Origin of the sequence: Clostridium sp. BL-8, from assembly GCF_002006495.1 — a bacterium.
Taxonomy (GTDB): domain Bacteria; phylum Bacillota; class Clostridia; order Clostridiales; family Clostridiaceae; genus Clostridium.
The window spans coordinates 1-56,703 of record NZ_LZZL01000036.1; the positions used below are offsets into that span (position 1 = coordinate 1).

General features: G+C 30.0%; 69 protein-coding genes. 17 read left to right on the forward strand and 52 right to left on the reverse strand.

The genetic code is table 11. The features are described 5' to 3' along the window. Window positions 1–186: 186 nt before the first annotated feature. Complete coding sequence (locus CLOBL_RS13445; RefSeq protein ID WP_009169284.1) at window positions 187–864, forward strand: response regulator transcription factor; 678 nt, start codon at window positions 187–189, stop codon at window positions 862–864. Then, a complete protein-coding gene (locus CLOBL_RS13450; RefSeq protein ID WP_077859513.1) occupies window positions 857–1,888 on the forward strand; it encodes a HAMP domain-containing sensor histidine kinase in 1,032 nt (343 codons plus the stop codon). Before CLOBL_RS13445 ends, CLOBL_RS13450 begins: the two co-directional genes overlap by 8 nt. 82 nt (window positions 1,889–1,970) lie before the next feature. Here CLOBL_RS13450 and trxA read toward each other — a convergent pair whose 3' ends face one another. The 10 genes from trxA to CLOBL_RS13500 form a co-directional block, all read right to left on the reverse strand. After that, entirely contained in the window at window positions 1,971–2,288 is a 318-nt protein-coding gene (gene trxA / locus CLOBL_RS13455) for a thioredoxin (RefSeq protein WP_077859514.1), read from the reverse strand. 310 nt (window positions 2,289–2,598) lie between these two features. Further along, window positions 2,599–2,958 carry a C-GCAxxG-C-C family (seleno)protein gene (locus CLOBL_RS13460; RefSeq protein WP_077859515.1) on the reverse strand — a complete coding sequence of 120 codons (360 nt, stop codon included), beginning with the start codon at window positions 2,956–2,958 and terminating at the stop codon, window positions 2,599–2,601. 76 nt (window positions 2,959–3,034) lie between these two features. Next, window positions 3,035–3,355 carry a rhodanese-like domain-containing protein gene (locus CLOBL_RS13465; protein ID WP_077859516.1) on the reverse strand — a complete coding sequence of 107 codons (321 nt, stop codon included), beginning with the start codon at window positions 3,353–3,355 and terminating at the stop codon, window positions 3,035–3,037. A 58-nt stretch (window positions 3,356–3,413) separates the two neighbouring features. After that, window positions 3,414–4,115 (reverse strand): Crp/Fnr family transcriptional regulator, encoded by a 702-nt coding sequence (locus CLOBL_RS13470; RefSeq protein WP_077859517.1) that lies wholly within the window; start codon window positions 4,113–4,115, stop codon window positions 3,414–3,416. A 208-nt stretch (window positions 4,116–4,323) separates the two neighbouring features. Beyond that, window positions 4,324–4,683, reverse strand: a complete 360-nt coding sequence (locus CLOBL_RS13475; RefSeq protein ID WP_009169278.1) for a sulfite exporter TauE/SafE family protein — start codon at window positions 4,681–4,683, stop codon at window positions 4,324–4,326. A 67-nt stretch (window positions 4,684–4,750) separates the two neighbouring features. Beyond that, window positions 4,751–5,917 (reverse strand): ROK family protein, encoded by a 1,167-nt coding sequence (locus CLOBL_RS13480; RefSeq protein WP_077859518.1) that lies wholly within the window; start codon window positions 5,915–5,917, stop codon window positions 4,751–4,753. 159 nt (window positions 5,918–6,076) lie between these two features. Beyond that, entirely contained in the window at window positions 6,077–7,471 is a 1,395-nt protein-coding gene (locus CLOBL_RS13485) for a HAMP domain-containing sensor histidine kinase (protein WP_077859519.1), read from the reverse strand. Further along, complete coding sequence (locus CLOBL_RS13490) at window positions 7,468–8,184, reverse strand: response regulator transcription factor (protein WP_077859563.1); 717 nt, start codon at window positions 8,182–8,184, stop codon at window positions 7,468–7,470. Before CLOBL_RS13490 ends, CLOBL_RS13485 begins: the two co-directional genes overlap by 4 nt. A 120-nt stretch (window positions 8,185–8,304) precedes the next feature. After that, complete coding sequence (locus CLOBL_RS13495; RefSeq protein ID WP_077859520.1) at window positions 8,305–8,556, reverse strand: SHOCT domain-containing protein; 252 nt, start codon at window positions 8,554–8,556, stop codon at window positions 8,305–8,307. A gap of 95 nt (window positions 8,557–8,651) precedes the next feature. Then, window positions 8,652–9,674 carry a DUF1646 family protein gene (locus tag CLOBL_RS13500; protein WP_077859521.1) on the reverse strand — a complete coding sequence of 341 codons (1,023 nt, stop codon included), beginning with the start codon at window positions 9,672–9,674 and terminating at the stop codon, window positions 8,652–8,654. Window positions 9,675–10,073: 399 nt separating this feature from the next. On the opposite strand from CLOBL_RS13500, the gene CLOBL_RS13505 reads away from it, so the two are divergent. Next, window positions 10,074–10,772: a DUF421 domain-containing protein gene (locus CLOBL_RS13505; RefSeq protein ID WP_077859522.1), complete on the forward strand. Its 699-nt coding sequence runs from the start codon at window positions 10,074–10,076 to the stop codon at window positions 10,770–10,772. 70 nt (window positions 10,773–10,842) lie between these two features. Here CLOBL_RS13505 and CLOBL_RS28020 read toward each other — a convergent pair whose 3' ends face one another. Then, window positions 10,843–11,010, reverse strand: a complete 168-nt coding sequence (locus CLOBL_RS28020) for a hypothetical protein (RefSeq protein WP_009169271.1) — start codon at window positions 11,008–11,010, stop codon at window positions 10,843–10,845. 414 nt (window positions 11,011–11,424) lie between these two features. Between CLOBL_RS28020 and CLOBL_RS13510 the strand changes: the two genes are divergently transcribed. Genes CLOBL_RS13510 through CLOBL_RS13520 form a run of 3 tightly spaced genes read left to right on the forward strand, consistent with a single transcriptional unit; the run spans window position 11,425 to window position 13,723 of the window. After that, entirely contained in the window at window positions 11,425–11,739 is a 315-nt protein-coding gene (locus CLOBL_RS13510) for a hypothetical protein (protein WP_077859523.1), read from the forward strand. Between the two features lie 35 nt (window positions 11,740–11,774). Continuing rightward, window positions 11,775–13,361, forward strand: coding sequence for an ammonium transporter (locus CLOBL_RS13515; RefSeq protein ID WP_009169269.1), 1,587 nt, complete (start codon window positions 11,775–11,777; stop codon window positions 13,359–13,361). Between the two features lie 23 nt (window positions 13,362–13,384). Next, on the forward strand, window positions 13,385–13,723 hold the full coding sequence (locus CLOBL_RS13520) for a P-II family nitrogen regulator (protein WP_009169268.1): 339 nt from the start codon (window positions 13,385–13,387) through the stop codon (window positions 13,721–13,723). A 103-nt stretch (window positions 13,724–13,826) separates the two neighbouring features. On the opposite strand, the gene CLOBL_RS13525 is transcribed toward CLOBL_RS13520, so the two are convergent. Further along, the gene (locus tag CLOBL_RS13525) at window positions 13,827–14,069 is read right to left on the reverse strand and encodes a hypothetical protein (RefSeq protein WP_077859524.1); all 243 of its coding nucleotides are present in this window, start codon (window positions 14,067–14,069) and stop codon (window positions 13,827–13,829) included. 235 nt (window positions 14,070–14,304) lie between these two features. On the opposite strand from CLOBL_RS13525, the gene CLOBL_RS13530 reads away from it, so the two are divergent. Further along, complete coding sequence (locus CLOBL_RS13530) at window positions 14,305–15,078, forward strand: RNA polymerase sigma factor (protein WP_077859525.1); 774 nt, start codon at window positions 14,305–14,307, stop codon at window positions 15,076–15,078. A 107-nt stretch (window positions 15,079–15,185) separates the two neighbouring features. Next, on the forward strand, window positions 15,186–15,635 hold the full coding sequence (locus CLOBL_RS13535) for a DUF3795 domain-containing protein (protein ID WP_077859526.1): 450 nt from the start codon (window positions 15,186–15,188) through the stop codon (window positions 15,633–15,635). A 533-nt stretch (window positions 15,636–16,168) separates the two neighbouring features. On the opposite strand, the gene CLOBL_RS13540 is transcribed toward CLOBL_RS13535, so the two are convergent. The 5 genes from CLOBL_RS13540 to nudC all read right to left on the reverse strand — a co-directional run bounded on the left by CLOBL_RS13540 (window position 16,169) and on the right by nudC (window position 21,158). Then, entirely contained in the window at window positions 16,169–16,807 is a 639-nt protein-coding gene (locus CLOBL_RS13540) for an MBL fold metallo-hydrolase (protein ID WP_077859527.1), read from the reverse strand. A 48-nt stretch (window positions 16,808–16,855) separates the two neighbouring features. Beyond that, complete coding sequence (locus CLOBL_RS13545; protein ID WP_077859528.1) at window positions 16,856–17,089, reverse strand: DUF2249 domain-containing protein; 234 nt, start codon at window positions 17,087–17,089, stop codon at window positions 16,856–16,858. A 328-nt stretch (window positions 17,090–17,417) separates the two neighbouring features. Further along, window positions 17,418–19,121 carry a hydroxylamine reductase gene (gene hcp, locus CLOBL_RS13550; protein WP_077859529.1) on the reverse strand — a complete coding sequence of 568 codons (1,704 nt, stop codon included), beginning with the start codon at window positions 19,119–19,121 and terminating at the stop codon, window positions 17,418–17,420. 194 nt (window positions 19,122–19,315) lie between these two features. Beyond that, window positions 19,316–20,266 carry an L-lactate dehydrogenase gene (locus CLOBL_RS13555; protein WP_077859530.1) on the reverse strand — a complete coding sequence of 317 codons (951 nt, stop codon included), beginning with the start codon at window positions 20,264–20,266 and terminating at the stop codon, window positions 19,316–19,318. A gap of 70 nt (window positions 20,267–20,336) precedes the next feature. Next, complete coding sequence (gene nudC / locus CLOBL_RS13560; protein WP_077859531.1) at window positions 20,337–21,158, reverse strand: NAD(+) diphosphatase; 822 nt, start codon at window positions 21,156–21,158, stop codon at window positions 20,337–20,339. A 313-nt stretch (window positions 21,159–21,471) separates the two neighbouring features. On the opposite strand from nudC, the gene CLOBL_RS13565 reads away from it, so the two are divergent. Continuing rightward, entirely contained in the window at window positions 21,472–22,083 is a 612-nt protein-coding gene (locus tag CLOBL_RS13565) for a hypothetical protein (protein WP_077859532.1), read from the forward strand. A gap of 66 nt (window positions 22,084–22,149) precedes the next feature. On the opposite strand, the gene CLOBL_RS28025 is transcribed toward CLOBL_RS13565, so the two are convergent. Next, window positions 22,150–22,320: a hypothetical protein gene (locus CLOBL_RS28025; RefSeq protein WP_179117753.1), complete on the reverse strand. Its 171-nt coding sequence runs from the start codon at window positions 22,318–22,320 to the stop codon at window positions 22,150–22,152. 97 nt (window positions 22,321–22,417) lie between these two features. After that, a complete protein-coding gene (locus CLOBL_RS13570; RefSeq protein WP_077859533.1) occupies window positions 22,418–22,888 on the reverse strand; it encodes an N-acetylmuramoyl-L-alanine amidase family protein in 471 nt (156 codons plus the stop codon). A 308-nt stretch (window positions 22,889–23,196) separates the two neighbouring features. Between CLOBL_RS13570 and CLOBL_RS13575 the strand changes: the two genes are divergently transcribed. Further along, window positions 23,197–23,604, forward strand: a complete 408-nt coding sequence (locus tag CLOBL_RS13575; RefSeq protein WP_077859534.1) for a secondary thiamine-phosphate synthase enzyme YjbQ — start codon at window positions 23,197–23,199, stop codon at window positions 23,602–23,604. Window positions 23,605–23,777: 173 nt separating this feature from the next. Here the strand turns inward: CLOBL_RS13575 and CLOBL_RS13580 are convergent, their stop codons facing one another. From CLOBL_RS13580 to rfbA, 12 genes are all read right to left on the reverse strand, one after another. Further along, window positions 23,778–23,981: a heavy metal-associated domain-containing protein gene (locus tag CLOBL_RS13580; RefSeq protein ID WP_009169254.1), complete on the reverse strand. Its 204-nt coding sequence runs from the start codon at window positions 23,979–23,981 to the stop codon at window positions 23,778–23,780. A 177-nt stretch (window positions 23,982–24,158) separates the two neighbouring features. Further along, window positions 24,159–24,728 carry a nitroreductase family protein gene (locus tag CLOBL_RS13585; protein ID WP_077859535.1) on the reverse strand — a complete coding sequence of 190 codons (570 nt, stop codon included), beginning with the start codon at window positions 24,726–24,728 and terminating at the stop codon, window positions 24,159–24,161. A 16-nt stretch (window positions 24,729–24,744) separates the two neighbouring features. Next, on the reverse strand, window positions 24,745–25,425 hold the full coding sequence (locus CLOBL_RS13590) for a GTP pyrophosphokinase family protein (RefSeq protein ID WP_077859536.1): 681 nt from the start codon (window positions 25,423–25,425) through the stop codon (window positions 24,745–24,747). 118 nt (window positions 25,426–25,543) lie between these two features. Continuing rightward, entirely contained in the window at window positions 25,544–26,164 is a 621-nt protein-coding gene (locus tag CLOBL_RS13595) for an SH3 domain-containing protein (protein ID WP_242953841.1), read from the reverse strand. A 430-nt stretch (window positions 26,165–26,594) separates the two neighbouring features. Then, window positions 26,595–27,374 (reverse strand): endonuclease/exonuclease/phosphatase family protein, encoded by a 780-nt coding sequence (locus CLOBL_RS13600; protein WP_077859538.1) that lies wholly within the window; start codon window positions 27,372–27,374, stop codon window positions 26,595–26,597. 108 nt (window positions 27,375–27,482) lie between these two features. Next, entirely contained in the window at window positions 27,483–27,905 is a 423-nt protein-coding gene (locus CLOBL_RS13605) for a phage tail protein (protein ID WP_077859539.1), read from the reverse strand. 181 nt (window positions 27,906–28,086) lie between these two features. Continuing rightward, window positions 28,087–28,485 (reverse strand): hypothetical protein, encoded by a 399-nt coding sequence (locus CLOBL_RS28525; protein ID WP_242953838.1) that lies wholly within the window; start codon window positions 28,483–28,485, stop codon window positions 28,087–28,089. A 14-nt stretch (window positions 28,486–28,499) separates the two neighbouring features. Next, window positions 28,500–29,564, reverse strand: coding sequence for a UPF0236 family protein (locus CLOBL_RS13610; protein WP_242953839.1), 1,065 nt, complete (start codon window positions 29,562–29,564; stop codon window positions 28,500–28,502). 425 nt (window positions 29,565–29,989) lie between these two features. Then, on the reverse strand, window positions 29,990–30,640 hold the full coding sequence (locus CLOBL_RS13615; protein WP_077859540.1) for an HAD family hydrolase: 651 nt from the start codon (window positions 30,638–30,640) through the stop codon (window positions 29,990–29,992). A 167-nt stretch (window positions 30,641–30,807) separates the two neighbouring features. Then, the gene (gene rfbB, locus CLOBL_RS13620) at window positions 30,808–31,860 is read right to left on the reverse strand and encodes a dTDP-glucose 4,6-dehydratase (protein ID WP_077859541.1); all 1,053 of its coding nucleotides are present in this window, start codon (window positions 31,858–31,860) and stop codon (window positions 30,808–30,810) included. A 32-nt stretch (window positions 31,861–31,892) separates the two neighbouring features. Beyond that, complete coding sequence (rfbC, locus tag CLOBL_RS13625; RefSeq protein WP_009169246.1) at window positions 31,893–32,483, reverse strand: dTDP-4-dehydrorhamnose 3,5-epimerase; 591 nt, start codon at window positions 32,481–32,483, stop codon at window positions 31,893–31,895. A gap of 31 nt (window positions 32,484–32,514) precedes the next feature. Then, window positions 32,515–33,384: a glucose-1-phosphate thymidylyltransferase RfbA gene (gene rfbA / locus CLOBL_RS13630; RefSeq protein WP_077859542.1), complete on the reverse strand. Its 870-nt coding sequence runs from the start codon at window positions 33,382–33,384 to the stop codon at window positions 32,515–32,517. Window positions 33,385–33,604: 220 nt separating this feature from the next. Between rfbA and CLOBL_RS13635 the strand changes: the two genes are divergently transcribed. Next, a complete protein-coding gene (locus tag CLOBL_RS13635) occupies window positions 33,605–34,150 on the forward strand; it encodes an NADH peroxidase (protein ID WP_077859543.1) in 546 nt (181 codons plus the stop codon). Between the two features lie 42 nt (window positions 34,151–34,192). Then, on the forward strand, window positions 34,193–34,513 hold the full coding sequence (locus CLOBL_RS13640; RefSeq protein ID WP_077859544.1) for a DUF1540 domain-containing protein: 321 nt from the start codon (window positions 34,193–34,195) through the stop codon (window positions 34,511–34,513). A 96-nt stretch (window positions 34,514–34,609) separates the two neighbouring features. On the opposite strand, the gene gvpJ is transcribed toward CLOBL_RS13640, so the two are convergent. The 21 genes from gvpJ to CLOBL_RS13745 all read right to left on the reverse strand — a co-directional run bounded on the left by gvpJ (window position 34,610) and on the right by CLOBL_RS13745 (window position 51,205). Next, window positions 34,610–35,701: a gas vesicle protein GvpJ gene (gene gvpJ / locus CLOBL_RS13645; protein WP_077859545.1), complete on the reverse strand. Its 1,092-nt coding sequence runs from the start codon at window positions 35,699–35,701 to the stop codon at window positions 34,610–34,612. Beyond that, window positions 35,664–36,047, reverse strand: a complete 384-nt coding sequence (locus tag CLOBL_RS13650; RefSeq protein ID WP_077859546.1) for a hypothetical protein — start codon at window positions 36,045–36,047, stop codon at window positions 35,664–35,666. The genes gvpJ and CLOBL_RS13650 overlap by 38 nt, the downstream gene beginning before the upstream one ends. Continuing rightward, the gene (locus CLOBL_RS13655) at window positions 36,044–37,246 is read right to left on the reverse strand and encodes a GvpL/GvpF family gas vesicle protein (RefSeq protein WP_077859547.1); all 1,203 of its coding nucleotides are present in this window, start codon (window positions 37,244–37,246) and stop codon (window positions 36,044–36,046) included. Before CLOBL_RS13655 ends, CLOBL_RS13650 begins: the two co-directional genes overlap by 4 nt. A gap of 27 nt (window positions 37,247–37,273) precedes the next feature. After that, a complete protein-coding gene (locus CLOBL_RS13660) occupies window positions 37,274–37,585 on the reverse strand; it encodes a gas vesicle protein K (protein ID WP_077859548.1) in 312 nt (103 codons plus the stop codon). Window positions 37,586–37,657: 72 nt separating this feature from the next. Next, complete coding sequence (locus CLOBL_RS13665; protein ID WP_077859549.1) at window positions 37,658–38,134, reverse strand: hypothetical protein; 477 nt, start codon at window positions 38,132–38,134, stop codon at window positions 37,658–37,660. 67 nt (window positions 38,135–38,201) lie between these two features. Next, complete coding sequence (locus tag CLOBL_RS13670; protein ID WP_077859550.1) at window positions 38,202–38,585, reverse strand: gas vesicle protein; 384 nt, start codon at window positions 38,583–38,585, stop codon at window positions 38,202–38,204. A 66-nt stretch (window positions 38,586–38,651) separates the two neighbouring features. Further along, window positions 38,652–38,876, reverse strand: coding sequence for a gas vesicle protein GvpG (locus CLOBL_RS13675; RefSeq protein ID WP_009169236.1), 225 nt, complete (start codon window positions 38,874–38,876; stop codon window positions 38,652–38,654). A 224-nt stretch (window positions 38,877–39,100) separates the two neighbouring features. Continuing rightward, on the reverse strand, window positions 39,101–39,847 hold the full coding sequence (locus CLOBL_RS13680; protein WP_077859551.1) for a GvpL/GvpF family gas vesicle protein: 747 nt from the start codon (window positions 39,845–39,847) through the stop codon (window positions 39,101–39,103). A gap of 4 nt (window positions 39,848–39,851) precedes the next feature. Then, the gene (locus CLOBL_RS13685; protein ID WP_077859552.1) at window positions 39,852–41,972 is read right to left on the reverse strand and encodes a CDC48 family AAA ATPase; all 2,121 of its coding nucleotides are present in this window, start codon (window positions 41,970–41,972) and stop codon (window positions 39,852–39,854) included. Between the two features lie 57 nt (window positions 41,973–42,029). After that, entirely contained in the window at window positions 42,030–42,542 is a 513-nt protein-coding gene (locus tag CLOBL_RS13690) for an Hsp20 family protein (RefSeq protein WP_077859553.1), read from the reverse strand. A 93-nt stretch (window positions 42,543–42,635) separates the two neighbouring features. Continuing rightward, complete coding sequence (locus tag CLOBL_RS13695; RefSeq protein WP_077859554.1) at window positions 42,636–42,902, reverse strand: hypothetical protein; 267 nt, start codon at window positions 42,900–42,902, stop codon at window positions 42,636–42,638. Between the two features lie 85 nt (window positions 42,903–42,987). Continuing rightward, window positions 42,988–43,203 (reverse strand): gas vesicle structural protein GvpA, encoded by a 216-nt coding sequence (gene gvpA / locus CLOBL_RS13700; RefSeq protein WP_009169231.1) that lies wholly within the window; start codon window positions 43,201–43,203, stop codon window positions 42,988–42,990. Between the two features lie 100 nt (window positions 43,204–43,303). Then, complete coding sequence (gene gvpN, locus CLOBL_RS13705) at window positions 43,304–44,218, reverse strand: gas vesicle protein GvpN (RefSeq protein ID WP_009169230.1); 915 nt, start codon at window positions 44,216–44,218, stop codon at window positions 43,304–43,306. A gap of 254 nt (window positions 44,219–44,472) precedes the next feature. Beyond that, entirely contained in the window at window positions 44,473–44,694 is a 222-nt protein-coding gene (gvpA, locus tag CLOBL_RS13710) for a gas vesicle structural protein GvpA (protein WP_009169229.1), read from the reverse strand. Window positions 44,695–45,113: 419 nt separating this feature from the next. Continuing rightward, complete coding sequence (gene gvpA / locus CLOBL_RS13715) at window positions 45,114–45,338, reverse strand: gas vesicle structural protein GvpA (RefSeq protein ID WP_009169228.1); 225 nt, start codon at window positions 45,336–45,338, stop codon at window positions 45,114–45,116. A gap of 310 nt (window positions 45,339–45,648) precedes the next feature. Beyond that, the gene (locus tag CLOBL_RS13720; protein WP_077859555.1) at window positions 45,649–46,122 is read right to left on the reverse strand and encodes a Yae1 family protein; all 474 of its coding nucleotides are present in this window, start codon (window positions 46,120–46,122) and stop codon (window positions 45,649–45,651) included. 166 nt (window positions 46,123–46,288) lie between these two features. Next, the gene (locus tag CLOBL_RS13725; RefSeq protein ID WP_077859556.1) at window positions 46,289–46,780 is read right to left on the reverse strand and encodes an HD domain-containing protein; all 492 of its coding nucleotides are present in this window, start codon (window positions 46,778–46,780) and stop codon (window positions 46,289–46,291) included. 142 nt (window positions 46,781–46,922) lie between these two features. After that, complete coding sequence (locus CLOBL_RS13730) at window positions 46,923–48,398, reverse strand: hypothetical protein (protein ID WP_077859557.1); 1,476 nt, start codon at window positions 48,396–48,398, stop codon at window positions 46,923–46,925. A 407-nt stretch (window positions 48,399–48,805) separates the two neighbouring features. After that, a complete protein-coding gene (locus CLOBL_RS13735; protein WP_009169225.1) occupies window positions 48,806–49,228 on the reverse strand; it encodes a hypothetical protein in 423 nt (140 codons plus the stop codon). A gap of 140 nt (window positions 49,229–49,368) precedes the next feature. Next, window positions 49,369–49,650: a DUF3343 domain-containing protein gene (locus CLOBL_RS13740; RefSeq protein ID WP_242953840.1), complete on the reverse strand. Its 282-nt coding sequence runs from the start codon at window positions 49,648–49,650 to the stop codon at window positions 49,369–49,371. A 73-nt stretch (window positions 49,651–49,723) separates the two neighbouring features. Continuing rightward, the gene (locus CLOBL_RS13745) at window positions 49,724–51,205 is read right to left on the reverse strand and encodes a hypothetical protein (protein WP_077859558.1); all 1,482 of its coding nucleotides are present in this window, start codon (window positions 51,203–51,205) and stop codon (window positions 49,724–49,726) included. A gap of 180 nt (window positions 51,206–51,385) precedes the next feature. On the opposite strand from CLOBL_RS13745, the gene CLOBL_RS13750 reads away from it, so the two are divergent. From CLOBL_RS13750 to CLOBL_RS13770, 5 genes are all read left to right on the forward strand, one after another. Beyond that, the gene (locus CLOBL_RS13750) at window positions 51,386–52,147 is read left to right on the forward strand and encodes a hypothetical protein (RefSeq protein ID WP_077859559.1); all 762 of its coding nucleotides are present in this window, start codon (window positions 51,386–51,388) and stop codon (window positions 52,145–52,147) included. Between the two features lie 228 nt (window positions 52,148–52,375). Further along, entirely contained in the window at window positions 52,376–52,894 is a 519-nt protein-coding gene (locus CLOBL_RS13755) for a DUF4489 domain-containing protein (protein WP_077859560.1), read from the forward strand. A 177-nt stretch (window positions 52,895–53,071) separates the two neighbouring features. Next, the gene (locus CLOBL_RS13760) at window positions 53,072–54,130 is read left to right on the forward strand and encodes a glycosyltransferase (protein WP_077859561.1); all 1,059 of its coding nucleotides are present in this window, start codon (window positions 53,072–53,074) and stop codon (window positions 54,128–54,130) included. A gap of 140 nt (window positions 54,131–54,270) precedes the next feature. Then, window positions 54,271–55,671, forward strand: a complete 1,401-nt coding sequence (locus CLOBL_RS13765) for a glycosyltransferase (RefSeq protein ID WP_077859562.1) — start codon at window positions 54,271–54,273, stop codon at window positions 55,669–55,671. A 224-nt stretch (window positions 55,672–55,895) separates the two neighbouring features. Next, window positions 55,896–56,703: DNRLRE domain-containing protein (locus tag CLOBL_RS13770; RefSeq protein WP_143323868.1), on the forward strand; the 808-nt coding region annotated here is incomplete at its 3' end.

A 56,703-nucleotide genomic window follows, 5' to 3' on the forward strand; every position in this document is an offset into this window, starting at 1 on the left:
AAGCTAAGTAAATACCAGAATATAAAATGTAGAAAACTAATTGCAACATATATATTAAAAATTAATTACATATTTATCTCATGTTCAGCTAATATTGATGCTCAACATACTTAATTTACAATACTTTAAAATGCATATAAAACATAGTATAATTAGTGTAATTATTCTGCATGGGGGGAAATACAGATGTTTCACATTCTAATTGTAGAAGATGATAAAGAACTATGTGAATTATTTTCTACTGTATTACTTAAAAATGGATATAAAACAACCTGCTCAAAAGATGGTATTGAAGCTCTTGAAGTTTTAGATAAAGAATACATTGATTTAATTATTTCCGATATAATGATGCCTAATATGAATGGCTTTGAATTAGTTAAATCTATTCGAGATGCTCAATTTAATCTTCCTGTATTAATTATCACAGCAAAGGAAAGCTTTCAAGATAAACAACGAGGTTTTTCACTTGGAATAGATGATTATATGGTGAAACCTATAGATGTTAATGAAATGGTATTAAGAGTTGGTGCACTACTTAGGAGGGCTCAAATTATAAATGAGAGAAAACAATATATTGGCGAAACTATGCTTGAATTTGATTCCCTATCCGTATACCAACATGGAGAAGTAACAGTGCTTCCCCAAAAAGAATTCTACATATTATATAAACTAATTTGTTATCCAAACCACATATTTACAAGGCAACAGCTTATGGATGAAATTTGGGGAATTAATTCAGAAACAGATATTCGTACAGTAGATGTGCATATTAACCGCTTAAGAGAGCGTTTTAAGGATAATATAGATTTTGAAATTTCAACTGTAAGGGGACTTGGGTATAAAGTGGTGAAGAAACATGAATAATAATCATAGCTTTAAATTAGGTTTAGTTTTTTCTCTTGTAACTTTTCTTATTATACTAGCTACAGGTGCAATTGTTGCAATTATTACAGCTATATATTTTCATCTAAATGCATTTTCAACTCATTCTATATTAGTACCTATTATTAATTTATACATGGTTAGTGTATTTGTTGGAACAGCTATTTCAGCTATAGTAGGAAAAAGAATATTATCACCTCTTGTAAAATTTAGCGAAGCATTAATGGAGGTAGGAAAAGGCAACTTTAATATTAAATTAAATGAAAATAAGCATAATCCAGATGAACTTAAGACTATGTATCGCAATTTTAATATTATGGTTAATGAATTAAATCATATAGAAACTTTCCGCAGTGACTTTATTGCTAATGTTTCTCATGAATTTAAAACACCTCTTGCTTCTATAGATGGTTATACTATGCTGCTGCAGGATAAAACTTTAACAGAAGAAGAAAAAAATCAATACATTAAAAAAATTCTTAGCAATACGAAGAGACTATCAAATTTAGTTTCTATTATCCTTCAGATATCAAGACTTGAGAATCAGGGAATCATTGCTCAAAAAAACAAATTCAAATTAGATGAGCAGCTAAGACAAACCTTATTGCTTTTTGAATCAAAATGGACCAACAAAAATATTGACCTAAATGTAGATTTAGACCCAATTACTTTTTATGGAAATGAAGAATTAATAATGCAGATATGGACTAATATATTTAGTAATGCAATAAAATTCACTCCTGATGGTGGAACTATACAATGCACTTTAACACAGTCTTCTAATTGGATTACTGCTGTAATTTCTGATACTGGTATCGGAATGTCAAAAGATGTACAAAATCATATCTTTGACAAGTTCTATCAAGGAGATAAATCCCACTCCTCTGAAGGCAATGGTTTAGGCTTAGCATTAGTAAAAAAAATTATTGATTTATGTGGCGGTAAAATAGAAGTACAAAGTGAATGTGGAAAAGGTTCTACTTTTATTGTAAAATTACCATGTTAATTAAGTGTTCATATTTTAGTGTAGTTAAAACAAAAATGTAGTCATATATAGTGACTACATTTTTGTAAATTCAGTCTAAATTTTACAAATGTGCCCTTACCTTATTTGTTATATTTTCTTTAGGCATAAATCCAGCTAAATTTTCCACTGGGCGTCCATCTTTAAATATAATCATCATTGGCACTGCTGCCACTCCATACTTCCGAGCTATACTGCTGCTTTCTTCAACATTCATTTTAAAGAACCTAGCTCTATCCCCAATTTCATTGCTAACTCTTTCGAATACTGGAGATAACATTTTGCAAGGTCCACACCAGGTTGCAAAAAAGTCAACGACAACTACTCCCTTAGTATTTTCAACATTTTCAACAAACTCTCTACTATTTATTACCCTTGCCATATTTATTCCTCCCTTTATTTACTGGCAGACTCATCTATACTCTTATAATAATTAAATATTATTACATTGTCTGTGATTTAATCACCAGCATTAATTTTTATCTTCTATTTCCTATTTGCCCATTAATTTTTAGAGGCTTCATAATATTATATTCAAATTTATTTAATAAGTCCCTGGAATTAAAAATATTCATATCCTCTACTAACTTCTACAAAAAAACAGATAATCTAATCTTACTTAGGCTATCTGTTAATAATTTCTGCAAATATGTTTTTATACAATATTAAAATAAATACACTCTGCACTCATGCTATTTGGTATATTCCTTTAAAACTTCATAAGTATATTGTATTATTTCATCGCAAGTTATACCCTTTTTCTTAAGTTCAATGCACTCTATGGTTCCGTATCTTTCTTTAACTTTATTTATGATATCTTTTGTTACAATTCTTGAATTATTCTTTTCTTCATTTGAGTTTCTTCCTTTTAATGCTCCTACTGCAATCAGTGTTCCAGTAATTGCTCCACAGGTTCCTCCTACAGCCATACCTCCTCCAAAAGGACTTGCAATTGAAACCGGAATATCTGAATTGTTATCCTCATTAAACGCCTTTATTATAGATTCTGCGCAGTTATATCCTTCTTTATGAAATTCTAATACTTTTTCCATATGTCTACTACTCCTCGTATAATTTAAAATTTTGTTATGTTTTTTTCATAATTCTTTAATATTTACTAAACTAATTTCATTTTCTTCTTGTTCCCACATATGAACCCATTCCACCAGAAACATTAATAACCTTAAACCCTTGGCTTCCAAGGCTGTTACAAGTTCTTGCACTTCTCCCACCTGATTGGCACATTATGTAATACTCTTTGTTTTTATTTAAATATTTTTCTGGGTCGTTTAAAAGTTCTCCCATTGGTATATTCTTCGAACTTTGTATGCTTCCACCTTCATACTCATACTTTTCTCTTATATCAATCAATTCAATCTTTCCAATTAAATTGTCCACATCATTTACATTAATAACTCGTCCTTCATTTCTATTCAAAAAATCAAACATCTTAAATTCCTCCTAAAGTTTTATCTTAATTATCATTTTTTATTATGATAATACTTAATCAACTTTTCAATATCTCACTCAAGTCTTTAAGTATTACTATTTTTCCTCTTTCCAACTTTATATATCCTAATTTTTCTATACTTTTAAGCTTTCTGCTTACAACTTCACGAACAGAGTCTATTTCAAAAGCTAATTCACTATGAGTTGCATAAATTATACTGCTTCTTCTATTTATTAAAAACTTTATAAGCCTTGTTTCTAATGATTCGTGAATCATCTCTTCTTTATTTCCTATTACTGTATTAAACTTGTTATACAAGTCCTTATACATATATAATAAAAACTCATTATCCTGAATTAGATATTTTCTAACTACCTCAAAGGGAATTAAACATACTTTTGAATCTAATATCGCTTTACCTGTTATATTTAAAGATTCTAAATTTGATAAACAACTTAAGGCTTCGTGGCAAAACTCCCCTTGTTTTATATTATAAAGGTTAGTTTCTTCTCCTTCCTCGTTGATCTTTTGTATTTTTATTGTTCCTTTTATTACAAATAAAACTCCATGACAATTTTCTTCTGCACCTGCCACATACTCATTGGAATATACATTTTTAATAACGGCCTTATTACTTATTATGTTATGATTATTTTTATCAATTTTTTTTAGTACTGGGTAAACCTCATATAAAGATTCAAAATCACTTAAACTATCATCTAACACTTTGCTATCTAACACCTTGCTCAAATTATTCATCATCTCCCTCTTAATTTTATTATATATTAATCTTTTATAGATATATGTGATTAAGTCACACATATCTTATATTTATCAAATCAAGTAACTTTATAGCCTTCTATACTCCATATATATTCTAAAAAGAGCTATCCTTAAATAAAAAATAACAGATCAATATAAGGATAATATATTCATCTGATATTTCTTTGTTTCTTATTTATTTTTGTTACTTTGAAAAAATCATTTTTAATGACATCAAAATCATTAATACGCCGAAAGATTTTTTCAATACAGATATAGGAATAATATGAGCTATTTTAGCTCCAAACATTGATCCAAAAACTAAAAAAATACATATTAAAATTCCTGCCTTTACATCAACCTGACCTTGCTTGTAATACTGAATAAATGCTGCAATTCCAACTGGTGGCAGCATAATTGCGAGTGATGTTCCCTGAGCCTTTAGCTGACTAAAACCACATAAATATACTAATGCAGGTACAATTACTATTCCGCCTCCAACCCCAAACATTCCGCTTAATATTCCAGCAAGTATTCCAACTGCTATAAATGCTATTATATTCATTGATTATATACACTCCCTTCTATTCTGCTCTTATAATAGCTTAAAAGAAGATATGCTATACATATGATCATGCCTCTTCCTTATCTGCTATTATTTTTTGTATTATCATAGCACATGCTCCCACTGCTATAGATTTATCTTTATAATATCCATTATTACTAAATATGATTTTATTATTTTTAATATGACACTTTTCTAGAGCTGTCTTCTTAGCTATATCATAAAACAACTCTGAATGTTGTATTAAAGGTCCACTTAATATTATCAGTTCTGGATTGAACAATTTTATGTAATTTGCAAGGCCTATTCCTAGATATACTGCAGAATTTCTAATAACTTCAACAGCATCTTCATTTTTCTTTTCAGCAAGTCTGCAAATATCATTGTAATTTATTTTATTTACTTCCTTGCTTCCATTTAGAAGTAACCTATCCTTTACTTTATTAATAAACTTTTTTGTTATATTTGATATTGATACATAACTTTCTATACAACCATAATTACCACAGGAACATAATTCTCCATCTGCTTCAACAATCATATGTCCAAAGGCATCTTCTAGATTATTGATCGTACGAATTAATACGCCTGAGGATATTATTCCTGTTCTTATTCCAACACCACAATTTACATATGCAAGATTTTTTTTGCCTATTCCAATCCCAAAATTATATTCTCCAATAACAGCTGCATTTGCACCATTATCTATACATATTGGTACTTCTAATTCCCTGCTTAAAACGTCATATAAAGGTTTAATCTCAAAACCTCCCACTATCCCTATTCCAATTCCTATAATTGATGATTTTTCTACCTGTAATTCTGCATATAAACTTTTTATAGTATTCGGTATAATATTCCCTACAGTTTCAATTTTATACGCCTGGTTTAACAGTTTCTCTTTTACTACATTTAGTTTTAAGTTTGTCATAACTATTCTGGTATATGTTCGAGAAATATCAATACCTATAATATAGAATTCCTTAGGATTCACATCATATAAACTTGGCTTTCTTCCACCTGTTGATTTTCCAATATCACTTTCAATAATTATTTTTTCATCAATTAATATTTGAAGATCTCTATTTAGTGTTGTTAATTTTATTTTAGTCATGTCAATTAATTCACTTTTAGTTATAGGTCCATTCTTCTGTATGACATCAAATATATATCGGCCTCTATCCTCTAATGATTTGAAAACACCATGCATCTCAAAAACTCCACTTCCTTCCATAAGATTAAGAATATCACCTTTAGACTACATTTAAAACAATCTTTTCTATATTTTTAATAAGGTTTCTTCCATTTAGTAAAACATTTACATAAGCATAATTCCATTTAGGCACAATCAAAAATGTGCCTAATTCTTATCTAAATATGTTCTGAAATAAATTCAATTTACTTTTGGCAGTTCTACAGTAACTATAGTTCCTTTATCAATTTCACTTTCTAAGTATACATTTCCACCATGAGCTTGAACAAAACTCTTTACAATAGTGAGCCCTATGCCTGATCCACCTGTATTTTTACTCCTAGATGAATCGCTTCTATAAAACCGTTCAAATACATAAGGTATATCCTTTTCAGGTATTCCAATACCATTATCGATAACCTTAATTACTATATTTTGCTTTTCATTCTTGAGCCCTACTGTTACTTTGCCTTTCATCTTTAGATATTTATAGGCGTTTGTGATTAAGTTATTCATAATCTGCTTAAATTTATCCTCATCAACCACTGCAATAACATCTGGAGCTATGTCACCAGTTAACTCATAGTCTGCTTTAACATAAAGCGGTTTATAAATATTCAAAATTTTCTCTAATTCCTCAGAAAGATTTACTTTGCTTCTATTTAAAACTATATTAGTCTGTTCAAGTTTTGCTAAATCTCTAAGATTATCTACCATTTTAGTCAGCCTTTCTATTTCCTCATAAAACACCTCGAATTTTTCATAAGTAGGTTCCCATATTCCATCCATAAAAGCTTCTACATGTGTTTTCAATGTAGTAAGTGGTGTTCTTAGTTCATGAGCCATATCAGAAGTTAATCTTTTCCTAAGCATCTCCTGACTATTTAAAGTTTCCGCAAGATAATTTATAGAATTAGATAGTTCGATTATTTCTTTAGTCTTTGTACTGCTCTTTACTCTAACATTTAAATTACCATTTCTAATTTCATTAGCAGTTTCAGTTATCTTAGATAAAGGTTTTGATATTTGCTTTGATATTATAAGGCTAATTACAATTCCAAATATTAAAGCTATTATAGCCGATATTACTAATGAATGATTTAAAGTACCTATAAATGTTACTGATGCAGAAGATAAATAAGAATCTCCAAAATAACCAATAGTTATACTTCCAGTCACCTTATCATTAACTTCTAATGGATATTCATTTTCAGTATATTCACCCATATTAATTCCTGAAGGATTCTTCATCATATGTCCCATCATATTATTCATCATATTATCATGCTGCAAATATGATTTTCCCGAAGAATAAATAGTATTATTATTTATATCTTTAATCTCAATATATAATTCTTGCAATTCTGCATATCTTTGAATTTCCTCAGTATTTATTTTAGAATCTCCTTTTTGACTACTGTATAAATCATCAATTGATTTAACTACATTTTCTATCTTTGTTTCATGCTCGTCTACCAAATATTCTTTAAATTTTTCTCCGACTGTATAATTAGATATTATGCTCGCCAAAATAATTGAACCTAGAACTGCTAGTATGAAGCCTAAGGCCATTCTCTTAACTAATGATATTTTCATTTTTTCACCTCAGCAAAATTGGGATTAAATTTATATCCCATTCCATATACAGTTACTATATATTCTGGTTCCTTAGGATTACTTTCTATTTTTTGGCGGATATTCTTAATATAAGTATCTACTGTCCGGTCAAAACCTTCATAATCTATTCCAAATGCTTTTTCTACTAATTCTTCTCTTGAAAATACTTTTTCTGGATTTGATAAAAAAACTATTAAAATCTTAAACTCATTTGCTGTCAAGCTCACGGCCTCATTTTGCTTTTTTACTATCATTTTTTTTATATTAACTTCTAGGTCATTATTATTAAAAGATAATATATCTGCCATTGGAGCAAAATCCTTATATGATCTTCTAAGTAAAGCTCTAACTCTTACTACAAGCTCACGAACACTAAAAGGTTTAGTTAAATAATCATCAGCCCCTATAGATATTCCTTCTATTTTTTCATCTTCTTCTGCTTTTGCAGTAAGCATAATTATAGGTATGCTTGAGGTTGTTCTAATTTTCCTGCATACTTCTTCACCATCAAGCTTCGGAAGCATTAAATCTAACACTATGAGATGAATAACTTCCTTATTATATACTTCTAATGCTTTTTCTCCATCCATTGCTGTAATCACATCAAAACCATCTCTTTCAAGATATGCCCTTACAACATTTACTATATTTGCTTCATCATCTACTACTAATATCTTAAATTTATTATTAATACTTATCACCTCCAACTTTGGTGCTTATATTATAATGTATGATTCAAAAAAAGACTAGAGTAAGTCTATAATAAATAACAATAACTCACTCTAATCTTAACTATACTTATTTCATGTTTATTAATTCTTTTGCGAAAGAATTTCTTTCCTTTTTAAATATTCATCCTGAGTCATCTCTCCATTAGCAAACTTTTCATTAAGTATCTTCATTGCACTATTAGATTTATTACTATAGCTCTTAAATAACTTTACAGCTAAGACTATTAACACAATAAATATTAGCATTCTAAAGCCCATTCCTAAGAACATTCCTCCATATCCTATATTGCTTACTGGTCCAAAACCACCATATCCATATCCATTACAAAACATTACTTAACTCCTCCTTATTATTTATTATATTAATTACTCTTCATGTAATAATTATATAAATGAAATGTGGAGGAATTATGGAGAGTATAGAAGGTTTATATAAAAAACAAAATCATGTAATATATTAACATTATAGCAAGTCCAAGTGGAACACCTAATTTAATCCATTCCCTGCTTTTGATTTTTAACTTTCCAGCTGAAATAATATTAGGTATATTTCCTGGAATCATCATTCCCCCACTAATCAATAATCCCATTAATACTGCCTTAATTTGAATTAATGACATTTTATCACTTACCTCTGCAGCCGCTAAAGTAGCATTATCTAACACTGCTGAAGACATATTAAACCAATATAAATAACCCGTATTAAGATGTATTATATAAGTATCAATTATTGGCTTAAAGCCTTGTCCAAGTAATTCTAATGCTATAATAAACAAAAGAATTTTAAGTGCTCTTACAAGTATCACCTTATTAGTTTCCTCTATAATAACTTCTTCATTGCTTTCTATCTCATTCTTTTCTTCTTTTCCGTATATAGTTCCTATGAATCCAAGAATTAATATACCTGGTATGATATACATTCCAAATTGATCCAATAGATACCAAAAATCCACACCCAATTTAGAAATCACTGTTGTTGACAAAGGTTCTCCTATAGGAGTTAATACTGCTCCAATTCCAATTGAAAAACATGCAACTATATCAAGACTTATCTTGTTCTCTCTACTTATTGGAAGTATGCTGACTATTTCTACTAGTAGAAGCGCTGCTATTATTGCAGTTATTATACTTGACAAAAATCCTATAATAACTACTAGTAAAAATATAAAAATTCTTAATGGAATATACTTCAAAACATATGAAAGTATGCTCTTTATATGAACTGATAATATTTTAAATATAAATCCACCTATAAGCACCGCTAAAGATATTATATACATAAATTTATTTTCAATAATATGAAGTAGAAATTCTCGACTTACAGAATTTGAAACAATGGCTGCTACTATCCCTATAGTAAACAAAAAAACTTCAAGATTACTCTCAACTTTCTTTGATATAATTGGCAGCACAAAAGTTATTCCCAATAGTAAAATTAATATATAAAGCATCCTTATCACTACCTTCCTATTTTCAAGTGACTTTAATCAGTATATGCTTTAATTACATAGCAAATCTTAAATTCAAAACAGAGCTCTTAGCAGCCTCGCAAAAATGGCAGGAAACTCAAATAAGAACTTCCCGCCTTGGAAACAAAATTATTAAAATCACTTTATACAAATAGTACCATATAATTTATGTTAATTCAATTTTAATTTAACGTTCTTTCCAATTGCTTACTTTTCTCAATACTTTCTGTTCTAATCCAATAAGCAAACCTTATAGAATTAATTTTGGTACCAATGTTCATAATTTATCTTTTACACACTCTTACTCTCTTATTTTTCAAAAAAGAATAAATTAAGTTACTCGCGGGCAAGATATTTCCATAAATTTAGGAGGTTAAAACAATGAACCTAGCAAATATAAATATACTCTACTTATTAACTAGGATAACTTTAATATTTTTAGTATTGTTAATCTTAACACGAATATTAGGTAAAAAACAAATGAGTCATTTAACATTTTTTAACTACATTACTGGAATTACAATTGGTTCTATTTCAGCTAATATGATTCATGAATTAGATGAATCCTTCATAGAGGATTTAATAAGCTTGATTTGGTGGTGCATCTTAACTCTTTTACTTGAATATATTGGATTAAAATCCGGGAAATTAAGGCAATTAATTGATGGTCAACCAACCATATTAATAAAGAAAGGTAAGATAATGAAAGACGAATTAAAAGCAAATCGTGTTAATATAGATGATCTATCCATGATGCTCAGAAAACAAAATATTTTTTCTATCAAAGAAGTAGAGTATGCAATATTGGAGCCTATAGGCAATTTAAGTATAATGAAAAAGCCTCAAGAACAACAAATAACTAAATCTGATATGAGTATTCCATTATCTACTTTAAAATACCTGCCATCTGAAATTATCGTTGATGGTAAGATAATACATGCTAATTTAAAAGAATTAAATTTAAGTAAAACCTGGCTAGAAGCTGAACTAAAAAGACAAAATATATCTTCTATAAAAGATATATTCTATGCCGAAGTTCAAAGTGATGGCACGCTTTTTATAGACAAAAATTCATCCTGATTACTTTATAATTTTATACACAAAAAAGAGGTCGATTAAACCTTAAAATCTAATCAACCTCTAAAAATAACTATTTAGCTTGCAAAAACATCTCATAGTTTTCTATTTTATCCTCCTTATTTGTTTTCTTTAACCAGCTATTATATTTAGAAATAGCTTCTTCAACAGTTTTTAATTTTAATTCATTCTTTTTTTTCTTAGATTCTGCATAAATATTAATCTTTATTATATTTCCCATTCTCTCACCTTCTTTCATGTATTTATGATACAACGGAATTGTTAAATTTTATAGCGAAAAATCTTAAAAAAAAGTAAAAAATATAACGTTAAGTTTTTTATCTCTTAACTTTAATTCTTTAATTGAAATATAATTGTAAACCAATAAATATTATAGTAAATTAATTTTTTTAACAGGAAAAAAAACTGTTGATTTTTTCTAAATTTGACTTGACTTTTTACACTAGTGTATCTATAATAAAATTAATATAACAATTATTGGCAAAGCAGTCTAATATTTATAAATATTAGACTGCTTTTCTTTTTTAATGGGATATCTCCCCAGACAAAGGAGTCAAAGCTTGGTTAAGCTTGACTCCTTTTTTGCTGTTAAAAATTTCATCAAAAAACATTCCAATGAAAGGAGGTATTAAAAATGAAAAAGCAAAACGCACTTTGCTCCCCAAACAGATCAAAGAAAATACTCATTAATTTCCTTTTTATAGCTGATATGATAATTATCTTTTTAGGCATATTTTTTAGCATTTTCAGTCTAGTTAATGATATTCACTTTAAAGTTTTAAGTTCTTTAATACCAGGTACAGTATTTGGCTTACTGGTTTTATATTTAGGAATAAGATATTACTTTTCAGTTACTAAATTGAAAGAGGAACTGCTTAAATCTTCATCAAAATTTTCATGGAATAATTTTAAAAGAAAAAAAGAAAAGAAATTTATCTATAAGAAATAATATTAATTTTATATATTTTTTAAGGAGGAAAATTTATGAAAAAATCATTTAAATTAGCTGCAATTATATTATTCTTGGGCGCTTTGGCTGTAACCTTAGTTTTAGCACTTTCACCGGCTGGAGGTTCCGATCCTACTGGAGCTTCTTATGTTGCAGCAACAGGGAACGAAACTCTTAGCGATGTTGCAACAGTTGCTAATAAAGGTTATTATGGTGCAAACTTTACATGGGTCATGATAACCGGATTTATGGTTTTCTTCTTCCAATGCGGATTTGCAATGGTTGAAACAGGATTTTGCCGTGGTAAAAATGCTGCACACACAATGACTATGAATTTTATGGTATTTTTAGTTGGTGCAGTTGGATACTTCTTAACAGGATTTGCTATTCAATTTGGCGGTTCTGGTGGAGCTGCAGGTCTTGGCACTGGTGGAGCCGCTTTAGGCTCAATGCTTTCAATACCCGGCCTTGGCGGTATTATGGGATATAACGGCTTTTTCTTATCTGGTTTTGGTGTTTATGATCCAGGAATTTATGCATTATTCTTTTTCCAAATGGTGTTCATGGATACTACCGTTACAATACCAACTGGTGCTATGGCTGAAAGAGTAAAATATTCTGCCATTGTCATTTTATCTTTCTTTATTTCAATGTTCCTATATCCTTTCTTCGGAAATTGGGTATGGGGTGGCGGTTGGCTTGCAACTCTTGGTCAAAATTTTGGACTTGGTCATGGAGTTGTTGATTTTGCTGGTTCTGGTGTTGTTCACTCAATGGGTGGTATGCTTGCTTTAGCAGGAGCTATTGTTATCGGACCTAGAATTGGTAAATTTAAAAAAGATGGGACCTCAAGACCTTTCCCTGGACATGATATACCAATGGCTATTATAGGTACTATTGTCTTATTCTTCTGCTGGTTTTCATTTAATGCCGGTTCAACATTAAACGCTTCTGATTTCAGGTTATCTGTAGTCGCTACAAACACAATGATAGCTGGTGCAATAGGTGGACTTGTTGCTATGTTTTATATGTGGGTTAAATACGGTAAACCAGATCCATCAATGACTGCCAATGGTGCCCTTGCTGGATTGGTTGCAATAACTGCCCCTTGTGCATTTGTAAGCGCTCCTTCTGCCTTCTTTATAGGTGGGATTGCAGGATTACTTGTCTGTCTAGCAGTAGCCTTTGTAGAAAATAAATTAAGACTTGATGATCCAGTTGGAGCAATTTCTGTTCACTGTGTTAATGGCCTTTGGGGAATTCTTTCCTTAGGACTATTTGCTGATGGTTCTTATGGTGATGGTTTAAATGGTGTTTCAGGAGGAGTAACAGGCTTATTCTTTGGTGATCCTTCTCAATTTGCAGCTCAATTAATAGCAGTAATTGTATTATTTGTCTGGGGATTTGGAGTTTCTTATATTTTTCTAAGAATTGTCGATAAAGTTTGGGGCATTAGAGTTACACCTGAAGCTGAGCTAAACGGCTTAGATATTCCTGAAATGGGTGTTTCTGGATACCCAGATCTACAATTAGTAAAATCTCCCGAACTCGATTATAACTCACCAGATAATGCTGAAATAAAACAAATCTTAAGGTTTAAACAAGATACTCAATCAATATAATATAGTGAAAGAGAGGTAATGGTATGAAAAAATTAGAGATTGTTATTAACAGTGAAAAATTAGAAGATTTAAAAAAAATTCTACACGACTGTAATGCAACTGGTGTAATGATTTCAAATATTATGGGATACGGTAATCAAAAAGGATATAAAACAATTTACAGAGGTACCGAATATAAGGTAAATCTGTTACCTAAAGTTAAAGTTGAAACAGTTGTAGCACCAGATGTTGCTGAAATTATAATAGATAAAGTTCTAAAAGAAATCAGTACAGGTAATTATGGAGACGGAAAGATTTTTATTTATGATGCTGAAGATGTTGTAAGAATTCGTACTGGTGAGCGTGGAAAAGACGCTTTATAAATTTTATAAATCTAAAAATGGGCTGTTGCACTAAAAAATGCGGCAGCCTATTTCTACTTAAGCATATAATATAATGTTACATATAAGATCCAATATTTTCAGCTTATTTTAATTGAACTTTTAGTTCCTTATATCTTTTAAGTGAATCTTCAGCTTCTTTAATCCATTGTTTCTTAATTTGGTTTGCCAACTCTTCCAAAAGTTTTTGTCTGTTTGCAACATGATACCTATTAAATTGAATTACTTTTCCCTCTTCAATTTTTTTAGCTGCAGTAACATTTAAGTGTCCTTTAAAAGGTCTTATTTCTAAAACACCATGTATTTTATCACTTGATAGCATGTACATAAATTTACACTCCTTTTTATGAAATATAATTCTCTATTCAAATCATTTCCACAATAAACATATCTTATACACTCTCTATTAAATTTATTTATATTTTAAATACATGGTATAGCTTTTATTAAATTACATTATTTTTTATAATATTATTAAGGCACAGTCAAAAAATAACAATCCTATTTCTTAGCTTATTTTCATGTGCCTAATGAAAAATTTTAGAAATGAATGGAGAATGTTAATGGATATTGAAGTGTTAATGAATGCTTATGGAACTTATATTTACAACTACGCTCTAAAATTATCCTGCCATCCATCAGTTGCAGAAGATTTAACTCAGGAAACTTTCATTACTGCTTGGCAGAAATTCACAACCTTAAAAGATCAATCTGCTATTAAAGCTTGGCTTAGAAAAATATGTTTTAATAATTTTCTAATGAGAGAAAGAAAGAAAAAAAATAATGATGAACTACTTTATGATGATATTTCTCTTCTTGAAACTGAAGGTAGTCTTCTTACTTACACTCCCCCAAGACCTGAAGATGAAGTAATCGTTGAAGAAACTATTCGCGATCTTCAAAACGGCTGCTTTCTCGCAATGGTAAGACGCCTCACTCTACATCAACGAATAGCTTTTTCTCTAATTGATATGTTTGGATTATCTTTAGATGAGGTATCAACTTTAATTGGTATTTCAAAAAATGCAACAAAAGGACTTCTTTATCGTGCCCATATGAATTTAGATTCGTTTTTTCATAATCACTGCAATCTTTTAGATGTTAATAATCCTTGCAGCTGCAAGGCTTGGATTGAATTCTCTAAAACAAGATCAGATTTACAAAAAAGAGCAAACAAGCATAATTTAATTGAAAAATTAGATTTCACAAAATCCAACTATATCTTTAACATAGAAGTTAGAAATAAAATAAATTTCTTATATAAAAATATGCCAGATAAAAAGCCTCCTAAGGAATGGTATGAAAGAGTTGTGAAAATAGTAAATGAAATGTATTAAAAAACAAATAATTTTTTATTAAAGCGTGACTTTCCTCTTTTTACTGCATCTATATAAGTGAAAGAACAAAATCACAAATTTTGATTCTCATTTAAGGAGGAATTTTTATGAATAACTATGATCAAGCTGTAAAAGACTTAGCTCCTTGTGGAAATGACTGCTTACGATGTGTATATTATGAAAAAAGTAAGGTAGTATTATTAAGTAAGGAACTGAGTGAAAACTTAATAAATTTTGAAAAAATGGCTGAGAAAATAAGAGATTTTATGCCTGCATTCAATTATTATGAGCAATTTTTAGCTATTTTAAAGCACTTTTCAAGCGGTAATTGTCCTGGATGTCGTTACAGTGATAAACCAAAATGTCAGTGTAGCATAAATACTTGTCATAAGAACGAAAATGTAAATTTCTGTTTTGAATGTTCTAAATATCCCTGCGCTCCTACAACATATAATGAAGAATTAACTAAAACATGGAAAGAGAATAACGATGATATGAAAAAAATTGGTGCTTATAATTTCTATCTTACACAAAAAGAGCAGCCAAGATATAAATAGCATGAATTTATAGATATCCAGCTTTAAAATTAAACTTATGTGGTGCTTAACCGAAATTACATACATATTTATTCCAGCGGACTTATGAAATTCTCGCTGAAAGGTTCTAAATGTAAGCTTGCATCCATTACTGCATGTTCCCGAAACAAGTTCGTGACAAGCAGTAAATGGAACAAGCTCACATTAAGAATCTAAAGCAGCTCAATTTCAAATGCCGCTTGCACAAATATATATGTAATTTCTGGTATTGCACACACAAGAGTTTAACAATTATAGATAATTGTCTCATAGATAAGTCTAATTTATAACTTGCAACTGATATTTTAATAAATTATGAGCTGAGGAAGAAAAGCCTGCAGGCTTTTCAAAAATATATTTCAGAAATCCCACTGAGGGATTTCATCCTTAACTCATAACTCATAACTGTGCGTAGTATAATCTAAAAATTACAAGTAATAAATCAAGTTCTTGATTTGTTTATCTATTCAAACTTTTAATTTTTATAAGTTAAATATTCAATTCAATTATTCTATCTACTTGGTTTTTAAACATACTCCATGGCCAGTAGCTACAAAATTGGGATTTAACTTTAGCAAAGCCTGTTGTAATTCTTTTAGCTTTTCTGGATCTGGCACCTGTTCTAGTTTAATATTATTTATTTCAGTATTCCAATCTGATTCTTTTACAGTACCTATTTCTTCTCCAAAACTAATCATTAAATCACTGCTAAAAAATATTCCACGATTATTTTCCATAACTAATAAACCATCCCAAAGATGCATTTCTGATGGATATCTAATAAATTCTAGTTCATAATCATTAGTGCTCAGTATTTCTGCTGGCTTTTTTACAATAACTTCAGCTTTTATTCCAAATCCATCTAACTGGCGAGCTGTAACCGCTGAGCATATTACCTTGGCTTTTGGAAACTCTTTTAATATTACAGACAATCCTCCACATTCGTCACTTTCAAAATGCGATACGAAAATGTATTTTAAATTTCTACCTCCAAGTACAACTTTTAATTCAGGCAGCATAATTTCTGCCTGCATAACATTACCAGTATGAAATAAAATAGGATCCTCACCTAATAATAAATATTGATGAAATGAAAGATTAATCTGCTTAATATGTGTGCTAAATTGATGTAAGTCTTTAAAAATCATTGTCATATTTCATTCCTCTTTCCAATTATATTATATGTACTTTATCTTGCTACTTTACTTCTTTGCAATTCCTATTCTCCAAAGCTCTGGTCCTTGCTCTAAGTATTCCCACTCGAATTCATTAGGGCGTTCCACATTAAAATGATCATATAACGGACGAGGATCGTGATCATTTATAAGTTCCATTGTCTCACCAGATTTTAATTTGTTAAAAGTATCAAAAATTGCAGGACGCTTGTCCTTGGGTGCATATATCCTTACGTCAATAGTTTCAGTAATATTTTTCATATATAATTCCTCCCTAAATGAGAATCAAAATCTATGATTTTGTTCTTCTAAATTTACTTAGCATACAAATATGATTCGATTTTCCTTATCTTTAATATTTATATAATTATTTCATTTTATTATATTGTACCCATTATATTATTTTTTTAATTTGCTTATTTCACGTTAATTTACCTTTTAACATATATTCTTATATTCTTTACTTTCTTATTTATAAAACAAATCCCAACTACAATTAAGTAGTCAGGATTATATATAAATGAGATTTTGAGAGAGCTAATTTATTTGTACTAATCAATTTGACCAGCTTTTTATAAGATAATACTTTTTATGCTTCCATGAACATCTTCATATCATCGTCAACATTTGTGATTCCACCAATTCCAAAGTTATCAACTAATACTTTCGCAACGTTTGGTGAAAGGAATGCTGGAAGTGTTGGTCCTAAGTGAATGTTCTTAACCCCTAAGTGTAATAATGATAATAGTACTATTACAGCTTTTTGTTCATACCAAGCTATGTTGTATGATATAGGTAATTCATTTACACTCTTTAAGCCAAATACTTCTTGAAGCTTAAGTGCTATAACAACTAATGAATATGAATCATTACATTGTCCTGCATCTAATACTCTTGGAATTCCTCCAATATCACCTAAGTTTAATTTATTGTATTTATATTTAGCACAACCGGCAGTTAAAATAACTGTGTCTTGTGGTAACTTTTGTGCAAATTCTGCATAATAATCTCTTGATTTTGCTCTTCCATCGCAGCCAGCCATTACAAAGAATCTCTTTATAGCGCCTGATTTAACAGCATCAACAACTTTATCAGCTAATGCTAAAACTTGATTATGAGCAAATCCACCAACTATTTGTCCTTTTTCTATTTCTGTAGGTGCTTTGCATTTCTTAGCCATTTCTATAACTTTAGAAAAATCTTTTGTTCCATCAGCCTTAGCTTCTATATGAGCACATCCTGGCATTCCTGTTGCACCTGTTGTAAATAATCTATTCTTGTAAGAATCCTTTGGAATAACTATACAGTTTGTAGTCATAAGGATTGGTCCATTGAATTTTTCAAATTCTTCCTTTTGTTTCCACCATGCATTACCATAATTTCCTGCAAAATGTGAATACTTCTTAAATTTTGGATAATATTGTCCAGCAAGCATTTCTCCATGAGTATATACATCTACTCCTGTACCTTCTGTTTGCGCAAGTAGCATTTCTAAATCTCTTAAATCATGTCCTGAGATTAATATTCCTGGATTAGTTCTAACTCCAATATCTACAGTTGTTATTTCAGGATGTCCATAACTTTCTGTGTTAGCTTTATCAAGTAATGCCATACCATCTACACCAAATTTACCAGCTTCAAGTGCAAGAGCAACATAGTCGTCAGCACTTAATGTATCATCTATTGTAGCTGCTAATGCTTTTGCCATAAATGCATGAACTTCTTCATTATTATATTTTAAATTCATTGCATGCTTCATATAAGCAGATAATCCTTTTAATCCGTAAGTTATAAGCTCTCTTAAGCTTCTTATATCTTCATTTTCTGTTGCAAGAACTCCAACTTTTTCAGCTTTAGCATCAAATTCTATAGTATTATCACCAGTCCAAGTTACAGCATCTGGTGCAATAACTTCTGTAGTTTGCCCTCCAAATATTTTCTTGAAGAACCCTCCACTTACTTTAACTTCTCCAACTTGACCGCCAGCTTTAACAACTTTAGCTTTTAATTCTTCTCTTATTTTTAAAGTTTCTTTTACTCTATCTAAAATAGAATCTCTATCAAAATTAGCATTAGTAATTGTTGTAAATAGATTTTCTACTATAAATTTATCAACTTTAGCGTCCGTAACATTTACTTTTCTTCCTTCATTACTTACTATAGCTAGTCCTTTAGTTGCATATATTAATAAGTCTTGAGCTTTTGCTACATACTCATCCTTACCGCATACTCCTACTTTAGTACAGCCTTTACATCCAGCTGTTTCTTGACATTGATAACAAAACATTGACATATTATGCCCTCCTATTTTTTATATAAAATATTAATAATTTCTTTTCTTGTTTCTTGCCTTTGACATTTTAGAGTTTACTATATTCCATTAATGATTTCTGTAACATCCGTTACTAATTTATAATTTTCTACAATAAGAAAAAAGCTTGAATTCTATTATTCAGAATCCAAACTCTCTTTTTTATGTTTCTAGATTTATAATTTTAGTTTTTTATTATATTCTCTTATAATATCAATAGATTTCTTTAATTCTACCATTTCATCCTCAGACAAATGATATTCAACTAGTTCTTTGACTCCCTGGCTGTTTAAGACAGCTGGCACACCTGCATATACTTCTTTTTCATCATATTCTCCATTAAGCATTGCAGATACAGGAATAACTTTATTTTCATCATGCAATACTGCTTTAATAATTTGGACTGTAGTCGCAGCAATTCCAAAAGTAGTGGCACCTTTTGCATTCACAATTCTATATGCTATCATCTTTATATCTTCTGATATAGAATTTATATTAAACGATTCTAATCTCATTTTATTATCATTAAGAATATCTAAAAATCGCTTACCACCTACTGTGACTTGACTCCAAGGAATTATTTGAGAATCTCCATGCTCTCCCATACATAATGCATGCACACTTTGAGGATCAACGTTCATAGTATCTGCTAAATGATATTTTAATCGTGCAGAATCTAATGCTGTACCTGTACCAATAATTTTATTTGCTGGAAGTCCTGAAAGTTTATGTACATAATATGACATAACATCTACAGGATTTGTTATTACAACAATAATTCCTGAAAATCCACTTGCCATAATAGCTGGAACAATACTCTCCATTATTCCTGCTGCTTTTTCCATCATATCTAGCCTTGTCTGACCTGTAATATAAGGTAATGCAGCTGCAATTACTACTAAATCTGCATCTTCGCAGTCTGAGTATTCACCATTTTTAACTCTCATTTTGTTCCCACTATATCCTAGAGAATGCTGCAGGTCAGTTGCTTCTGCCCATGATTTTTCCTTATTAATATCAATTAATATGAGATCATCACATACATGATTCATTACTATATCAAATGCTACTGCTGCTCCAACAGCCCCTGTACCAACAACTACTACTTTGCTTCTACCGATTGCCATATATATCCCCCTTATATAACTTATTTATAAATATTATATTCCCAAATATTAAAACTTAATATGTTTATTACTATTCATTTTTCTCAAGAAACTTATCTATTAAATTCCTCGCAAGACTAAACTTTAGCGGTAAATTAGGAAAAGTGTCTTTTGAAAACCAACCTGCATCTGTTATTTCCTCTCCATCTACCTTTATTTCACCAGATTCATATTCTGCAAAAAAACCAAGCATCAAGGAATTCGGGAATGGCCAAGGTGAGCTCTTATAATATTCAACATTCTTTACTTTTATTCCGACTTCCTCAAAAATCTCCCTCTTTACTGCACTCTCTAAATCTTCCCCAGCCTCAACAAATCCTGCAATTAAACTATACATATTATCCTTAAATCCACTATTATGAGCGAGAAGTATCTCATCTCCTTTTGTAATTGCAACTATTATTGCTGGGCAGATAACTGGATACATTACATTATTACAGCTTGGACAAATTTTAGCCATTTCATCTTTCTTATTTTCCGTTTTAGAACCGCATTTACCACAAAATCTATGAGTTTTATCCCAATTTAATATTTGATTGGCTCTGCCTGCTATTAAAAATAATTCTTCATCTCCTAATATTCCAATATCTCTTAAAGAAATTAACTCAAAATCCCTATGTAAATTTAATTCTGACTGAGCTTCTATAGCAAAACAAGCCTTTCCATCAAACTCTCCAATAAAAAAATCATCTTTGATCTTAACATTTAGCTTATTAATTTCATCATAATTAGGAATAATTAAATTTTCCCCTTCTCTTTTGACTAATAGATTACCTTTAGACATTGTAAAATATAAATCTTTATCTGTAGGTTCCTTCGTCATATCAGATACTATCCTAAATTTAGCATTCATCTTTGTTTAATCCTTTCGTTTCATCCATTTATTTCAATATATCATATTTCGTAAATAAAATAATTTCTTTTAAAATTATAGCATTAATTTAAGCTTTATGTGTATACATACATAATTAAATTTAAGAATACATAAAGAGATACACTTAATTTAGTTTTAACGTCTTCTTTACTCTTTTATAAATTCAAATTAATGATTATGTCATAATATATTAGTATAAGGGCATAATCAAAATATAATCTACCTATATGCTTAATATCTTTGATTTATTATTTGATTTATATTCTAAAAGCTATTTAAAGGCGGTGCTAAAATGCAGACTAAAAAATTAACTATTTATACTTATAATATCAACATAGGCTCAAAAATCATGAAACGATTTAATTCATCAAAGGGAACAACTCTTTTAATAATCTTGTTTGTTTTTTTATTCCTAGCTCTTTCTTTTGAATTTATTTTTAATTCTTATAAAATATTTAACAGCGCTAGCAATAGAGAAACCTATGTTGCAAATTTTAAGTCAGATATTAATAGTCTTAGTGAAACAGCAGCTATGATTGAATCAGAAAGAGAATTAAATGATTCCTCTAAAATAAACAGCTTTGGCTCTGATGGGGAAATACTACCTATAAATGAATTAAAACCAGATTTAAAATCAGCATTAACTAAAATTGCAGATGTAAATAATGATGGTACTTTATCTAATGAAGAAATATCAGATCTGAAAATAATGAAACTAAAACCAAACGTTTATGAACAGGAACTTAAAGAAGCTCAATTTCCTTTAAGATCATCAGACTGTAATTTGAAAAATTATGTCATTATAACTGAAGGCAAATACGCAGGTACAATACTTTATAATGGTCCTTTAAAATTCATTGATAATGATAATATTCGATATTTTGGATTAGAATTACACAATTAAATGCTTTTTATAATAATTAAGGGTAGATTAAACCATTAATAGAGTTTAATCTACCCTTAATTATTACTATTCAGCCCGCAAGAATTTTTCATAGCTTTCTATTTTATCCTCTCTGTTATTCTTTTTTAACCAGCTATTGTATTTTCCTATATTTTCTTCTAATGTTTTTAACTTTAATTTGTTACTTGTCTCCTTCTTCATTTCCACATACATATTAATTTTAATTATATTTCCCATACATACCACCTCCTTCTTAATTATAATACATCTTAAATTTGAGTTTTTGGTACTATAATTCAAAAGGACAAAAAATCATGCTTCGCTAGTATAATTACTATTTTCTATGATGGCCGCCTTCTATCCAAGCCCCATCCGGTCCTAAATAATATGAACCAACATATATATCTTTAACCATTATCCCTGATGTATTTAAGTAATATAAGTTGCCTTTATATTCAAGCCATCCTGTTACCATTTCACCCGAATCATTTAAATAATACCAATCTCCTTTATCCTGAATCCACCCTGTTAACATTTTTCCAGTACGTGTATCTAGATAATACCACTTTCCTTCACTTTTAATCCAGCCTGTTTGCTTCATGCCAAAATCATCTAAATAATACCAAGTTCCACCATCATTGTACCAACCAGTTTGTATTGAAGGGCCGCTATAATAACGCCAACTGCCATTAACACTTGTCCATCCATCTGCCTTGGCTTCTATCTCATTTACCCCTCCAAAGGTAAATATTCCAGTCAAAGTAATTAAAGTTATTAATACTTTTTTTAATATTCCATCTTGCATCGCTTTATCATCCTCTCTATATTATAAAATTAATTACTATTATTTTTATTAACATAACTTATAAAATAGAATTGATCTTTGAATATAAGACATGGTAATCAGAATTTTTCAGCTTAGAATATAATTTCTAATATAATTTTTTATAACTTTATCTAATGATAACATACCATTCACTCTCATTACAAATTTTCCCTTAAAAATATAACATTTTTACAATTTCACGCTATTTTTTCCTGAACCCCTTTATATGTTGAGGTATTTAATATATTATTATATTATAATTAAATGTATTGTTAGGGGGGTTTTTTATGTCTAACTTATTTAAACATTCTATTGAGGTTAATCCAAGGCAAGCAATGGTAAATATTACTTCCTATGTGAAGGAAGACATTAGAAATGCAAAAATAGAAAACGGTATTGTAGTAGTTTATTGTCCTCATACAACTGCTGGAATTACAATAAATGAAAATGCTGACCCTGATGTAGTTCATGATTTAATATATGGTTTTGAAAAAACATATCCATCTAGTGATTCTAATTACAAACATTTTGAAGGAAATTCTCATGCCCATTTAAAATCATCTACAATTGGCTCATCCCAAACTTTCATATTAAATAATGGAAATTTAATCTTAGGCAGATGGCAAGATATATATTTTTGCGAGTTTGATGGACCAAGAGATAGAATTTTCTATGTAAAAATATTAGAAGGTTAAGCAAATATAGATATACAACTTTGAACTTAGACTTATGTGATAACTTACATAAATCACTTGTGATTTTTATAACAATTCACAAGTGATTTATGATACTAATTATTAAATTTGTGCCTCAAAACTGAATCTATTGATTAATATTGCACTCCTCTTTAATTTAAAATAATATATCTTCACTCAGCATGATGGCCTGTATTTTCTATGCAGCTTTTTATTTCTTCCTGTGTAGCTGGAGTATTATATATTACTTCAACACTCCCACGTGCAAGATCTACGCATACTTTATTTACACCTTCAATTTTTTCTAATGCATTTTTTATTTGCGTCTTCATATTCTCATTTGCCAATCCATCAACTATATAATGTTCTCTTTCCATACACACTCTTCTCCTTTATTTTAAAGTTACAAGTATAGTATATTCAAAATCATTTTTTATATTTAGACATATTCAAAAAATAACAAGTTAGAATTCTAATCTATTTCTTCAGCTACTTTTTTATCTGATTCAAAATAGAAACATCCTTCTAAACTTGCTATCTTATTATATGGTATATTAATTTAATATTAATTCATCTAGAGTTCTTTTTGGCACATGATGTACTTGCTTCTCATCTCTCCAATATTTAACATCTCCAGATTTATCTATAGTTTCAATAACTACTTCTTCCTTTGGATATCCCAGTGCAACAACCAAAGATATTTCATATTTTTCATCTAAAGAAATACTCTCTCTTAAGTGCTTTCTATCGATATTTGCAATAATACATCCCCCAAAGCCTTTTTCAACAGCACCAAGTAATATACTTTGAACTGCTATTCCTTCATCTTGAGGCATGCCGCTTCCAAATGTAGTATCTCTAACAACAACTATATAGGCACTTGGTTTTTCTCCATCTTCTGGACCATCCCAATCCTTATAATATCCAGCCCAAAATATACATTTGCTTATTTTATCATTTTCTTCCTCTGAATTTGATAAAACAAACCTTAAAGTTTGTTTATTGGCACCTGAAGGCGAAAGTCTAGCTAAATCCACTAAATCTTTTAAAGTATCCCTTTCAATAGATTTTTCTTGATGAAATCTTCTATATGATCTATTTTTTAATACAAGTTCTTTGATCATTTCTAACATCTCCTATCTATCTTAACTTTTCAACTTCTTTATGTATATCTTGCATCCTCATATCTGTAGATGCTATGAGCTCTGCACATTCTTTTAAATCTTGTGTAATATGTGCTGGACTTTCTCCCGATGTTTTGTAATATAGCTTATGTTCAAGGCTTGCCCAAAAATCCATTGCTATTGTTCTAATCTGTACCTCTACCCTAACCGGCTCTACATGATCTGAGAAAAATATAGGAACCTCCACTACTAAATGAAGACTTCTATAACCATTAGGCTTCGGACTTTTTATATAGTCTTTTTCTTCAATTAACTTAATATCATCCTGTCTTATAAGCATATTAGCTATATCATATATATCACCAACAAAAGAACAAATAACTCTTATCCCAGCAATATCATTTAAATTTTTCTTAGCAGACTTAATACTCATTTCAAAGCCTTTACGTCTAAGCTTCTCCATAATACTATTTGGAGTTTTAACTCTGGATTTCATGTATTCTATTGGATTTCTTTTTCTTTTAATCTTAAGTTCATCGTCTAAAATATCTAATTTAGTCTTAACCTCTTTTATTGCTGAACGGTATATAAGTAAAGTTTCACTGATTTCTTCTATTCTCTCTTCAATCATGTCTGGAGATAAAATTTTATCACCTATTTCCAAAGTGATCTTGTCATTTTCGTTTAATTGACTCATAAGATTCTTGTCCTCCCTGATTTTTAAAAGACTCTTTCTAATAAATAATACATCTAACTCTTTATGTATTCCTTATACTATCACCATTTTAATTTAATCTAAGAGAAACTTCAAGTTACTATTCTTTTGTTAAAAAAATTAATGCTTTTTTTCTGCCAAATTTCTCAACTTGCTCATGAGTTGGCAGCCAGACATCTATTATATAAGTCCCATCGTTTTTAACCACAACAGCTCCGCCTCTGTCTTCAACCTTAAATATACCATCCTTCTTATAATCTTCTAATTCTGGAATGAAAACTTCACTTCCTAATGGAATTTCCTTTGGTGCCGCAACAACGCCAACTCTAGTATGCGTCTGCATTGCTGTCTCTGATCCCCATGCTTCTGAGCATATAGCACAATTACAGTACGCTGTTAATTCTACTTTAATAGGTATAGGAATTGAAAACATCGGCTTATTTTTATGTATTTCCTCATAAGTTAAGTTAGGAGGCTTTTCATCATATTCTTCAACATAATCTTTTTTCACATATCCGACTGCATCTTTATACTTTATCTTATACCAATCATCATCTTTCCCTAAAATGTCAAATGTCATTCCATTATATAAATAATCATCTGCAGGACTTTCTAAATCCGGTTTATCTCTAATACACAAATTAGATTCGACATTTATTACTTGTCCATACTTTTTGGTTACTGTAGCAATACTTACAGCCGTTTCTTTATTATTACTCAAATTACCATTTGCAGTATCAGCCGACTTATTTGAGCCGCTTTTACTGGCATTACTATTTGCCGAATCATTTGAATTATTAGCATTATCATTAGACGTACTACTGGATTTATCATTATTTTTTTGCTCAACAGAATTATTAGTTACATCACTAAATACAACCTTGCAATAACCCGCTAATCCTCCTAGAACTATTGCTACACATATATATGTTATACATACATATTTCTCTAACTTTGACAATAACTCATTCCCCTTTATTCCCTAAATTAATCAACTTCTTTACAATACATTCTATTATATCATATTTTTTCACCATTATAGTTCTCATGCTACTTATTACATTATTTAGTAATTCACTTTTTATTTAATAGTAATTTAAAAAGCACTTAATCTCAATGATTAAGTGCTTTTATACAGAACCATATTATTTTTACAATTTTATTTTTATGTCCGCCATTAACGGATAATGGTCTGACGGATATTTCCCATCAACGTTATACTTAACTATCTCCGCACTGATTACCTCTATTTCTTCTGATACAAATATGTAATCAATATGAACTCCTCTTTTAGTTCTTTTAAATTTGTCCCTTGTGGCTTCGCTATATAAAACTTTATTTATATCTTGTACTGGTGTTAATTTTTTTCTTGAAAATTTTCCGTCTTTAAAGTTTTTTATAAGCTTGCTATCTGGAGTGTCATTAAAATCACCCATTAATATAATAGGAAGCTTTTCTCTTTTTTCTTCCCCCTCTATAATCTCCATGAGCTTTTTTAATTGATATTCTCTAGTCTGCGGGAAAAAATTATCTAAATGAGAGTTACAAATTCTAATTTTTTTATTTTCATCAAGCTTTACCACAGCCATTGTACATATTCTAGGCAAATATGATCTCCATATGCGGCTCCCAACTTTGCTAGGAGTTTCAGACAACCAGAATGTATTTTGCTCTTGTATAGTATACTTTTCTGAAATCAAAAAATTATTTCTTTCTGAAGAGATTTTTTTACTGCGTGCTTCTCCAATAATATTATATCTCTTAACGTTTTTCTTTATATCCATAAACATATTATACTTAACTTCCTGAATTCCAATAATATCGCACCCACATTCATTCATAATATAATAAACCATATCTTTTCGCATATCCCAGCTATTGTTAAAATCAAAAAAACTATCCCGTCTTAGATTAAATGTCATTACTCTCATTTAGCACCTTCTTTTGGCATTATTCAAAAACAACAAGTCAATCCGCCTGCCTATTTTCTTTCAATTCATTAAATACTTATGAATAAAACTTAAATTTCATCATAGCTCTTAATTGTTATCATATACTACACTTGTTCCTGTTGTAGTTTCACTAGTTATAATTGCAGGAGCTGTAAAATCATATTTTTTGTTTTCAACTGTAGCTGAATCTAATACTAGTTTACCGTTTGCATCAAAGTAATACCAAAATCCTCCATTCCATAACCAGCATTTATTAGCCATTATTCCATTTGACCAGAAATAATACCAATTTCCGTTATCCTCCATCCAGCCTTTCGCCATAGTTCCATTGTTTCCAAAGTTATACCAATTATTATCAATATACTTCCAACCTTTTGCCTGTACACCCTTTTCTACCCAAGTCCAATTATTTTCATACTTATCTTGTTTCCACTCTGCTGAAGCACCTATAGATGTAATACCTATTGCTGATACAGCAATCAATAAAGACAAAACTAATTTCCTTATCATTTTATTTCTCCCCTCTTAATTTCAAAATTATTTAACTATAATTATATTACAATTTATTCAATACATTTGCAAATAAATCCAAATTCGTTTGAGTCAAGTATAAGTTGGCAATAATTTTATTTGATTTATTATCCATTATTTTACAGTATCTTTTTAGAATTTCCCTACCCATAATTTATACCTAACTATAACTAATATCACTAAATGATTTTATTCCACACAAATCACGTATTATTTTTCTACTTAATGTTGTGGCAGCTCCGCTGTACGGAATTTGTGCACTATTGCACTTATACACCTTACACTTATTAGATTCTTTATGTGCTTGAAATACTGTTAATGGCAATTTTGCAACTACTGTATCAATAACATTATCTGGAATAATATTTCTATAGATTTTATCCACAGTATCAAATAGTCTATCACTAAATTTTTCAGATAATATTTTAGATAAATTATCTGCACCATTAATAGACCAGCTCATTTTTCTGCCCTTCATTCTTTGAGCTAATACATCACAAATATTATGTTCCATTGTACCTAGATTTTTGTATTTTATGCCTTCCGGAGCCGTAGGCATATCTATGTCACTTCTTAATTTAACGGTATTAATCCATCTCTATTATGAGCTAAGTAATCATATAACTCAGCAAGCTTCTTAAATGCAGTATCTTCTTCATTTGTAAGTATCATCATATTTACAATGCTTTCTAGACCTTCATCAGCTTTACCTTCTCTAAATAGTTTTAGCAATTGCTTTTGAGTTCTTTTATCACTTACCTTACGTATAATTGCCTGGCTTACATGAAATAGATCTAATTGAAAATTAATGTCTTGATCCTCACAAGTTGCTTTAATCCACCTTGCTCCATCACCGTTTAATATTCTAGTTTGAATTTCATCTACATTGTATTTTTCTGAAATTGTTGCACTAGCAAGCTTTTTAAAGTAGTTAGAATTGCTAAAGCTTGCACAAACAGTTTTATCAACAACCACATATTCCTTTTTGCTCCCTGGACGTAAAGTCCAGCCGGTATATGATACTGCTAGTTTTAACTCTTTCTTTTTATTTTTCCCTTTTGGTCTGTCCTTACCTTGAAGGTATAACCAAACTCCATCTTGCTCTTGAAACAATACTGGTACTTCCTTTTTTCCTTTTAAAGCACCTTTCTCATTTAATTCAATCTTACGATTTTCTAGTTCTTTAATCTTTTCTCCAAGTGTTTGAACTATGTTCCAAACGCCTTGAGCACTAATATATTGATTACACATAGTTTTAATATTCTCAGATGTCTTTCTAAAAGAAACCTCCGCCACGTTAGTTAAAATAGTTTCTACGAGATTTATCGACACATTTCCTATAGTGTCCATCCCTAAATACTCATCCAAAAGATATTTAGTTGCTTTTTTACCATCTTCAAGTTTAAATTCATAAATACGCCTAGAATATTCTACATTCCCCATAATAGTCCTCAAACAAGTTTGCTTACGACCTTTATTACGATAAACCTTGCTATCTCTTTCATTAAGTAATTTTTCATCCAAAGACTCTAATATACTTTTTAATGCATTGCAAGCTTCATCACAAGCATATTTATAAATTCTTTTCTCTAACTCCTTGAAAGTAAAGCCATTATCATTTAAACTAAATTGGTACATAAATTCATCTCCATTCAATTTTGTCTAGCAACTTAATTATAATGGATAATTTATGTATCGGGGAGATGCTTTTGCATCTCCTTTATTATTTATATAGTATTCTTTACTATCTTTGCCTACTAAAATTATACTCTAACTCCAAATTCTCATGAATCTACATGTCTAATACCTATTTAAAATTGGGCGCATAAAAAGAAATATATGAAAAGTAAAATGATTTTATCTTTACTTTTCATATATATTTCTCTGTTAATTAGGCATATGAAAGAAAATAACAAGTCCAAAATGTCATGATTATTTTTCATCAGACGAAGAAGTAGATTGGGCTCATAGCCGAGCCTATTAGTGCAATCTGCTGATGAAGTATTATGAAAAATAGGCTTGGCAGATGGGCTTGTTATTTTTTTGATTATGCCTTAAATCCTTTATATAAGCATATTCAATAATAGATGAGGATCCTTTGCTATATAATCCGCCCTAGCTTGAGTAAGTTCTACTACGTCTCCATATCCATAAAGTACACCTATCACTTTAATGTTATTTTCTTTTGCGCCAATAACATCGTGCTCTCTGTCTCCTATCATAATAACCTTTGATAAGTCTGATATCTCGGCTCCTTCTAATGCATATTTTATGACATCACCTTTATTTACTCTCGTCTCTTCAAAATCAGCTCCTGCCACAAACTCAAAGTAGCTATCTATTTTAAAATATTTTAATATTTGTTTTGCATACACTTCAGGCTTTGAGGTAGCAAGAATAATCTTTTTATTATTTTTTTTAAGAGTCTCCAAAAGCTCTATTATTCCATCATATAAGCTATTCTCATAAATACCTTTATCTGCATAGCGCTCTCTATATTTTTTCATTCCAAGCTCTGCCTTTTCATCATCAAAATTATAAAATTTCTTAAAAGAATCCTTTAAAGGTGGTCCAATAAACTTATTTAGTTCCTTAAGGTCATTTACCGATATACCAAAATACTCCAAAGCATATTGGACAGATTTTGTTATTCCTTCTCCTGAATCAGTAAGTGTTCCATCCAAGTCAAATAATATGTATTCAAAATTGTTCAAGTAAAACTTCCTCCTTGTATCTATACAATTAAATTGTCTAAATAAATTATATCATATATTAAAATATCATAAATGAGAATGTATATGAACCCTCTGCTGATATAAATAAAAGAACGCTTAATCTCATGATAAAACGCTCTTTTCTGCTTAAATTTAATTTTCTTTAATTATTGTTTATACATTTTTTCATAGTATTGTTTATAATCACCGGAGGTAACATTTTTCATCCATTCTTTATTATCTAAATACCATTTAATAGTCTTTTTAATCCCAACTTCAAAGCTAGTTTCAGGATACCAGCCTAATTCTTTTTTTATTTTATCTGGAGCTATCCCATACCTTCTGTCATGACCTTTTCTATCTTTAACATATTTTATTAAATCTTCAGTTACCTTTTGATCCACATTCTTGTTTATATATGATATAACCGTCTTCACTATTTGAATATTGGTCCTTTCATTATGACCTCCAATATTATAGACTTCCCCAACTCGTCCATTATTAATAACCATATCAATAGCCTTAGCATGATCTTTAACGAAAAGCCAATCTCTTATATTCATTCCGTCTCCATAGACCGGTATATTTTTATGATTTAAACAATTATTAATTAATAGAGGTATTAATTTTTCCGGAAATTGAAATGGTCCATAATTATTTGAGCACCTTGTTATATTTATTGGCATTTTATAGGTATCATAATATGCTTTAACCATTAGATCCGAACTCGCCTTGCTTGCTGAATACGGGCTGTGTGGATCTAGTGGTGTTGTTTCAACAAAAAATCCATCAGGTCCTAATGACCCATACACTTCATCAGTTGATACCTGCAGAAACTTAACTCCATTTTTAAATCCCTCTTTTGTCTCCCATGCATCTTTTGCACAATTAAGCATATTAACCGTACCTAACACATTTGTTTTGGCAAATATCTCTGGTTCCATTATGCTCCTATCTACATGAGATTCTGCTGCAAAATGGACAACATAGTTAATTTCATGTTTTTTGAAAATATCTGCAATTAACACTTTATCACAAATATCTCCTTGGATGAATTTATATCTCTTATCATTCTCTATTTCTTTAAGATTTTCTAAATTACCTGCATAAGTCAATTTATCTAAGTTGATTATATTAATTTCTTTGTACTTATTTAGCATATATAAAATGAAATTCGATCCTATGAAACCTGCACCGCCTGTAACTAAGTAAGTTTTCATTCTACTAACTCCTTTATTCTATCTATATTTAATTACACCTCTTTAGTAAATATATTATAATCTGGATATTTACTTAGGTCTACTTCACTTAATCTTTGATTTGCTTTATCTTTTTCAGATAAAATTATATTTTCTACCTTATCTATAGGCCACTTTATATTTATATCAGAATCATTCCATATTATCCCTTCCTCATATTCTGGTGCATAAAAATTTGTACACTTATAATTAAATATAGCCTCATCAGATAAGACTAAAAATCCATGAGCAAAACCTTCTGGAATATAAAACTGTTTCTTGTTTTCCTCACTTAAAATAATTCCTGTCCATTTTCCATAAGTTTTAGAATCATTTCTCAAATCTACTGCAACATCAAAAACTTCTCCTTTAGTGACTCTTAGAAGTTTTCCTTGGCTATACCTCTTTTGAAAATGAAGTCCTCTTAAAACTCCCTTAGTAGATTTAGATTCATTATCTTGAACAAAATTCATATTAAGCCCAGCTTTTTCAAAATGTTTCTTATTATATATTTCCATGAAATATCCTCTGTTATCATAAAAAATCCTAGGTTCTATTATATATACTCCACTTATTTCTGTTTCATAAAAATTAAAATTCCCCATTTCTTCACCTCTAACTTCATTTCTAGAACTCTTAAAATTCTTCCACCACTTCCATCAAATATTTTCCATATCCAGTTTTTATTAATGATTTAGCAATTTCCATAACTTTTTCAGATGTTATCCATCCTTTTCTATAAGCAATTTCCTCAAGACACGCTACATATATTCCCTGAGTATTTTGAATAGCTTCAACAAAATTAGAAGCTTGAAGCATAGATGCATGTGTTCCAGTATCAAGCCAAGCCATTCCTCTTCCAAGCAATTCAACTTTTAATGTTCCTTCATCCATATAAGCTTTATTTAAATCTGTTATTTCTAGTTCTCCCCTTGCTGACGGCTTTAACATTTTAGCCTTTTTAATTACTGAATTATCATAAAAATAAAGTCCTGGAACTGCATATTTGGATTTCGGCTTTTCTGGTTTTTCTTCTAAAGAAATAACCTTACCACTATCATCAAATTCAACAACGCCAAACGCTTTAGGATTTTGAACATAATATCCAAATATATATGCCCCTTTCTCTAGGCTTGCAGCCCTCTTCAAATGCTCCGAAAAACTTTGCCCATAAAAAATATTATCCCCAAGCACCATTGCAACGTTGTCATTGCCTATAAACTTTTCTCCTATAATAAATGCTTCAGCAAGACCACTCGGACTTTCTTGAACAGCATATTCTATATTTAATCCAAATTCTTTTCCATCCTTAAATAACTCCTTAAAGCTGTCAATATCTCTAGGAGTTGAGATAATTAAAATATCTTTAATATCAGAAAGCATTAATACTGACATTGGATAATAGATCATAGGCTTATCATAAACCGGTATCATTTGCTTTGATATTGCTTTTGTTGCTGGATAAAGGCGGGTTCCAGAGCCACCTGCTAAAATAATTCCTCTCATTTTTTAATCCCCCATTGTATCTTAATCAGCTATGCTAATTAAAATAATTTTGTTTATTAATTATGCTATGAAAAAGTCCATTATATAGTTACTTTCTAAGTTCATAAAAAATTAAATAAACACTAATAATTTGATTTCAAATGGTAATACTAATTTAAGGTTATATAATGACCAGAATAAAATCCTAAAAATACAATAATGGTTTATGGAGGAATTTTAAATGAAGAGATTTATTTGTACTGTGTGTGGATATATCCATGAAGGTGATAAACCACCAGAAATTTGCCCAATATGCAAGGCTGGTGCTGACAAATTTAAAGAAATGACTGATGAATTAAATTTTGCTGACGAGCATAGAATTGGAGTTGCAAATGGCGTCAGCGATGAGTTGTTAGAAGGATTAAGAGCTAATTTTACTGGAGAATGCACTGAAGTTGGTATGTATTTGGCAATGTCTCGTCAAGCTGACCGTGAAGGTTACCCTGAAGTAGCTGAAGCTTACAAAAGAATTGCCTACGAAGAAGCTGATCATGCTTCCAAATTTGCAGAAATCTTAGGTGAAGTTGTAGCCCCTGATACTAAGTCTAATTTGAGTGCTAGAGTTGAAGCTGAATATGGAGCCTGTGAAGGTAAGAAGAAACTTGCGACATTAGCCAAAGAAAATAATTTAGATGCAATACATGACACAGTTCATGAAATGTGTAAGGATGAAGCAAGACATGGAAAAGCTTTTAAAGGCTTACTTGATAGATATTTTAGCAAGTAATATTATAACTAAATTAAACTTATATTAAGGAGTGTGTTTTTTATGGAAAAAATCAGTTGTGATGTAACCAATTGTTCACATAATAAATCTGGCCTATGTTATTCAAATAGAGTTGATATTGGTGGAATGTCTGCAAGTACAGAACGAGGAACCTGTTGCGGATCATTCTTAAATGAAGCCCATTACAGCAATTTAACTGATAATACAAATTCAAGTGGTCAATGTGATTCTTTAACCTGTAATGTTCAAAGTTGTACTCATAACTACAATAAACTTTGCGAATTAAGCTCTATAAGCGTATCCGGTTATGGCTCTCAATTATATTCCGAAACAAGATGTTCCAGCTTTGATTCTAAAAAATAATTTACCTCATATTAAAAGCTGAAAGCTATATATCTAGCTTTCAGCATTAGAAATTCTTCAATTTCTATATAATATTGTATAGAAATTGAAAAATTATTAAAGTCTTGCTTTATTAATTCTATGACTTACCCATCCACATCGTGGGCATCCTTCTTTTAACAGCCTATCTCTATTTGCTTTTTTGCCACATCTAGGACAAGTTTCGATATTTTGTGGTGATTCATATTCCTTTACTTGCTCATCAAGAATTTTTTTCCACTTTCCTATAAGCTCATCATTACCCGAGAAGCATGCCACCTTATTTTTATCTTTATCTCGATATAATATAAAAATAGATTTTTCCCCTACTAATGTATTTCCTAAAGCACCACCTTCTATGGTCACATTAATAATTTTATCTGTCTGAAGATCAAAAAGCATTTTTTTATCAAACTCATACCACCAGCACAGCCTTTTATCGGTGAGATACAAGTGACCTGCTTTCCACTGATTTTCAACTTTCTCATTAACTTTCTCAGACATCAAATACCATAATTTATCATCATCAATTAAATTTTCTTCTTTCTGCAAGTACTCTCCAATTGGTTCTTTTTTATCTGGAACAGCAATATTATTCTCCAAAATAATTCCCTTTGTTTTTAATGCGTTTTCTATTGCTTCTTTTAGTTTTTCAACATCATTTGAGTGCAAAGGCATTACCTCATCTTCCTTTAACAAAAGATAAATTTCCTTTCTGTCTATACCTGTATAATGTGGTTTCTCTTTGATGTCGATTGCCTTTATATCTTCATAATTTGTTTGAAATAAAATTTCAGCTGGTAGTTTTCTAAACATAAACAATCTTTTGTTCGTAATATATATGGTTCCAGGTCTCCAGCATTCATATATTCCCTTACTATACCAATGGGTTCCAAATGCAGAAAAAATAACATATTCATCAGCTGTTAGAGGAGGGGCAGATTCTCGTTCTTCTTTTGCAGCTATAGCACGTTGAGCTTCATCCCAGTCTTTCATAATTCCATATTGAAGCATTGTTTCTATACCAGCTAAGGCAAGCTTTAGATTTACACCAAGTAATGGTATTCCTGATACAGATATGATTATGTCTGTATCCAATAAAATACCTTTATCAAGAATTCTATCTAGTAAGTCAGTAAGTGTTGTTTGCGGACTCCGAGTCGGCTCCATTAAAAATTCCCCTCTCTGCTATGGATAGTGTCATACTATCCTTAATTGCACTGCTCCATGTTTTAGGTTTTCCTAAAGCTATAAATGCCCGCTTATTTCCTTGTTCATCTTCAAAGTCTATACATAGCTGCCTTATCCTTATTCCTAGAATCCATACCCTCTTCTCAATTCCAAGTTTTATTATGTTATTTAGATTAATTTCAAGTGTTTTCTTAGCTACATTATTGAAAACTATACGTTTGCTGGTAAGAAAAAAATAACCTTGCCTCCAAGAATCTCTTACCCACAATGAACCTTGTGACCATAAGATAATTTTTTCATTTTTCTCTAAGTCAATTTTATTCATTCTTCTCCCCTTTTTTCCGGTGTAACAAAACTAAAAGGTGCCCATGGCCCACTAAATCTTATTGATACACCATCTTTATGTTCTATTTTTTCAAGCTCTTCCCCTAATTTTGCGACCTTATCTGTTCTAACCAAACAAGATAAATTCATAATCATCTGTTTGTTTCCTTCAACTTTTTTAGTCTTTCCTATTACAATATCTTCTGTGCATGCCTTCACCATGCTATAAAATTCTTTAAAATATAAATCAGCTGTTTCCTCAATCTTTTCTTTAACTAAATCTTTGAGCTGTTCCCTCTCCATATAGGCTATTCCCTGAGGCATCGCATCTATTTCTTTCTTTTTTCTTATAAGCTCTTCATTTGTTTCTAAAAGTTTTGTACTTAAACTTTCTGTGTCAATCATTACTTGAACTCCATATTCTCTTTTATTCTTAAGTTTAATTATTTTTTGATGAAAATCATCGTAATTTTCATCTATCCATACTTTTAATTCTTCTCTAGAACTTCTTCCACTTTTTCCTTCAATAATCATATCAAAGCCCATAGGAAGTACTACTCCATACTTTTCCCATATAGCATCTAAAACTTCCTGCTGAGTAAAGAGCCAATTTTTTACTACCTCATTGTCCTCTGATTGATATGGTTCTGGTAAACATCTATGGACTGCTATGCACATATCTCTATAAGGTATAGTGTACACCTCAGCCTTATCAAGTCCTATTTCTCCGAAGTTTTCTGGTTCTCCTTTATCTGCTATCCCATAAACATATAAAGCTGTTTTTTCATCATTAACTTCATCTTCTAGAATACTTTCATTTATAGGCACATTATTCTCTGCCACTTCAATATGTTTAAATTCTATCGGCGCTTTAACTTCTTCCTCGTGTTTTTTATTTTCAGTATCCTCTGGTTGTTCCTTATTGAACTTATTAATTTTTTTATCTGCCTTTTTTATAGAATTTTGTACAACCTCAAATTTATTCTCTAAATTTGCCAGCTTTCCTAAGACATCCATTTTATCAATTTTTCTCTTTTTTTTTGTGTTATTACCCGAAACCATATCTAATGCTAAAATCATAAGTTGAATTTTACTGTCATCCACCTCAACATCCAATGCATCAAACACCTTTTGTATATTTATCTCATTTATTTCCTTTCCAAGTTCCTGTAATATCAAAGCTATATAAATATACTCCATAATTTCTCCTGCCTTTTTTCTAATATTTTAGTCAACTTCATCTTCCCATCTCTCTGGATTAATAAGTCTATCTACAACACTATCAACAATTTCGTCTAATCCATCTCTTACACCTTTAACAGATTCAGTAATTCCCTGTTCTTCTTTTATTTCCTCAATTGCTATGTCTAATTCCATAAGTGCACTTCCTAGTCTTTCTATTTCCTCTTCAGTTAAAATTCCACTTTTAATTCTTGCTCGAGCTTGGTGCTTTAAAGCATCTCTAATTATTTCGAGCAAGGCCATTATTAATCCTAATAATCCATGTTTTAAATTATCCTCGTTTATATCAAGCGCCATATCTTTCCTCTTTCCATTGTTTAAATTTTCTAAGTTTACGGTGATGCATGAAATGCCAGTATCTCAATATGTCTAGTGACTTTTTTGAGATACCTTATCCAATCGAATGCTTAATATACCATTGCGTTGTTCTATCTTCGCCGTATCTTCAAGTACTTGTATAGATGGAGATATATCAAAAACAACAACTATTTGGTCACCTTCATCGAAAACATCTGCTAATGGTTCATTTCTCCCCACTTCTAATAACTCTTCATCTTCTGGATAATCTAATAACCACCAGCTGAAGAGTACTTTTTCACCCGTAAGACGATCTATTTTTGACTCGTTAAATTCAAGTATTGGTTTTCCTAATATTTCCTGTGCAGAAGCATTTATTATTTCTTTTAAAATATATAAAACCTCCATATCAGTAGAAGCATCTATAAGCTTAACTAATTTGGAGAGTTTACAATGTTTATGCCATCTAAGATACCATAATATTTTTCTACTTTTTTCATCTAAAGAATCCATAAAAAACTTTGCACTTTTTTTTGATTGTTCTTCCATATTACTCTCCTTTTCATTTCATATGGTATTGACATTCATAAAAGATATTGTTCTTATGCCATTTCCATCAGTTTGAAGCTGGAATCATTGCTTTTTGCTTTTCTTCTAAACTTCTCTTTGCTTTTGCACTAACCCATCCACACCATGGACAGCATTCATCAAGTAACTCTTCTTTGTTTACTTCTTTACCGCATTGAGGACATGTTTCTATTCCGGCTTGCGTCTCTTTCCATGCAGCTGTTTCTGTATTAGTACCCGATGGAAATTCAAGCCCATATTTCGCTGCAGTAGCAAATGAAGCAAGAGCTGCTCTTACTTTAACACCTAATAATTCTACTCCTGCTACAGACACAGTTATATCTGCATTAATCACTAATCCTTTATCTAAAAGTCTATCAATTACATCTACCAAACTTCCTCTTTCATTTTTGTCTCGACTCGCCTCTATCATATTATCGCTTCCTTTTTTAAATCTCACAGTATCTATATTCAACTACTTTACTAAATATTACACTTTCTAATCTACTATTTGATTCTCTCTTTTATATTCCCTTATTTCTCTTAATATATTGAGTAATTCTCCTTCTATCTTTTCATATGTTTCTTCATCTATTTCGCCACTATCCAGCTTTTCATATAGTTCATTAAGCATTTCCTTGTATTTGCCTTCATCTAACATTTCTTTTTCGCCCTCTTTATATATAACATCAAACACATCTATTATCCTGTTAAAAAACCACATATGCTTTCCTCCATAATTACTATTTAAAGCAATATAACTTATATTAAATTGTATTTTTTAAGACTTTAAAAACAAAAAACAAGCTATGCTCATAGCAAACTATTAGCATAACTTGTTGACACAATATGGCGTAAAATAGGTAAATAATTTTATCTGCTTTTTTATTAACCCAGAAAACAATACTAAATATTCTCGCTTTTTTACTTCAACATATTAAAGTTATCCTAACTCATATTAATGCTTATATCAACAAAATTATATGGTGGCCACGGTCCTGTATAATTAAAAAGTAGCTTATCCTTATATTGATCTGCCAAAGCCTCAACTTTTTTATCAAAATCATCTTCCATAGATTTATTGATTAAAAAATAAGAAATAAGTACAGTCTTAATAGGAAGTTTGTCCTTAATATTACTGTTTACACTTAATTTTTTTAAAGGCTCAAAAATGCTATCATTATACTCTTTACGTTTTGAGAATATTGACTCTTGAACTAATCTTCCTAATTGTATCTTTTCGTTTAATACTTTATTTTCATCTTTTCCATCAACAATCTTCTTTAATTTTTTTATTTCCTCGGTTTCTATATCATCATTAAAATAATCATTACTCCATTTTATCGTAAGTCCAACTTCCATTTTATCCTTAAAAAACTCTAAGTGTTCTTGGAATTTATTATAATTACTACTTATAATATCTTCTACATCTTTTTTGGTATTCCCAACTGTTCCAAAAGCAACCGGAAGAATAGTATACTCTTTCATAACTCTAATTATAATCTCTTCATAAGCCAATATATTCTTTCTAGTTGGATCATAATCAATTATTGGAACTTCACTTACAACCGCAGATATTTCTTTATATGGAATTGTATAAACAGGTGCATTTAAATTCCCCAGTTTTGAATTTCCAAAACTCACCTTTTCCTTTTCTTTAATAAAGCAATAGATATACTTTCCAAATGTCGCCATTTGATCACCTACTTTTGATTATATTTTTAAAATGTACATATTTAATAACCGCTGGTTTTTCATTCGAATCATCAGTTTCAACATTATATATATAATCTGCTAAAGCTTCTAAAGCCGCTTTCTGGCATACTTCCATTATATCCGCACCCGTAAAACCATCAGTGGCCTCTGCAAGTTCAAACAAATTCACATCATCAGCAATTGGCTTTCCCTTTAAATGAATTTTAAGTATTTCTATTCTTTCCTCAAGAGTTGGTTCTTTGAACTCTAAAGTCATCCCAAATCTTCCAGGTCTTAATAATGCCGGATCAATTATATCTAGTCTGTTTGTGGCTCCTAATATTAAAACACCGTTTAAGTCTTCTACTCCATCTATTTCTGTTAGCATTTGACAAAGCATTCTTTCAGTAGCACTTCCATCTGAGACTCTGCCTCTTGCTGGCACAATAGAATCTATCTCATCAAAAAAAATGACACAAGGAGCTGCTTGTTTTGCCTTTTTAAAAATCTCTCTTAAGCCTTTTTCTGATTCGCCTACCCACTTTGATAAGAGTTCAGGACCTTTTACTGAAATAAAATTGGCGTTATTCAAAGATGCAATAGCCTTTGCCATAAGCGTTTTTCCAGTACCAGGTAGTCCATGAAAAATAATTCCCTTAGGAGCTCTGCATCCAAATTTCTTATATAGCTCTTCATATTGAGTTGGCCATACAATTGATCTGGTTATTTCATCCTTTATATTCTGTAAGCCCCCTATATCATCAAAGCTTACATTTGGTATATCTACAAAAACTTCTCTTATTGCTGAAGGCTCAATATCTTGAAGAGATTTATAGAAGTCATCCATAGTTACTTTTAAAGTTGAAATCTTATCATATGGTATATTAGAAGTAGAAAAGTCTATTTGAGGGAAAAATTTTCTAAGGGCTGTCATAGCTGCTTCCCTGCATAAAGCCTGCAAATCAGCGCCAACGAATCCATGAGTTAATTCTGCTAGTTTATCTAATTCAACGGTTTCACTAAGTGGCATATCTCTAGTATGAACGCTTAAAATCTTCAATCTGCTATTTTTATCTGGTATACCAACTTCAATTTCCCTATCAAATCTTCCTGGCCTTCTAAGCGCCGGATCAATTGAATTAGGTAGATTTGTAGCTCCAATTACTATTACTTGTCCTCTATCTTTAAGTCCATCCATTAGTGCTAAAAGCTGTGCTACTATTCTTTTCTCCACATCACCATTCGAGTTTTCTCTCTTAGGAGAAATGGCATCTATTTCATCTAAGAAAATGATACTTGGTGCGTTATTACTTGCATTTTCAAATATTTCTCTAAGCTTTGCTTCACTTTCACCATAGTATTTATTCACAATTTCTGGACCATTTACATGAATGAAAAATACATTAGTCTCATTGGCTACTGCTCTCGCAATCAACGTCTTTCCTGTCCCAGGTGCTCCATATAAAAGCACTCCTCTAGGTGCTTCTATGCCAAGCCTGTCAAAAACTTCTGGATATTTTAATGGAAGTTCTATCATTTCTCTAATCTTTTCTATCTGAGATTCAAGTCCACCTATATCTTCATAAGAAACACCATTTTCTTTCCTAATTATCCCTTCTTTTTTGACTTTAAGAATTGTAGCTTCATTTATTGTTACTGCCCCTTCAGGTTCTGTAGATATTACGGTATAATCCTGATACGAATAGCCTAACAGTTTAACACGCAAAGTGTTTCCTTTAAATACAGGTATTCCTTCCATAGCATTTTTTATATGTTTTAAATCTTCATTATTTAATGTATTAGACTTCTTACTAATAGAGCTAAGTTCAATTACATTTGCATTTTTAGAGCTAACGAGCTCTATATCAATATTTTCATCAACTCCAACACCTGCATTCTTCCTTAGTATGCCGTCCATTTGCACTAAGCCTTGTCCTTTATATTGCTGATGAATTGGCAATACTCTTGCAACTGCTATATTTTTTCCTGTTAATTTTACTATATCTCCTATAGCTGCCCCAATTTTAATAATATCCTTAGGATCAATCCTGACTATTGCCTTTCCAACATCCTTTACTAATGCTTCTGCAACTTTCAACGTATACTTATTTTCATTATCAGACATACATACACCTCTTTATATTGTCCATATTAAAAAAACTCTAAATCCCAAGTAACTACATTACTTAATTTCAGATGTCTTATTTATGATTATTGAATATATTGAATTATTTAGCTGTGATGTGATACTTTCTGTTATAGGTACAAAAGATAGTTTTACATTTTTAATATAAATATTATTATTAACTTCTGCCTCGATTTTTAATATGTTGCTTTCAACTTCAATTTTTATATCTTCTTCACTAACTCCTGGTAATTCCATTACTATTAATACTCTTTCCTCTTCATCAAATACATCTGTTGCAGGCTCTATAATTTTTTCCTTATTATAACTATCTTTCATTTTATTGAATGAGTTAATATCTTTTATTCCCTTAAAATTTTCTCCTCCTATTTTAATATTAACTCCATAATTTGCAGTAACTTTTTTACTTTTTTCAGGATCATTTAATGCACCCTTTATGTCAACTTCACTTTCTTCATTTTCTAGCATGTCACCTACTATATTTATCAATTTATCTAGTCCTCTAAATATAGACCCCAACCCTATATTGTCATCATCCTGCTTCTTCATATCAATACCCCACCCTCTAAACAATTTTAGTTAATGACTCATATTTATTTATAATGCAGCTACCATTTATATTTTTAAATCATGACAGCATTTTTACATAAATCCGTTATTTTCCATAGCTCTCTTTTGTGTAGAAACGACCTCATATCCTACTATCTCTTGTTTATCATCTAAATAAACGTTATATATTTCTACCATATCCCCGATACCTTTTCTAGTAGTATATTCAGGATCAATTTGCACCTCACATATACTTTTCCAATTTTCCCCGTCCTTTACCACGCCAAGAATTCTACATTTTTCGTCTAATACTTCCTCAAAGAACTTATTTACAGAATTAATAATTGATACCATTAACATAAATTTGTCTCCTTTATAAATTAATTTTAAGGTTAGGCTGAACAAATCCAGCTTAACCCCATTTAAAAACATCTTTATAATTCAATTAGATTTCAGCAGCTACTAAATCGCCTTTAAGTAATCCAACAGCATCGGCATAAACTAACCAAGTATGAACACTTGCTATTACTACTCTTGCTTCTATGGCTAATAATTCTATACCAACCAAAGATACTCTTGCCCAAATATCAATAACTATCCCTTTATCCAATATTCTATCAATTACCTCTGCAAGACTTGAACTGTCTATTGCTTTTTTCATTATATAATTCCTCCTTGTATAATTTATATTTCCAAATATAAAATGAATTTCATGCTCTATTGATATCTTATTTATATATCTTGAATTTAATTACACTTTTTTAAATATTAAAAGCGTTATTTATAGCCTTATCAATCAATAAATTATATTTTTCTTTTTCTAAGGCATTTATACCTAACATACTGCTTGATGAATTATATACATCCCTACAGACTTTTCTAAATTTTTCATTGTTAGGATTAAGCTCCAAATCCATTCTTTTTACAATTTTTGCAAGCATTATGCTGCCTCTTATTGATAGCCAATTTTTCTCTTTAATACTATTTCTTATATATCTTGTTATATTAGTTATTATTCTTGCGTTATGCTCACTAATTCCAGATTTATAAGCTATGATTAATCGTTCAGTATTAATATCCATATCATTGATATCTATGGTAATCATTCTATCTATAAGCGCATTTGCTGACTTGTATACGCCCGCATATTCTTCCGGATTACTTGTAAAAATCATTCTAAAGTTAGGATTAATTTTTAAATAAGTATTTTCAGATGAGTATTTTGGTATATCTATCATTTGCTCCTCTAATACTGATAGGAGAACATTATTTACTTCTGGTTTTGCCCTTGTAAATTCATCATAAATAACTGTATATCCATCTTTACATGCAGTAGCTAATCTTCCATCTGTCCATACTTTCTTTGCTTCTTCTTTACGCTTATAAACCGAACTAATGTAATTATCTACGATTAATGATCTTCTAGTTCCAAAGTATCCTCCAATTAAATCAAGATTACTAAAATCCTCGCTTCCACACATAAATACTATTGGTCGTCCTATTTTTTGAGCAATATGAAAAGCAAGCGCGGTTTTACCTACACCTGCAGCACCTCTTAAGTGAACCGGAAATCCTGTTTCTAGATAGTTACTGACTCTATCGGTTAGCTCTTTTATATATTGTGTTTCAACATAGCTTTCATTTAAATCAATGTCAAAATACTTAGGCTCTTCCATGTCAACCTCCCTGTCTTAATGATATTACTCCAATACCAGAAACAAAAAATAATAAATAGTATTCTTTGTTTCTGATAAGTATATAGCTTTCACTCACAATCCTAATCATTAAATATTTTCATTTGCAATATAGATTAAAATATACCAATCTAATTTATTTATTCATTATTTTTTGAAAGTTTCTCATATTTATAGTATGAGATCTCTGCATCAGGTGTAATTTAAAGCTTAATCTGACGCAAAGAATTTGTTACTTATGCAAGAGCTTCTTCTTCATAATGATGTGGTTTCAATAAGCCTACAGCATCAGCATAAACTAGCCAAGTATGAACGCTTGCTATTACTACTCTTGCTTCTATAGCTAATAATTCTATACCAACTAAAGATACTCTTGCCCAAACATCAATAACTATTCCTTTATCCAATATTCTATCGATTACCTCTGCAAGACTTGAACTATCTATTGCCTTTTTCATTATTCATTTCCTCCCAATTAATAATTCTTTAGATAAATACGACTTATCTATATAATAAATAATATTCAATAAATTTCTATCTGTTCCAAAATATTTTATAAATTATAATATATAGAAAAATCTCTACTTACCCACATTGTATATAATATAAAAAATTAAAGAATTTGTTACTCCTTAAAAAGACTTTAGTAGTTAAATTATATATTCATCACTCACTTTTAAAGAACGTTTACAATTATATTGATTTTCGATATTTTAATACATATAATAACTCCTATATACTTTAAATAACGCTTTTTATTAAAGATTATATTAAGAAATATATTCCTATATAAACAAAAGTTCTTTGCATTAGGCTATGACTTTATCTTTTTCCTAATGCAAAGAATCCATTACTTATAGTTTGTAGCTATTTCCAATTAGATAACTGCAAGTTCATCTTCATGATGATTAGGTTTTAATAAGCCTACAGCATCAGCATAGCATAACCAAGTACGAACACTAGCTATTACTACTCTTGCTTCTACAGCTAATAATTCTATTCCTACTAATGATACTCTTGCCCAGACGTCAATAACTATACCTTTCTCAAGTATTCTATCAATTACTTCTGCAAGACTCGAACTGTCTATTGCTTTTTTCATTATAAAGCCCTCCTAAAAATAATTCTTTAGATAAATTTTACTCATCTATATAATAAATAATATTCAAAAACTTATAATTTGTTACTAAGATTTCAGTAATCTATTAGGCTTACACCGATTCTTTACAAATATTTAATCTTAATAACTAACTTTATAATAATAAAACTTTTCTCACTAAAACAGGAGATAGAATTTGCAATCTGCCTATACTATCTCCATTTATAATTATTTCAATTTTCCTATAACAATAATAAATACATATTAACTAATATTTTATTATCAGTTTATTGTTCAGTAAATTGAAGTTTTTCTATTTCTCTATGCAGCATAATACTTTCTCTTTACATAACTTATATCCATCTTTTTTACCTTTTTCATAACCTATTTCGATTCCTTCTTTTTTACCTTTTTCATAGCCTATTTGGAATCCTTCTTTTTTGCCTTTCTCAAATCCTATTTCAATACCCTCTTTTTTACCTTTCTCAAAGCCTTTTTCAAAACCTATCTCGATTCCTTCTTTTTTACCTTTTTCAAAACCTATCTCAAAGCCTTCTTTTTTGCCCTTTTCAAAACCTATCTCAAAGCCTTCTTTTTTGCCCTTTTCAAGGCCTTTCAAGAATCCTGCTTTTTCTCCTTCTTCAAATCCTTCTAAACGTCCTTTTTTGAAACCTTCTTCATAAGCTTTTTTACAAGGATCTTCTGGTGGACATTTTTTTTCATGATAAGATTCAAATTTCTCTTCATATCCTACAAATTTATCATTAAAATCTCCATAGTTACCCATAACTTTTTTCCTCCTGATTAATTGTTAAATTAGTGCTTCCTAATTAATATATTATGCCGCTTTACTTAATTTGTTACAAACGTAAAAAAAATTCCAAAACATTCTCTCATGGTACTATAAGAAAATATTTGGAATTAAAATAATCATTCTCTACATAATTTTATTTTTATAAGTATAAATTAATTAAAAATTCTGTTCCTGCTTTTGTTTTAAAATATTTTTCTTTAATACTTTCAATTTGAGAAATTTTAATCTCATCTTCATAAATATTAACTAAAAAATCTGCTTCAATTAATATTTGATAATCAACTCCATCAATTTTTCCATATGTGTGATGATGCCCTATTAAATAACATACTCTATCTATAAAAGCTTCATCAAAATTATATTTTAAAAGCATTTCTTTTGCTACTGGCGGCCCTTCAATCTCTTGGTAATTTCCAGCAGAAGAATTATATTTTTCTTCGCTAAGTTTTATGCCTATATCATGCATGACAGCAGCAACTTCTAAAATATTTTGAGTCTTTTCATCCAGCTTTTCTAATTCTCCAATAGATTTAGCAAAAGAAAATACCTTTAAAAAATGATTTACTCTTCTTGGATCCTTTGCATAATATTTTATCATTTCACTTATAATTAAACTAACGTTTTCCTTCATAAATTTTTTAGTGAGGTTTTATAAAAAATTTCCTCAACTAAATTCACCTTCTCTCCTTATTTAATATTTATTTATATAATTATACAACATTAATAAAATAAAATCGAAGATGACTTTGGAACCGGGGATTTTTTATTATGCCTTATATTTTATCTTCATTATTAAAGTTATTACAATTTTCACAAGATGGAATAAACAGTATTTCGTCTACAATAGCTCTTGTTGAAATTAACACACTAATATCAAATCGTAAGCTTCTATTGATCAAAACTGGCGTATTTATTAGCCTGGTAAAGGAATCCATTACAAATTGTACTCCTTGCTGCTCAGCATAAGCTGGTATATATAATGTAGCTTTCTCAGTTCCTTCGACTCTTCCTCCAGTAACATACCTCTGTTCTTGTTCATCTTTATACCAAACATCATACGGAATATAAAAGTCATATTCTAATGTTGAATATTCTCTATCTGTTACTTTTACATTCTTTTTTTCACTTACAATTACACATTTTTTAAATATAACTTCTTCTATTTTGATGAGCCCTTCACCTTCAGGATATAATTTAATTGTTACTTCAGAAAAAACCACCTTTTCCTTGTATGTTGATAAAACCTTCTTTGCAAGTATTGTTATTCTATTTTCCTGCGAATACTTATCCTCTGGATTCATTATTGTAAAAGATTCCTTTTTAACTTGAATATCGTTTTGAATTACTATTCCAATATTATATGGAACATTATTATCTTTTCCTAAAGTAAAAGTATCTAGAATAGCATTGCTTGATATATCAATCTTATCAATTACGCCCTTTCCTTCATCATTGCGGCTAGTTACAAACAATATTTTTCTATCTGGAGATAATCTGAATTTCTGTAACTTAGATAACGTGGTTTTTATCACCTTTACACATTCTTTTTTTACTATATCTATAACTTCAATTCTATGTAATCCAATATTTAATGCATATAATATATTTCCTTTCTGTTCTAAAGCAGCTATAACTGATCCCTTTTCTAAATATATATTTGAGATTTTTTCACTTGCAATATCTAATATAAAAATTTTTTCTTTATCTCTTCCTTTATTAGCAATATAAATATGTTTCTCATTTTCATCTATGAGAATACAACTAGGCGAATTCCCAATGTTCTTATATATTCTAATCAACTTAAAATCTGCTGTATCATAAACCTTTATTTCATTCTGTAAAACATCAAGCACAAATAATCTTTTTTTATTTTTATCCAGCATCAAGCTGTCTGCCGCAGTAAATCCTTTTAATGCTGTTACCTTATTACCATTTTCCAAACTGTAAATACATATTTCTTCTGTGTTACATACATAAATTTTCTGAGCGATGGAATCTACTTGAATAGTGCCATTGTTAGGCATATTCCATGTTCTATTAGAATCGTATGAACTATCTATAAATGTCACCTTATTATTTCTATCACTAGCTATATAAACATTATTTTGTTCATCTACAATGATATTTTGAGGTCTTGGACCAATTTCAATTTCTTTTATGATGCGATAACCATCATCATCAACAATAGATACCATACCTTTTTCTACACTTGACACATAATAAATTACTTTCTCTCTTCTATCAACCACAGACTTGCCATCACCCTACTCATTGCTTAAATATATTCAAAAATCCTTAAGGCTATCCACCATGAAGACAATATTACTTCTTATCTCTATAAAGGTGTTCTTTTTCTAATGCTATTGCCATGTCATTTTCTCTATATATCTCATATTAAAAGATATGCTTTTCCTATAATTATTATTCAATAAAAGATGAAAAAATCATAATCTAACAGAAAGAACTAAACTATGTAATATATTAAAATTAAGTAGTAAAAAAGTGCATGGAATTATATATTTACATGCACTTTCATTTTTAGCATTTACATAAACAGTAATTGTAAAATATCATTTATCATACAAATTCACAAATATAATTTTTCAATAAAATTTTACACAAACTACTTTAGAAAATATACAAATTTAAAATTTAATTACTCTTCATATTCATAATAACAATCAGCTATTGGCAAGCGTATTCTCTCTGTTCCTGAAGATATTTGAATAAGTGGTATATATAATAGCTTAATATTAGTTTCATTCTCTTCATACATATACTCACCATATGGTCCTTGTGGCCTATGGTGGTGGTGTCTATGCTTTCCATGTTCTTTTACTGACGAAGTTCTATCATTTTTTTCACTTACTTCATAATCATCCTCATACTTAGCTATTATTTCAAGGGCAAGCTCTCTTGGAGTTCCAAATTTTTCAATAACCGCATTAACATCTCTATACTCATCTGAACGTGAAATACGTCTAATAAGATCATTTTCTATTTTGATTTTATCAACATCATCGGCATCAATCTGTAACATTACATCATCAACATACTTCAATATTCTTTGATTTATCATATGATTCCCTCCAGTTCAATATATACGCTATATTTTAAGTTGTCCCAATACATATTATGTTATTACTCTTCAAATAGTTCGTAATTAATTAAGTTTCATATTTTTTACTTAATATATGCAAAACTTTAGTTAATCTTACCTTATTCAACTAATTCATAGGTTTCGTTTTTCCCTTCCTTTATAATTTTAAAGGTCGCAGTTTGAATGATATTGTTTCTTTCTAATTCTTTTTGAACAATTTCTATATCTGCTCCTCTAAATTTTATTGCCTGTGTACAACTAATATTAATTTTATTAGGAGCATTAACCAGCTTTACCTTAATCTTTCTAGCAATTAGGCGTTCATACATATACATTGCCCTATGATGAGATGTAAATGTCATTATATAATCATATTCCTCTGCTTCCATATCTATATACATTCCTTTCCCTTTGCTCAAAACACAAAATGCAATAATATATTATCACATTTTGGTCTTGAACTAATTATTAGATTTAATTAGGCTTCTTTTTTAATAATCGTTCCATGATAGTTTGATTTCTTTCAAATTCAAGTTCTTTGAACAATCGCTTATTTTCCTCACTCATCTTCTCAACTTCTCGCTTAATTAATATATTTTCCTCCGTACATTTTTTTAACTCATTTTCAATATTAGCTTTGCTCTTTTTTTCTTCTATTAACTGATTGCTGGTACTTTCCAATTCCTTTTTAATATTCTGCTGCAACTCCAGAAATACCTTATAATTTTCGTCTGCCTTTCGTTTTTGTTCTAATACCCTAGCAAATCTTTCTTCATATTCTTCCATAGATCTTTGCTTTTTTCTTAACTGTATATTTAAAGATTCAATTTTATTTTCTAAACTTTTCTTCTCTAATCTTACTCGCGATAATTCAAGCTTTAATTTCTGAAGTGCTTCATTACCTATATCTTCATTTTTTCTATTTCTCTCATATTTTAATACTCCACTTGTATTTGCTATAAGCTGACTTGGAATATATAAATAGAAATCTGGCTCATCAGTACCATATACTTTCATTGCCCTAATTGATTTATACTCAGCAGAATAAGTGAAGCAATTATATTGTTTTACTGGGAGCTCACTTTCCCTATTAACCAAAAATGGACTGCTCCATTTTTCATCCTCAAAGCTTGCACAAAATATTTTATCTTCTTCTAACCAGCAACAATATAATTTGCTACTTTTAATAAGTAATATTGGTTCATGCAATTCTTTGCTGCTTTCATAAACTCTAAACTCTTGAATCTCTCCATTTATGTCTATGCGTACATGATCAAAAAAATATATTGAATCTTCCCTAAATTTATTTAGTACATGAATATTTTGTTTATCTACCAGCACTTCAAATCCAATATCTTCTCCTTGAATGCCATAGAGTCTTTTTGCTTCTGACCAGGTATTATTCTCATAGCTACTATAATTTAATGATGATTCATCTCCCTCATCTGTAACAAAGAATATTTCAAGATTCATATCTTCATTTATATTTATTGTATAATGATCCCTTATACTATGTGTGAGGATAATGTCATATAATGTATTATTTTTTATTTCCTTCCCATTCCATGTACAATGCATTAATACCCCGTGATCGCTGCCATCATTGCTTACTAATAAATAAAAAATATGCATATCAGCCCCAATAATTTTAATCTTAAGATTTTGTATTTCAACTTCATATTTTTCTATTTCATATAATGTCTTTCCTACCCACTGTTTATCCTGCATTGTACAGTATTTTAACTCTCCATTTATGTTCGTATATACTATATGGATTGTCTCATCCTCTTCAACATGAACAGCAAACTCTAGTACATCCTTATCAATCAAAGTATCTTTTGTCCATTTTCCTTCCCCATACATAATGCTATAATTTAATTCTTTATTGTCATTTTGAAAAAAGCTCCATATATTATCTCTATAATCAACATATATCCAAGGATATACACTACTCATCTTCATTACCTCCCTCATAAAATTATATTATTAGAGAAAATTTATTATTCATCTAATAATATAAAAAATTGTCATAAACTTTCTTTTTATTTTCACCACTTTAATATTCTCACATATAATGCATTGTAAGTATTAAATAAACTTACATCCCTATAATTTTTAGAGAGGAGGAGAATTTATATGCCCGTTAACCTAAAAAAATTTTCTCCACGTCCGGGTCTTGTAAATAAACAGGGACGTTTACCTGATCCGTCTGAATTAGTTTGTATTGAAGTACCTAAGATTTTTGATCAATGTTTAATAAAAAGATGTCTTGTATACGGCGAAGGTCCTGATACTAATACAACAGATTCAGAATTAAGAAGTAACCCATTGACAGATCCAAAAAGATATATTGGTAGTAGAGATTTTAATTTAACATTGCTCTCTGTGGATAAGATTCCACTCCAGGGAAAACCTGGTTTCAAAAAAATAGTTATTTCTTATAGGATTTCTTTCTATGCCGACTATATTGACGCTAATGGTGTAAACAAGAGTGAATTATATGAAATTAATAGAATAGACGTAATTGGGAAATTCTATTGTCCTGATTCTATTGCTCAAATTTCAGCTAGTTTCACACCTGTTCAGGACGCACAAGATTTGGATTCTAATATAATAAAACTTGAAATGGTTGCTGATGCCTTAGATGGCGAATTACTAGAAGATGAAAGCGGGAACGATGTTTTAGATATAACCTTGGGATACTATATTGTCGTAAAGTGTGAGCTTATTGTGCAACTCCTTATTCCTGCTTATGATTATTGTCCAGTTCCAAAAGAGCCATGTGAGGAAGAACCTGAGGAAGATCCATGTGAGAGATTTGAAAGAGCTCCAATTCCTAAGTTCTATCCAGATCAAAACTTAGAACCACTATTCTCAGACAATGATGATAATGATTAGAATTTTTTATAGTCGATAAATAGTATAATTCTATAGAAAATTAGTAATTAAAAAATTATATCAACACTATCTTGCATTTTGCGGTATTTTGTAATAAAACTACGTATTATTATCATCACCGTTCTACCATGAAACTCATATATTATAACTATAAAAAGGCTAGATATTTAAATTACAAATATAAGTAATTTGAAATTAAAATTTCTTTAATAAAGGAGGATTTCGTTTATGAATTCAATGTCAAAATATCATGATGAAGGCTGCAGAAAAGACCCTTGTCAACATGAAGATTGCAAAAAGGAAAATTGCCCAACAATAATAAAATGTAGTCAACCTGGCTCAGTAACAATCCCAGCAGCTACAGTTTTGGGAACAGCTTTTCCTCTTACTTCACTTACTATAAATACTTCTTGCTTAAAGGACCCTTGTATAAAGCTAGAATTTTCAAGTAATCTTATTGCTACAGTTGCTTTTACAGGAACTTTAAACTTTCAAGTATTTAAACAATGTAGAGGTCAATTTACTCCAGTTCCTATTGGACCTTCATCCCAATTTAACTTAGTAGCATTACTAACTTCGCAAACATTCTCTTTCTTTGTTTGTGATTGTGGTTCTTGTTCTTGTGATGATTGCTGCACCTATACAGTAACTGCAACTGTTACTAGTGCAGTTACTGTTGGTACTTTAAGTATTAATAATGCAACTTTAGGCGCAATAGCAGCTTGTGGAACAAGTTCATGCTGCTAATAACAATACAAAAAACAGATTAACACTTTAGATTTTGCTATAATTTAATACTAAATTAATATTCTAAACTTTGCAAAATCTAGAATTAAAAATAATTTAAACTCGAGGTTACTAACCTTGAGTTTTTCTATTACATATAAAAATAAATATACTATTTAACTAGTACTGGAGGTAACTATGAAAAAACATTTTACTTTATATTGGCCTGGTCTACAGAATTTTCATCTTACGAAGGATGTTGGCTTAATTCCTTATGTTTTTCAAAAACATTTAAATTATGAAGTTTCTATTTTATGTGATAAAAACGAAGAGCATTATGACGAATCATTAACCAAAGACATTAATCTTAATTTTATGGACGATGAAAATTCAGTCACCGCATTATTGAAAAAAACTGATATACTCATGTTTATTGGTCTATATGATTTCAACTTAAATATGATGGAAAGATTTCGCTCAATCAACCCTAATGGAAAAATCTACTTAAAATTAGACTTAAATAGATATTGGTTAAGCAGAATAACTTTTAATGAGCGTATGATTAACTTATTAAATAATAATATTATGGTTTCTGTAGAATCCAAAAATCTCAAAAAAATAATTGATGACACCTGGCCCATAAAAGTAGAGCATATACCTAATGGCTTTTATGATTTCTTTAATAGTTCTCTGATAAAATATAGCGATAAAGATAATATCATATTAACAGTTGGCAGATTAGGTGTTTATGAAAAAGCTACTGAAATTTTAATGGAAGCCTTTAAAATAGCTTCTGAAAAACTTCCTGACTGGAAACTAAAATTAGTAGGTCCAATAGAACCAGGTTTTGATAAATATATTGACAATTACTTATATCATTACTACCCTCACCTACAAAGTAAAGTTGTCTTTGCAGGGCCTATTTATGATAGAAAATTGCTTATGAAGGAATATGAAAAATCGAAAGTATTTTGCTTAACATCAAGGGTTGAAGCCTTTGCCCAAGTATTCGGAGAAGCAGCCTTTAATGGAAATTATATTATATCTTCTGATGTAGATGGAGCATTAGATATTACAGTTGATAAAAAATATGGAGATATTTTTCCTATAAATAATTTTGAAGCTCTCGGAGGAAAGCTCATCTCAATTTGCTCTAATGAAGAAATTCTTAAACAAGTATGTAATGATATTCAAATTAATACACGAAATAATTTTGATTGGATAAAAATCTGTGAAAAAATAAATTCCTTTTTTTAAGATAAGAGAACGCTATCAATATTTGCACGCTTTTAGTTGACTTTCATAAAATACAATAGAACAGCAATATACTATTTTAAGTGTAGCTGTTTATAAACAATCACTTACCATATTAAGCTATTACAGGAGATATTAAATTAATGTTTCAAAATAGGAAAACTTCAATAATAATACTAACTTATAACAATCTTAATTATAATCGTATATGCCTTGAGAGTATAAGAAAATATACAACTTCTGGCACCTATGAAATAATTATTGTGGATAACAATTCTAGTGATGGAACTAGAGAATGGCTTAAACAACAAACTGATATCAAACTTATTTTAAATGATGAAAATTTAGGCTTTCCAAAAGGCTGTAATCTTGGAATAGATATTGCTGAAAAAGATAATGATATTTTAGTTTTAAACAACGATACAAAGGTTACACCAAGATGGCTTGATAACCTCAAAATCTGTCTATATAGTGACGAAAAAATTGGAGCCGCTGCATCCATTACTAATAATTGTTCCAATTACCAAGCAATAAATATTCCTTATACAGATATAGAAAATATGATTGATTTTGCAGATAAGAACAACATTTCTAATAGTGAAAAATGGGAACAAAAATCCAGACTAGTTGCCTTCTGCATGTTAATTAAAAGAGAGGTTATTAACAAAATTGGGACTTTTGACGAAAGGTTTACCCCTGGTAATTTTGAAGATGACGATTTGTGCATGAGAATTATAGAAGCTGGCTATAAACTTATGGTTTGTAATGATAGTTTCATACACCACTTCGGCAGCACCTCCTTTAAAGAAAATTATACAAAATTCAGTAACATTTTAAAAACAAATGCTCATAAATTTGAAGCAAAATGGGGTTTTAATTCCAACTCTCAAAGTCTATTAAAATTTGATATTATAAGTCGTATAAACGAACCAAGAGAAAAAAAATTAAATATTCTCGAATTTAACTGTGGCCTTGGTTCTACGCTGCTTAAATTAAAATATATGCATCCTAACTCAATGCTATATGGACTTGAACCAAATAAAAATATAGCCAGAATATGTGAGAAAATAATAGAAACAACAACTGAGGATTTTGAGGAAAACTATACAATGAACTTTAAAGAAAGTAAACTAGGTTTTTTCGACTATATAATTATTGGAAATAAGCTTCAATTTAGTAAAGACCCGTGGAAATTGCTAACTGAGTTAAAAAAGTTTTTAAAACCCACTGGATATATAATAGCTACAATACCAAATCTAATGCATTATTCAGTTATAAAAGGTTTATTAAAAGGAAGCTTTATGTATAACAATGATTCCATATTAAATCCTCATTACACTAAATTTTTCACCTTACCAGATATACAGAAAATATTCGAAGAATGTGGTTATATAAATCCATATATATTCCATTATTCTAAAGAAATATCTCAAGAAGATGACATTTTTTTAGATCAAATCTGTGATATTATTGGAAGTAATATGAAAGGCTTTTTTATGTCCTATCAGTATGTAGCCAAGTTCCAGAATAATAATTCCATCTAAATACTACTAATAACCTAGCTAACCTAAGTCATATAAATGCATGACTTAGGTTTCTCTATTTTTCATTCATCTTTTCTTTAAATAAAAACCAATGTAAGGTATTATCACATTATGTGATTATTTATTATGCTGTGTCACTTCTAATTATTTTACATATATTATATTAGCCAATTATATAATGGTTAAATTATTCGAAAGAAGAAGAAAATGAAGGAGATGATACAATGGCTAGCGTAATTCTTAATCCCACCGCAGATGCATATATATCATTGTTAAATCCCAACACAAACTTCGGATTTTCAAGTCTTCTATTTACAGGAAGATTTGTTCAGCCTAATGACTTATTCAGAAGTTTATTAAAATTCGATTTAACTAGTTCTGTTCCACCTGGAAGTGCTATAACAAACGCTTCCTTAAATTTATTCGTTTTTAGAAAGGATCTACCTGATGCTGTTCTTTCTCCACAAACTGTCAGCGTATTTACAAATGCAAGCGACTTTTCTGAAAGTACAGTTACATGGAATAATGCACCGGCAATAAATCCGACAATTTATTCTATAAATGTAACTGATGCAGATGTCGGTAGGTATATAAGTATTGATATAACTAATTTAGTAATAGATTGGGCAAACAACCCAGCAACAAATTTTGGTGTAACATTAACTGGTATTGAAAATGTAATTGATACAATTATAGGTTACTTCTCAAAAGAGTGGGCAGTTGAAACACAAAGACCATTCCTTAGCATAGAATTCTCATCTGGAGGAACTGGCTCTACTGGTGCAACCGGACCTACTGGTCCTACTGGCCCTACTGGCCCTACCGGCCCTACCGGACCTACTGGTGCCACTGGCCCTACTGGTGATACTGGACCTGCAGGAAATACTGGCAGCGCAGTTACTGGTGCTACTGGGATAACAGGTCCTACTGGTGATACTGGTGTTACAGGTCCTACCGGTGATACTGGCGTTACTGGCCCTACTGGTGCTACTGGCGTTACAGGTCCTACTGGTGATACTGGCGTTACAGGTC

Coding starts and splice junctions, on each gene's coding strand:
- CLOBL_RS13725 (WP_077859556.1), bottom strand. CDS start 46,780: ATGAAGGAAAACGTTAGTTTAATTATAAGTGAAATGATAAAATATTAT.
- gvpN (WP_009169230.1), bottom strand. CDS start 44,218: ATGGAAGAGCCTAAGTATTTTGACATTGATTTAAATGAAAGCTATGTT.
- CLOBL_RS28020 (WP_009169271.1), bottom strand. CDS start 11,010: ATGGGAAATATAATAAAGATTAATATTTATGCAGAATCTAAGAAAAAA.
- gvpJ (WP_077859545.1), bottom strand. CDS start 35,701: ATGGAGCCGACTCGGAGTCCGCAAACAACACTTACTGACTTACTAGAT.
- gvpA (WP_009169231.1), bottom strand. CDS start 43,203: ATGAAAAAAGCAATAGACAGTTCAAGTCTTGCAGAGGTAATTGATAGA.
- rfbB (WP_077859541.1), bottom strand. CDS start 31,860: ATGAAAACTTACTTAGTTACAGGCGGTGCAGGTTTCATAGGATCGAAT.
- CLOBL_RS13565 (WP_077859532.1), top strand. CDS start 21,472: ATGCAGACTAAAAAATTAACTATTTATACTTATAATATCAACATAGGC.
- CLOBL_RS13460 (WP_077859515.1), bottom strand. CDS start 2,958: ATGGAAAAAGTATTAGAATTTCATAAAGAAGGATATAACTGCGCAGAA.
- CLOBL_RS13600 (WP_077859538.1), bottom strand. CDS start 27,374: ATGAGAGTAATGACATTTAATCTAAGACGGGATAGTTTTTTTGATTTT.
- CLOBL_RS13735 (WP_009169225.1), bottom strand. CDS start 49,228: ATGATAAATCAAAGAATATTGAAGTATGTTGATGATGTAATGTTACAG.
- CLOBL_RS28025 (WP_179117753.1), bottom strand. CDS start 22,320: ATGGGAAATATAATTAAAATTAATATGTATGTGGAAATGAAGAAGGAG.
- CLOBL_RS13555 (WP_077859530.1), bottom strand. CDS start 20,266: ATGGCAATCGGTAGAAGCAAAGTAGTAGTTGTTGGTACAGGGGCTGTT.
- CLOBL_RS13535 (WP_077859526.1), top strand. CDS start 15,186: ATGAATAACTATGATCAAGCTGTAAAAGACTTAGCTCCTTGTGGAAAT.
- CLOBL_RS13525 (WP_077859524.1), bottom strand. CDS start 14,069: ATGTACATGCTATCAAGTGATAAAATACATGGTGTTTTAGAAATAAGA.
- CLOBL_RS13740 (WP_242953840.1), bottom strand. CDS start 49,650: ATGTATATAGATATGGAAGCAGAGGAATATGATTATATAATGACATTT.
- CLOBL_RS13530 (WP_077859525.1), top strand. CDS start 14,305: ATGGATATTGAAGTGTTAATGAATGCTTATGGAACTTATATTTACAAC.
- CLOBL_RS13745 (WP_077859558.1), bottom strand. CDS start 51,205: ATGAGTAGTGTATATCCTTGGATATATGTTGATTATAGAGATAATATA.
- hcp (WP_077859529.1), bottom strand. CDS start 19,121: ATGTCAATGTTTTGTTATCAATGTCAAGAAACAGCTGGATGTAAAGGC.
- CLOBL_RS13670 (WP_077859550.1), bottom strand. CDS start 38,585: ATGATAGAGGCGAGTCGAGACAAAAATGAAAGAGGAAGTTTGGTAGAT.
- CLOBL_RS13510 (WP_077859523.1), top strand. CDS start 11,425: ATGAAAAAGCAAAACGCACTTTGCTCCCCAAACAGATCAAAGAAAATA.
- CLOBL_RS13475 (WP_009169278.1), bottom strand. CDS start 4,683: ATGAATATAATAGCATTTATAGCAGTTGGAATACTTGCTGGAATATTA.
- CLOBL_RS13720 (WP_077859555.1), bottom strand. CDS start 46,122: ATGGGTAACTATGGAGATTTTAATGATAAATTTGTAGGATATGAAGAG.
- CLOBL_RS13750 (WP_077859559.1), top strand. CDS start 51,386: ATGCCCGTTAACCTAAAAAAATTTTCTCCACGTCCGGGTCTTGTAAAT.
- rfbA (WP_077859542.1), bottom strand. CDS start 33,384: ATGAGAGGAATTATTTTAGCAGGTGGCTCTGGAACCCGCCTTTATCCA.
- CLOBL_RS13680 (WP_077859551.1), bottom strand. CDS start 39,847: ATGGCGACATTTGGAAAGTATATCTATTGCTTTATTAAAGAAAAGGAA.
- CLOBL_RS13665 (WP_077859549.1), bottom strand. CDS start 38,134: ATGGAAGAACAATCAAAAAAAAGTGCAAAGTTTTTTATGGATTCTTTA.
- trxA (WP_077859514.1), bottom strand. CDS start 2,288: ATGGCAAGGGTAATAAATAGTAGAGAGTTTGTTGAAAATGTTGAAAAT.
- CLOBL_RS13545 (WP_077859528.1), bottom strand. CDS start 17,089: ATGAAAAATATTACTGAAACTATTGACGTAAGGATATATGCACCCAAG.
- CLOBL_RS13585 (WP_077859535.1), bottom strand. CDS start 24,728: ATGATCAAAGAACTTGTATTAAAAAATAGATCATATAGAAGATTTCAT.
- CLOBL_RS13675 (WP_009169236.1), bottom strand. CDS start 38,876: ATGTGGTTTTTTAACAGGATAATAGATGTGTTTGATGTTATATATAAA.
- rfbC (WP_009169246.1), bottom strand. CDS start 32,483: ATGGGGAATTTTAATTTTTATGAAACAGAAATAAGTGGAGTATATATA.
- CLOBL_RS13495 (WP_077859520.1), bottom strand. CDS start 8,556: ATGTTTTGTAATGGATATGGATATGGTGGTTTTGGACCAGTAAGCAAT.
- CLOBL_RS13505 (WP_077859522.1), top strand. CDS start 10,074: ATGAACCTAGCAAATATAAATATACTCTACTTATTAACTAGGATAACT.
- CLOBL_RS13580 (WP_009169254.1), bottom strand. CDS start 23,981: ATGGAAAGAGAACATTATATAGTTGATGGATTGGCAAATGAGAATATG.
- CLOBL_RS13605 (WP_077859539.1), bottom strand. CDS start 27,905: ATGATAAGGAAATTAGTTTTGTCTTTATTGATTGCTGTATCAGCAATA.
- CLOBL_RS13520 (WP_009169268.1), top strand. CDS start 13,385: ATGAAAAAATTAGAGATTGTTATTAACAGTGAAAAATTAGAAGATTTA.
- CLOBL_RS13765 (WP_077859562.1), top strand. CDS start 54,271: ATGTTTCAAAATAGGAAAACTTCAATAATAATACTAACTTATAACAAT.
- nudC (WP_077859531.1), bottom strand. CDS start 21,158: ATGAATGCTAAATTTAGGATAGTATCTGATATGACGAAGGAACCTACA.
- CLOBL_RS13575 (WP_077859534.1), top strand. CDS start 23,197: ATGTCTAACTTATTTAAACATTCTATTGAGGTTAATCCAAGGCAAGCA.
- CLOBL_RS13650 (WP_077859546.1), bottom strand. CDS start 36,047: ATGAATAAAATTGACTTAGAGAAAAATGAAAAAATTATCTTATGGTCA.
- CLOBL_RS28525 (WP_242953838.1), bottom strand. CDS start 28,485: ATGCCTACGGCTCCGGAAGGCATAAAATACAAAAATCTAGGTACAATG.
- CLOBL_RS13465 (WP_077859516.1), bottom strand. CDS start 3,355: ATGTTTGATTTTTTGAATAGAAATGAAGGACGAGTTATTAATGTAAAT.
- gvpA (WP_009169228.1), bottom strand. CDS start 45,338: ATGAAAAAAGCAATAGACAGTTCGAGTCTTGCAGAAGTAATTGATAGA.
- CLOBL_RS13655 (WP_077859547.1), bottom strand. CDS start 37,246: ATGGAGTATATTTATATAGCTTTGATATTACAGGAACTTGGAAAGGAA.
- CLOBL_RS13450 (WP_077859513.1), top strand. CDS start 857: ATGAATAATAATCATAGCTTTAAATTAGGTTTAGTTTTTTCTCTTGTA.
- CLOBL_RS13755 (WP_077859560.1), top strand. CDS start 52,376: ATGAATTCAATGTCAAAATATCATGATGAAGGCTGCAGAAAAGACCCT.
- CLOBL_RS13540 (WP_077859527.1), bottom strand. CDS start 16,807: ATGACAATGATTTTTAAAGACTTACATCAATTTAGCACACATATTAAG.
- CLOBL_RS13590 (WP_077859536.1), bottom strand. CDS start 25,425: ATGAGTCAATTAAACGAAAATGACAAGATCACTTTGGAAATAGGTGAT.
- CLOBL_RS13685 (WP_077859552.1), bottom strand. CDS start 41,972: ATGTCTGATAATGAAAATAAGTATACGTTGAAAGTTGCAGAAGCATTA.
- gvpA (WP_009169229.1), bottom strand. CDS start 44,694: ATGAAAAAGGCAATAGATAGTTCAAGTCTTGCAGAGGTAATCGATAGA.
- CLOBL_RS13760 (WP_077859561.1), top strand. CDS start 53,072: ATGAAAAAACATTTTACTTTATATTGGCCTGGTCTACAGAATTTTCAT.
- CLOBL_RS13480 (WP_077859518.1), bottom strand. CDS start 5,917: ATGGAAGGAAGTGGAGTTTTTGAGATGCATGGTGTTTTCAAATCATTA.
- CLOBL_RS13635 (WP_077859543.1), top strand. CDS start 33,605: ATGAAGAGATTTATTTGTACTGTGTGTGGATATATCCATGAAGGTGAT.
- CLOBL_RS13690 (WP_077859553.1), bottom strand. CDS start 42,542: ATGAAGAAGCAGGATGATGACAATATAGGGTTGGGGTCTATATTTAGA.
- CLOBL_RS13640 (WP_077859544.1), top strand. CDS start 34,193: ATGGAAAAAATCAGTTGTGATGTAACCAATTGTTCACATAATAAATCT.
- CLOBL_RS13610 (WP_242953839.1), bottom strand. CDS start 29,564: ATGTACCAATTTAGTTTAAATGATAATGGCTTTACTTTCAAGGAGTTA.
- CLOBL_RS13500 (WP_077859521.1), bottom strand. CDS start 9,674: ATGCTTTATATATTAATTTTACTATTGGGAATAACTTTTGTGCTGCCA.
- CLOBL_RS13515 (WP_009169269.1), top strand. CDS start 11,775: ATGAAAAAATCATTTAAATTAGCTGCAATTATATTATTCTTGGGCGCT.
- CLOBL_RS13470 (WP_077859517.1), bottom strand. CDS start 4,115: ATGAATAATTTGAGCAAGGTGTTAGATAGCAAAGTGTTAGATGATAGT.
- CLOBL_RS13660 (WP_077859548.1), bottom strand. CDS start 37,585: ATGGCGCTTGATATAAACGAGGATAATTTAAAACATGGATTATTAGGA.
- CLOBL_RS13570 (WP_077859533.1), bottom strand. CDS start 22,888: ATGCAAGATGGAATATTAAAAAAAGTATTAATAACTTTAATTACTTTG.
- CLOBL_RS13695 (WP_077859554.1), bottom strand. CDS start 42,902: ATGTTAATGGTATCAATTATTAATTCTGTAAATAAGTTCTTTGAGGAA.
- CLOBL_RS13445 (WP_009169284.1), top strand. CDS start 187: ATGTTTCACATTCTAATTGTAGAAGATGATAAAGAACTATGTGAATTA.
- CLOBL_RS13485 (WP_077859519.1), bottom strand. CDS start 7,471: ATGAAAATATCATTAGTTAAGAGAATGGCCTTAGGCTTCATACTAGCA.